The 55,775-nt window shown below is 71.9% G+C and carries 53 protein-coding genes and 2 pseudogenes (2 of these 55 cut by a window edge); 26 read left to right on the top strand and 29 right to left on the bottom strand.

The genetic code is table 11. The features are described 5' to 3' along the window. On the bottom strand, positions 1-750 hold the 5' portion of the coding sequence (locus ACFZCP_RS34335; RefSeq protein WP_391435389.1) for a DeoR family transcriptional regulator. Its footprint begins 30 nt before the window's first position; 750 of the gene's 780 nt are visible here — the first part of the coding sequence; the start codon lies at positions 748-750; its stop codon lies off the left edge, out of view. Positions 751-872: 122 nt separating this feature from the next. On the opposite strand from ACFZCP_RS34335, the gene ACFZCP_RS34330 reads away from it, so the two are divergent. Continuing rightward, on the top strand, positions 873-1,754 hold the full coding sequence (locus tag ACFZCP_RS34330; protein ID WP_391435386.1) for an SIS domain-containing protein: 882 nt from the start codon (positions 873-875) through the stop codon (positions 1,752-1,754). A 50-nt stretch (positions 1,755-1,804) separates the two neighbouring features. Beyond that, positions 1,805-2,677, top strand: coding sequence for a ketose-bisphosphate aldolase (locus ACFZCP_RS34325; RefSeq protein ID WP_391435381.1), 873 nt, complete (start codon positions 1,805-1,807; stop codon positions 2,675-2,677). Here ACFZCP_RS34325 and ACFZCP_RS34320 read toward each other — a convergent pair. Continuing rightward, positions 2,664-3,800 carry a methyltransferase gene (locus tag ACFZCP_RS34320; protein WP_391435643.1) on the bottom strand — a complete coding sequence of 379 codons (1,137 nt, stop codon included), beginning with the start codon at positions 3,798-3,800 and terminating at the stop codon, positions 2,664-2,666. The two genes, ACFZCP_RS34325 and ACFZCP_RS34320, sit on opposite strands and share 14 nt — an antisense overlap. Positions 3,801-3,878: 78 nt before the next feature. On the opposite strand from ACFZCP_RS34320, the gene ACFZCP_RS34315 reads away from it, so the two are divergent. Both ACFZCP_RS34315 and ACFZCP_RS34310 read left to right on the top strand, forming a co-directional pair. Next, positions 3,879-4,529 (top strand): alpha-ketoglutarate-dependent dioxygenase AlkB, encoded by a 651-nt coding sequence (locus ACFZCP_RS34315; RefSeq protein ID WP_391435377.1) that lies wholly within the window; start codon positions 3,879-3,881, stop codon positions 4,527-4,529. A gap of 191 nt (positions 4,530-4,720) precedes the next feature. Further along, positions 4,721-5,962, top strand: coding sequence for an ROK family protein (locus ACFZCP_RS34310; protein WP_391435374.1), 1,242 nt, complete (start codon positions 4,721-4,723; stop codon positions 5,960-5,962). A 92-nt stretch (positions 5,963-6,054) separates the two neighbouring features. Here ACFZCP_RS34310 and ACFZCP_RS34305 read toward each other — a convergent pair. From ACFZCP_RS34305 to ACFZCP_RS34285, 5 genes and pseudogenes are all read right to left on the bottom strand, one after another. Next, positions 6,055-6,586 (bottom strand): annotated as a pseudogene (locus tag ACFZCP_RS34305) (SMI1/KNR4 family protein). A 68-nt stretch (positions 6,587-6,654) separates the two neighbouring features. After that, complete coding sequence (locus ACFZCP_RS34300) at positions 6,655-7,563, bottom strand: phosphotriesterase (protein WP_391435366.1); 909 nt, start codon at positions 7,561-7,563, stop codon at positions 6,655-6,657. Further along, complete coding sequence (locus ACFZCP_RS34295; protein ID WP_391435363.1) at positions 7,560-8,144, bottom strand: DUF4865 family protein; 585 nt, start codon at positions 8,142-8,144, stop codon at positions 7,560-7,562. The genes ACFZCP_RS34300 and ACFZCP_RS34295 overlap by 4 nt, the downstream gene beginning before the upstream one ends. Positions 8,145-8,158: 14 nt before the next feature. Beyond that, on the bottom strand, positions 8,159-8,548 hold the full coding sequence (locus tag ACFZCP_RS34290; RefSeq protein WP_362685433.1) for a cupin domain-containing protein: 390 nt from the start codon (positions 8,546-8,548) through the stop codon (positions 8,159-8,161). A gap of 16 nt (positions 8,549-8,564) precedes the next feature. Then, positions 8,565-9,128, bottom strand: coding sequence for a TetR family transcriptional regulator (locus ACFZCP_RS34285; RefSeq protein WP_391435357.1), 564 nt, complete (start codon positions 9,126-9,128; stop codon positions 8,565-8,567). A gap of 323 nt (positions 9,129-9,451) precedes the next feature. On the opposite strand from ACFZCP_RS34285, the gene ACFZCP_RS34280 reads away from it, so the two are divergent. Genes ACFZCP_RS34280 through ACFZCP_RS34270 form a run of 3 tightly spaced genes read left to right on the top strand, consistent with a single transcriptional unit; the run spans position 9,452 to position 13,046 of the window. Next, a complete protein-coding gene (locus ACFZCP_RS34280; RefSeq protein WP_391435638.1) occupies positions 9,452-9,742 on the top strand; it encodes an SHOCT domain-containing protein in 291 nt (96 codons plus the stop codon). Further along, complete coding sequence (locus ACFZCP_RS34275; RefSeq protein WP_391435353.1) at positions 9,739-10,488, top strand: ATP-binding cassette domain-containing protein; 750 nt, start codon at positions 9,739-9,741, stop codon at positions 10,486-10,488. Before ACFZCP_RS34280 ends, ACFZCP_RS34275 begins: the two co-directional genes overlap by 4 nt. Beyond that, positions 10,485-13,046: an FtsX-like permease family protein gene (locus ACFZCP_RS34270; RefSeq protein ID WP_391435349.1), complete on the top strand. Its 2,562-nt coding sequence runs from the start codon at positions 10,485-10,487 to the stop codon at positions 13,044-13,046. Before ACFZCP_RS34275 ends, ACFZCP_RS34270 begins: the two co-directional genes overlap by 4 nt. An 83-nt stretch (positions 13,047-13,129) precedes the next feature. Here the strand turns inward: ACFZCP_RS34270 and ACFZCP_RS34265 are convergent, their stop codons facing one another. Together ACFZCP_RS34265 and ACFZCP_RS34260 are read right to left on the bottom strand one after the other, a co-directional pair. Further along, a complete protein-coding gene (locus tag ACFZCP_RS34265) occupies positions 13,130-13,717 on the bottom strand; it encodes an ATP-binding protein (RefSeq protein WP_391435343.1) in 588 nt (195 codons plus the stop codon). Positions 13,718-13,922: 205 nt separating this feature from the next. After that, complete coding sequence (locus tag ACFZCP_RS34260) at positions 13,923-14,246, bottom strand: hypothetical protein (protein WP_391435340.1); 324 nt, start codon at positions 14,244-14,246, stop codon at positions 13,923-13,925. 375 nt (positions 14,247-14,621) lie between these two features. Between ACFZCP_RS34260 and ACFZCP_RS34255 the strand changes: the two genes are divergently transcribed. Then, positions 14,622-15,746 (top strand): pyridoxal-phosphate dependent enzyme, encoded by a 1,125-nt coding sequence (locus ACFZCP_RS34255; RefSeq protein WP_391435336.1) that lies wholly within the window; start codon positions 14,622-14,624, stop codon positions 15,744-15,746. A gap of 27 nt (positions 15,747-15,773) precedes the next feature. Here the strand turns inward: ACFZCP_RS34255 and ACFZCP_RS34250 are convergent, their stop codons facing one another. Both ACFZCP_RS34250 and ACFZCP_RS34245 read right to left on the bottom strand, forming a co-directional pair. Beyond that, positions 15,774-16,238: an SRPBCC family protein gene (locus ACFZCP_RS34250; RefSeq protein WP_391435332.1), complete on the bottom strand. Its 465-nt coding sequence runs from the start codon at positions 16,236-16,238 to the stop codon at positions 15,774-15,776. A 71-nt stretch (positions 16,239-16,309) separates the two neighbouring features. Further along, complete coding sequence (locus ACFZCP_RS34245; protein ID WP_391435329.1) at positions 16,310-17,140, bottom strand: DeoR family transcriptional regulator; 831 nt, start codon at positions 17,138-17,140, stop codon at positions 16,310-16,312. Between the two features lie 306 nt (positions 17,141-17,446). On the opposite strand from ACFZCP_RS34245, the gene ACFZCP_RS34240 reads away from it, so the two are divergent. Further along, positions 17,447-19,789, top strand: coding sequence for a hypothetical protein (locus ACFZCP_RS34240; protein WP_391435325.1), 2,343 nt, complete (start codon positions 17,447-17,449; stop codon positions 19,787-19,789). Positions 19,790-19,795: 6 nt separating this feature from the next. On the opposite strand, the gene ACFZCP_RS34235 is transcribed toward ACFZCP_RS34240, so the two are convergent. From ACFZCP_RS34235 to ACFZCP_RS34215, 5 genes are all read right to left on the bottom strand, one after another. Next, positions 19,796-20,146: a VOC family protein gene (locus ACFZCP_RS34235; protein WP_391435322.1), complete on the bottom strand. Its 351-nt coding sequence runs from the start codon at positions 20,144-20,146 to the stop codon at positions 19,796-19,798. A gap of 241 nt (positions 20,147-20,387) precedes the next feature. After that, positions 20,388-22,826 (bottom strand): right-handed parallel beta-helix repeat-containing protein, encoded by a 2,439-nt coding sequence (locus tag ACFZCP_RS34230; RefSeq protein ID WP_391435320.1) that lies wholly within the window; start codon positions 22,824-22,826, stop codon positions 20,388-20,390. Positions 22,827-22,937: 111 nt separating this feature from the next. Beyond that, on the bottom strand, positions 22,938-23,543 hold the full coding sequence (locus ACFZCP_RS34225) for a hypothetical protein (protein WP_391435315.1): 606 nt from the start codon (positions 23,541-23,543) through the stop codon (positions 22,938-22,940). A 180-nt stretch (positions 23,544-23,723) separates the two neighbouring features. Continuing rightward, a complete protein-coding gene (locus tag ACFZCP_RS34220) occupies positions 23,724-24,548 on the bottom strand; it encodes an MOSC N-terminal beta barrel domain-containing protein (RefSeq protein ID WP_391435312.1) in 825 nt (274 codons plus the stop codon). Between the two features lie 42 nt (positions 24,549-24,590). Further along, on the bottom strand, positions 24,591-25,028 hold the full coding sequence (locus tag ACFZCP_RS34215; protein WP_362685396.1) for a DUF6643 family protein: 438 nt from the start codon (positions 25,026-25,028) through the stop codon (positions 24,591-24,593). A gap of 294 nt (positions 25,029-25,322) precedes the next feature. On the opposite strand from ACFZCP_RS34215, the gene ACFZCP_RS34210 reads away from it, so the two are divergent. Then, positions 25,323-26,693: a TerD family protein gene (locus ACFZCP_RS34210; protein ID WP_391435307.1), complete on the top strand. Its 1,371-nt coding sequence runs from the start codon at positions 25,323-25,325 to the stop codon at positions 26,691-26,693. Between the two features lie 6 nt (positions 26,694-26,699). Here the strand turns inward: ACFZCP_RS34210 and ACFZCP_RS34205 are convergent, their stop codons facing one another. After that, the gene (locus ACFZCP_RS34205) at positions 26,700-27,875 is read right to left on the bottom strand and encodes a glycosyltransferase (protein ID WP_391435304.1); all 1,176 of its coding nucleotides are present in this window, start codon (positions 27,873-27,875) and stop codon (positions 26,700-26,702) included. A gap of 57 nt (positions 27,876-27,932) precedes the next feature. On the opposite strand from ACFZCP_RS34205, the gene ACFZCP_RS34200 reads away from it, so the two are divergent. Then, positions 27,933-28,718: an aspartate/glutamate racemase family protein gene (locus ACFZCP_RS34200; protein ID WP_391435300.1), complete on the top strand. Its 786-nt coding sequence runs from the start codon at positions 27,933-27,935 to the stop codon at positions 28,716-28,718. Between the two features lie 319 nt (positions 28,719-29,037). Then, positions 29,038-29,583 (top strand): hypothetical protein, encoded by a 546-nt coding sequence (locus ACFZCP_RS34195; RefSeq protein WP_391435297.1) that lies wholly within the window; start codon positions 29,038-29,040, stop codon positions 29,581-29,583. A 67-nt stretch (positions 29,584-29,650) separates the two neighbouring features. On the opposite strand, the gene ACFZCP_RS34190 is transcribed toward ACFZCP_RS34195, so the two are convergent. After that, entirely contained in the window at positions 29,651-30,628 is a 978-nt protein-coding gene (locus tag ACFZCP_RS34190) for an O-antigen ligase family protein (RefSeq protein WP_391435293.1), read from the bottom strand. Between the two features lie 310 nt (positions 30,629-30,938). On the opposite strand from ACFZCP_RS34190, the gene lnt reads away from it, so the two are divergent. From lnt to ACFZCP_RS34170, 4 genes are all read left to right on the top strand, one after another. Next, positions 30,939-32,549, top strand: coding sequence for an apolipoprotein N-acyltransferase (gene lnt, locus ACFZCP_RS34185; protein ID WP_391435288.1), 1,611 nt, complete (start codon positions 30,939-30,941; stop codon positions 32,547-32,549). 67 nt (positions 32,550-32,616) lie between these two features. Further along, the gene (locus ACFZCP_RS34180; RefSeq protein ID WP_391435286.1) at positions 32,617-33,096 is read left to right on the top strand and encodes an NUDIX domain-containing protein; all 480 of its coding nucleotides are present in this window, start codon (positions 32,617-32,619) and stop codon (positions 33,094-33,096) included. A gap of 55 nt (positions 33,097-33,151) precedes the next feature. Next, positions 33,152-33,973: a 3-hydroxybutyrate dehydrogenase gene (locus ACFZCP_RS34175; protein WP_391435282.1), complete on the top strand. Its 822-nt coding sequence runs from the start codon at positions 33,152-33,154 to the stop codon at positions 33,971-33,973. A gap of 435 nt (positions 33,974-34,408) precedes the next feature. Further along, positions 34,409-36,577: a GAF domain-containing protein gene (locus ACFZCP_RS34170; protein WP_391435278.1), complete on the top strand. Its 2,169-nt coding sequence runs from the start codon at positions 34,409-34,411 to the stop codon at positions 36,575-36,577. Between the two features lie 237 nt (positions 36,578-36,814). Here ACFZCP_RS34170 and ACFZCP_RS34165 read toward each other — a convergent pair whose 3' ends face one another. Further along, positions 36,815-38,191, bottom strand: coding sequence for an MFS transporter (locus ACFZCP_RS34165; protein WP_391435275.1), 1,377 nt, complete (start codon positions 38,189-38,191; stop codon positions 36,815-36,817). A gap of 625 nt (positions 38,192-38,816) precedes the next feature. Between ACFZCP_RS34165 and ACFZCP_RS34160 the strand changes: the two genes are divergently transcribed. Together ACFZCP_RS34160 and ACFZCP_RS34155 are read left to right on the top strand one after the other, a co-directional pair. Further along, positions 38,817-38,960 carry a hypothetical protein gene (locus ACFZCP_RS34160; protein ID WP_391435272.1) on the top strand — a complete coding sequence of 48 codons (144 nt, stop codon included), beginning with the start codon at positions 38,817-38,819 and terminating at the stop codon, positions 38,958-38,960. A gap of 643 nt (positions 38,961-39,603) precedes the next feature. Next, the gene (locus ACFZCP_RS34155; protein ID WP_391435269.1) at positions 39,604-40,605 is read left to right on the top strand and encodes a hypothetical protein; all 1,002 of its coding nucleotides are present in this window, start codon (positions 39,604-39,606) and stop codon (positions 40,603-40,605) included. Here the strand turns inward: ACFZCP_RS34155 and ACFZCP_RS34150 are convergent. Continuing rightward, a complete protein-coding gene (locus ACFZCP_RS34150) occupies positions 40,602-42,050 on the bottom strand; it encodes a YibE/F family protein (protein WP_391435265.1) in 1,449 nt (482 codons plus the stop codon). The genes ACFZCP_RS34155 and ACFZCP_RS34150 overlap by 4 nt on opposite strands. 899 nt (positions 42,051-42,949) lie before the next feature. On the opposite strand from ACFZCP_RS34150, the gene ACFZCP_RS34145 reads away from it, so the two are divergent. After that, positions 42,950-45,019: a putative Ig domain-containing protein gene (locus ACFZCP_RS34145; protein ID WP_391435262.1), complete on the top strand. Its 2,070-nt coding sequence runs from the start codon at positions 42,950-42,952 to the stop codon at positions 45,017-45,019. A gap of 202 nt (positions 45,020-45,221) precedes the next feature. Here ACFZCP_RS34145 and rpsN read toward each other — a convergent pair whose 3' ends face one another. Beyond that, positions 45,222-45,527, bottom strand: a complete 306-nt coding sequence (rpsN, locus tag ACFZCP_RS34140; protein WP_391435259.1) for a 30S ribosomal protein S14 — start codon at positions 45,525-45,527, stop codon at positions 45,222-45,224. Beyond that, a complete protein-coding gene (gene rpmB / locus ACFZCP_RS34135; protein ID WP_391435254.1) occupies positions 45,527-45,763 on the bottom strand; it encodes a 50S ribosomal protein L28 in 237 nt (78 codons plus the stop codon). The genes rpsN and rpmB overlap by 1 nt, the downstream gene beginning before the upstream one ends. Positions 45,764-45,844: 81 nt before the next feature. Between rpmB and rpmG the strand changes: the two genes are divergently transcribed. The 5 genes and pseudogenes from rpmG to ACFZCP_RS34110 form a co-directional block, all read left to right on the top strand. Next, positions 45,845-46,009: a 50S ribosomal protein L33 gene (gene rpmG / locus ACFZCP_RS34130; protein WP_014150502.1), complete on the top strand. Its 165-nt coding sequence runs from the start codon at positions 45,845-45,847 to the stop codon at positions 46,007-46,009. A gap of 5 nt (positions 46,010-46,014) precedes the next feature. Then, positions 46,015-46,272, top strand: coding sequence for a type B 50S ribosomal protein L31 (locus ACFZCP_RS34125; protein WP_361985681.1), 258 nt, complete (start codon positions 46,015-46,017; stop codon positions 46,270-46,272). After that, positions 46,269-47,447: a GTP-binding protein gene (locus ACFZCP_RS34120; RefSeq protein ID WP_391435246.1), complete on the top strand. Its 1,179-nt coding sequence runs from the start codon at positions 46,269-46,271 to the stop codon at positions 47,445-47,447. The genes ACFZCP_RS34125 and ACFZCP_RS34120 overlap by 4 nt, the downstream gene beginning before the upstream one ends. 73 nt (positions 47,448-47,520) lie before the next feature. Further along, the gene (gene rpsR, locus ACFZCP_RS34115) at positions 47,521-47,763 is read left to right on the top strand and encodes a 30S ribosomal protein S18 (protein ID WP_391435241.1); all 243 of its coding nucleotides are present in this window, start codon (positions 47,521-47,523) and stop codon (positions 47,761-47,763) included. Between the two features lie 315 nt (positions 47,764-48,078). Continuing rightward, a pseudogene (locus tag ACFZCP_RS34110) lies at positions 48,079-48,897 on the top strand (trypsin-like serine peptidase); the annotation flags it as partial. Positions 48,898-49,196: 299 nt separating this feature from the next. On the opposite strand, the gene ACFZCP_RS34105 reads toward ACFZCP_RS34110, so the two are convergent. Continuing rightward, complete coding sequence (locus tag ACFZCP_RS34105; RefSeq protein ID WP_391435235.1) at positions 49,197-50,378, bottom strand: GTP-binding protein; 1,182 nt, start codon at positions 50,376-50,378, stop codon at positions 49,197-49,199. A 6-nt stretch (positions 50,379-50,384) separates the two neighbouring features. Next, the gene (gene rpmF, locus ACFZCP_RS34100; RefSeq protein ID WP_053667044.1) at positions 50,385-50,555 is read right to left on the bottom strand and encodes a 50S ribosomal protein L32; all 171 of its coding nucleotides are present in this window, start codon (positions 50,553-50,555) and stop codon (positions 50,385-50,387) included. Between the two features lie 121 nt (positions 50,556-50,676). On the opposite strand from rpmF, the gene ACFZCP_RS34095 reads away from it, so the two are divergent. Continuing rightward, the gene (locus tag ACFZCP_RS34095; RefSeq protein ID WP_391435229.1) at positions 50,677-51,012 is read left to right on the top strand and encodes a metalloregulator ArsR/SmtB family transcription factor; all 336 of its coding nucleotides are present in this window, start codon (positions 50,677-50,679) and stop codon (positions 51,010-51,012) included. Positions 51,013-51,014: 2 nt separating this feature from the next. Beyond that, positions 51,015-51,722 (top strand): cation transporter, encoded by a 708-nt coding sequence (locus tag ACFZCP_RS34090; protein ID WP_391435225.1) that lies wholly within the window; start codon positions 51,015-51,017, stop codon positions 51,720-51,722. 9 nt (positions 51,723-51,731) lie between these two features. On the opposite strand, the gene ACFZCP_RS34085 is transcribed toward ACFZCP_RS34090, so the two are convergent. The 5 genes in view from ACFZCP_RS34085 to ACFZCP_RS34065 are tightly spaced (at most 21 nt apart) and all read right to left on the bottom strand, a layout consistent with a single transcriptional unit that may run on beyond the window. Next, positions 51,732-52,181, bottom strand: a complete 450-nt coding sequence (locus ACFZCP_RS34085) for a transcriptional repressor (RefSeq protein WP_391435220.1) — start codon at positions 52,179-52,181, stop codon at positions 51,732-51,734. A 21-nt stretch (positions 52,182-52,202) separates the two neighbouring features. Further along, on the bottom strand, positions 52,203-53,072 hold the full coding sequence (locus tag ACFZCP_RS34080) for a metal ABC transporter permease (RefSeq protein ID WP_391435216.1): 870 nt from the start codon (positions 53,070-53,072) through the stop codon (positions 52,203-52,205). After that, positions 53,069-53,980 carry a metal ABC transporter permease gene (locus ACFZCP_RS34075; protein ID WP_391435212.1) on the bottom strand — a complete coding sequence of 304 codons (912 nt, stop codon included), beginning with the start codon at positions 53,978-53,980 and terminating at the stop codon, positions 53,069-53,071. Before ACFZCP_RS34075 ends, ACFZCP_RS34080 begins: the two co-directional genes overlap by 4 nt. After that, positions 53,967-54,905 carry an ATP-binding cassette domain-containing protein gene (locus ACFZCP_RS34070; RefSeq protein WP_391435208.1) on the bottom strand — a complete coding sequence of 313 codons (939 nt, stop codon included), beginning with the start codon at positions 54,903-54,905 and terminating at the stop codon, positions 53,967-53,969. Before ACFZCP_RS34070 ends, ACFZCP_RS34075 begins: the two co-directional genes overlap by 14 nt. Positions 54,906-54,914: 9 nt before the next feature. Then, on the bottom strand, positions 54,915-55,775 hold the 3' portion of the coding sequence (locus ACFZCP_RS34065; protein WP_391435204.1) for a metal ABC transporter solute-binding protein, Zn/Mn family. The gene runs 117 nt beyond the window's last position; the window shows 861 of its 978 coding nt (coding positions 118-978); the start codon falls outside the window, past its right edge; its stop codon occupies positions 54,915-54,917.

Raw genomic sequence — 55,775 nt, 5'->3', positions numbered from 1 at the left:
CTCGAAGCGCCGTACGGTGTCCTGTCCCACCGCCGTGTCGGTGACGAGCGTGTCCACCAGCTCGGCGGCGCAGATGCGCGCGAACGCCCGCTGGCCCAGCTTGCTGGAGTCGGCGGCCACCACGACCCGCTCGGCGCGCTCGCACAGCAGCCGGTTGATCGCCGCCTCCGCCTCGTCGTGCGCGGCCGCGCCGTGCGTGACGTCGAAGGCGACCACCCCGAGGACGGCCACATCGAGGGTGATCTGACCGAGCACCCCGTCGGCCAGCGGCCCGATGAGCTCGTACGACTGCGCCCGCGCCACCCCGCCGGTCACCACGATCTTGAACTGGGGCCGCACCGCCAGCTCGTTGGCGATGTTGAGTGCGTTCGTGACGACGGTCAGCGCGGGTGAGCCGGAGCCGAGGTCGCCGCGCACGGCCAGGGCGCGCGCCACCTCCGTGGTGGTCGTGCCGCCGGTCAGCCCCACCACCTCGCCCGGTGCCACGAGGTCCGCCACCGCCTTGGCGATGCGCTGTTTCTCGGAGGCGCGCCGGGCGGTCTTGTAGCGCAGCGGCAGCTCGTAGGACACCCCGTGCACGACCGCCCCGCCCCGGGTGCGCACCAGCATCTGCTGCTCGGCGAGCTGGTCGAAGTCACGGCGGATCGTCGCCGCGGACACCTCCAGTTCGGCCGCCGCCTCCTCGACCTCCAGTCGGCCGCGCTCGACGAGCAGTTCGAGCAGCGCCTTCCAGCGGGCGTCCCGGGACATCCGCAGCCTCCGTTCTCCGTCTTCCCGGCGACCCTAGCGCACTGCATCTTGCGCGCAATGCTTGATTGTGCTCGAAACCTCGCTATATCTTGCAGGAACAATCAGCTAGGGGAGGGTGTGGCATGAGCCATGTCGAGGACGAGCTGACCAGCCAGCCCGAGTGCTGGACACGGGCGGCCGAGGAGGCGGGGCGGTACGGCGAGGCACTGCCGGCGCCGGGGGAGCGGATCGCGATCGTCGGGTGCGGGACGTCGTACTTCATGGCACAGGCGGCCGCGGCGCTGCGCGAGGCCGCCGGGCAGGGCGAGACGGACGCGTTCGCCGCCTCCGAGTTCCCGCGCGGGCGGTCGTACGACCGGGTCGTCGCGCTCACCCGCTCCGGCACCACGACCGAAGTGCTCGAACTGCTGGGGAGGCTGAAGGGCGGCACACCGACGACGGCCCTGACCGCCGACCCGGCCACACCCGTGATGACGGTCGCCGACGACCTCGTCGTGCTGGACTTCGCCGACGAACGCTCCGTCGTCCAGACCCGGTTCGCGACCACCGCGCTCACCCTCCTGCGCTCCCACTTCGGCCTGCACATGGACGCCGTCGTCGCGGACGCCCGCGCGGCCCTCGCCACTCCCTTGCCCGAAGGACTGGTGGACTGCACCCAGTTCACCTTCCTGGGGCGCGGCTGGACCGTGGGGCTCGCCAACGAGGCCGGCCTGAAGATGCGGGAGGCCTCCCTGTCCTGGACCGAGGCCTACCCGGCGATGGAGTACCGGCACGGGCCGATCAGCATCACCACCGGGGGCACCGCGACCTGGATGCTCGGCGCGGCGCCCGCCGGCCTCGCCGGACAGGTGCGCGCCACCGGCGGCTCGTGGGTCGAGGGCACGCTCGACCCGCTCGCCGAACTCGTCCGCATCCAGCGCCTCGCGGTCGCCGTCGCCGCCCGCCGCGGCCTCGACCCCGACCGGCCGCGCCACCTCACCCGCTCGGTGATCCTCGCCCCCTAGGGGATGTCCTGGGGACATCCCCCGCCCGCGCTCCGGAAGGGAACCAAGCCGTGCCCCTCGCGACCACCGGCGAGCTGGTCACCCGCGCAGCGGAGACCCGCTCCGCCGTCGCCGCCTTCAACATCATCACACTGGAACACGTCGAAGCCGTGATCGCCGGCGCGGAGACCACCGGCGCGCCGGTCGTCCTCCAGGTCAGTGAGAACGCCGTCAAGTTCCGCTACGGACGGCTCCTGCCCCTGGCCCGCGCCGCCGCGGCCGCCGCCGCACGCGCGGACGTACCCGTCGCCCTGCACCTCGACCATGTGCAGAGCGACGACCTGCTGCGCCAGGCACCCGACGCCGGATTCAGTTCGGTGATGTACGACGCCGCCCGCCTGCCCTACGCCGAGAACCTCGCCGCGACCCGGGCCGCCGCCGACTGGGCGCATGCCCAAGGCCTGTGGATCGAGGCCGAGTTGGGGCAGGTGGGCGGGAAGGACGGCCGGCCCCCGCTCGATGCCCACGCGCCCGGCGCCCGCACCGATCCGGACCAGGCGCACGACTTCGTCGCAGGCACCGAGGTCGACGCCCTGGCCGTGGCCGTCGGCAGCGTGCACGCCATGACCACGCGCACCGCCGCCCTCGACCACGGGCTCCTCAACCGCCTGTCCGCCGTCCTGTCCGTCCCGCTCGTCCTGCACGGATCCTCGGGGGTGCCGGACGACGGCCTCGTCGCGGCGGTCGCGGGCGGCATCGCCAAGGTCAACGTCGGCACCGCCCTGAACGTGGCCATGACCAGCTCGATACGGGACTTCCTCGCCGCCCACCCCGAGGCCGTCGACTCGCGCAAATACCTCAGTGTCGGCAGGGAGGCGATGGCCCGGGAAGTGGCCCGCATCATCGGCGTCCTCGGCCGGGAGCGGTGCCCTAGCTCTTCTTGACCGCCTTCAGCACCACGAACTTCGGGTCGCTCGCCACCAGGGTGCTGTTGCCGAACAGCCGCCTGAGCGTGATGTGGTAGCCCAGGTGCCGGTTGCCGATCACCCACAGCTCGCCGCCGGGGCGCAGCGCGTGCTTCGCCCCGGCGAACATCCGCCACGCCGTCGCGTCGGACGTCGCCTGGTGGGAGTGGAACGGCGGGTTGTTCAGGACGAGGTCCACACTGCCCGGCGCCACCCCGGCCATCCCGTCGCCGACCCGGAACTCGGCGTGCCCGGGCACCCCGTTCGCCTTGTACGTCGCCTCCGCCGAGGCCACGGCCTGGAACGACTCGTCCACGAACAGCACTTCGGCCGTCGGATCGGCCAGCGCCACCGCCGTCCCGACCACGCCGTTGCCGCAGCCGAGGTCCACCACCCGCCCGGCGCCCGTCCCGGCCGGCAGGTGCTCCAGGAAGAACCGGGTGCCGATGTCGAGGCGGTCGGCACAGAAGACGCCCGCGTGGTTGACGACCGTGCGCCCGGAGGCCGCGCCGATGCCGTCCGGCAGGGCATAGCTGTACGGCCACGGGTTCGCCGGTCGTGCCAGGGACGGGTCCGGCGTGCAGAAGATCAGCCGGGCCTTCTGCTGGGCCAGCGAGGTCCGGGTCGGCCCGAGGATCCGCTCGAACAGGCGCAGCGTCGAGGTGTGGATCTCCTTCACCATGCCGGCGCCCACGACCACCGTGCCCGCGTGCACCGCGGGGGCGAGCCGCAGCAGCTGGTCCTCCAGCAGCGCCAGGCTCTTCGGCACCCGCACCAGCAGCACGTCCACCCGCTCCGGCGGCGGGTCCTGGGTGGTGAGGAGGCCCACGGCACCCGGTTCGACCCCGGCCCGGGCCAGGTTCACCCGGGTCGCCTCCTGGCTCAGGAAGGAGTCGGTGATCTGTGTCGGCCTGTGCTCCGCGAGCGCCGTGGCCAGCGCGCCCCAGCGGTCGCCGGCCACCACGACCGCACCGGTGAGCGGCACTCGCTCCTCGGCCAGGTGTCGCAGCAGGTAGGCGTCGGAGGCGTCCCAGGCACGCAGCCGGTCGCGGGGGTCCTCGGGGAAGCGGGACAGCTCGAATTCGCCCCACGGCGTCGTCATACGGTCGTTCATCGTGCTCCAGGCTAGCCGAGCCGCAGCTCAGAGCCGCTCGGACAGGGCCTCGGGCAGGATGGGCGCATGGACGCGGAGCTGTTCGAGAGGGAGCGTGCCGAGGTCGCACCGGGCGCCGTGCACGTCCCGCAGTGGCTGGACGCCGGGCGGCAGCGCGCGCTCCTGTGCGCCTGCCGTCGGTGGGCCCGGCCCCCGGCCGGGCTGCGCACGGTCCGCACCCCCGGCGGCGGCACGATGACCGCCCGGCAGGTCTGCCTCGGCTGGCACTGGTACCCGTACGCGTACGCCCGCACGGTCGTCGACGGCGACGGCGCCCCCGTGAAGCCCTTCCCGGCCTGGCTGGACGAGCTGGCCCGCGACGCGGTGACCGACGCGCTCGGCCCCCGGGCGGCACCGGCGGAGCCGTACGACATCGCGCTGATCAATTTCTACGACGGCGACGCCCGCATGGGCATGCACCGCGACAGCGACGAGAAGTCGGCCGCGCCGGTGGTGTCGCTGAGCCTCGGCGACACGTGCGTCTTCCGCTTCGGCAACACCCGGACCCGCACCAGGCCGTACACGGACGTGGAGCTGCGCAGCGGCGACCTGTTCGTCTTCGGCGGGCCCTCCCGCTTCGCCCACCACGGCGTGCCCCGCGTCCACCCCGGCACGGCGCCGCCCGCGCTCGGACTGAAGGGACGGCTGAACATCACCCTGCGGGTGAGCGGCCTGTAGATCACGGGACCGGCCGTGGCGACTACGGTTCGACGGCAGGGTCGCGGCGACCGCGATTGAACGGCAACGGCGACGGCGGCTGTGGTTCGACGGCACGGGCCGGTGGCCGGGGTTCGACGGGACGGGGCCGCGACGACCGGGGATCGACGGCACCGGCCACGGCGACTGCGGATCATGGGAGACTCGCCCTCATGAGCGGCAAGGCGGACCCCCGGGCGGCGGGGGAAGGGACCGGCACCTCCAGAGCGCGGCTGGACCGGGGGCGCGGTGCGCTCGGACCCGCGCTGGAGCTCGTGCACACCGGGCGGGCGCCGACCCGGGCCGTGCTCACCGCCGAACTCGGGGTCACCCGGGCGACGGCCGGGGCGGTCGCCGCCGAGCTGGAGGCGCTCGGTCTGATCCGGGTCGACGCCCGGCCCGGCGCGGCGGCCGGTTCCCAGGGACGCCCCTCGCACCGGCTGGAGGTCGCCGAGGGCGGTCCGGTGGCGCTCGCCGCACAGGTCCACGCCGACGGCTTCCGGGCCGCGCTGGTCGGCCTCGGCGGGCGGATCGTGGCGACCGCGCCCGGCTGCGAGACCGTCGACGCCGACCCGGCCAAGGTGCTGGGCTCCGTCGTCGAGGCGGGCGCCGCACTCCTGCGGACGACGGGCCGGCGCTGCGTCGGAGCAGGACTGGCCGTGCCGTCCGCGGTCGCCGAACCCGAGGGCCTGGCCCTCAACCCGCTCCACCTCGCCTGGCCGGTGGGCGCACCGGTGCGCCGGATCTTCGCGGAGTGCGTGCGCGCCGCAGGCATCACCGGCCCCGCCTTCGCGGGCAACGACGTCAACCTCGCCGCGCTCGCCGAACACCGGCACGGCGCCGGCCGGGGCGCCAGGGACCTGCTGTGCGTGGCCACCGGGCACCGGGGCGTCGGCGGTGCCCTGGTTCTCGACGGCCGTCTGCACACCGGCAGTTCGGGCCTGGCCCTGGAGGTCGGCCACCTCACCGTCAACCCGGAGGGACGCCCCTGTCACTGCGGCAGCCGGGGCTGCCTGGACGTGGAGGCCGACCCGCTGGCCCTGCTCATCGAGGCGGGCCGGACACCGGGCCCGGAGGTCTCCCTGCTCCAGCAGGCCAACGACCTGCTGCGCACCCAGTACGCCGACCCGACCGTCCGCACCGCCGCCGAAGCCCTGATCGACCGCCTCGGCCTCGGCCTCGCGGGTCTGGTCAACATCCTCAACCCCGACCGCATCATCCTCGGCGGCCTGCACCGCACCCTGCTCGACGCCGATCCCCAGCGGCTGCGCGCGGTCGTCGCCGACCGCAGCCTGTGGGGCCAGAGCGGCGGTGTCCCGATCCTGCCCTGCACGCTGGACCACAACAGCCTGGTCGGCGCGGCCGAGCTGGCATGGCAGCCGGTGCTGGACGATCCGCTGGGGGCGCTCGCCTGAGCAGAAGGCGGAGGTGCCCGGAATCGACGGTGACCGAAGGCGTGCCACCTCCTCACGGACACCCACTCCACACGGGAGGATCCCCGGCGGTCTCAGCGGCACAGCTGCGCTATCAAGTCCTCGAAGTCGGCGAACTCCTCCCGGGCCAGCCCGGTCAGCGTCGAGGCCGGCTGCCGGCGCCCGGGGGCGAACTGCTCGGCCACCGCCGTCAGTTCGCCGTTCGGGCGGGGACGCGAGACCCAGGCCGTAGTGGTCGACAGCCTCCAAGGGGCCGACCCCGTCGGCCAGGACCCACAGGAAGTCCGGCAGATCGCGCGCGACGACGCCGGTCTCGCCCTCGGACCCGAGGAAGACCACGGGCTGGTCGGCCGTCTCCCGGCCCGGACGGACCAGCCAGAACGCCGCGTAACCTCCGGTGCCGTCCATGCCGAACACCCGGAAGGCGTCTGCGCTCACCTCCTTGTTGCCGGTCCACGACCGGAACCAGTCGGTTGTCTCCTCGGCGGAGACGAACTCCCCGAACGGCTCGAAGTCCACCCCGTCGCCGTCGTCGTAGTCGAACTCGTGAGCCAGGGCCGCGGCGAGCGCGGCGGGGAAACGGCGGTCATCCTGAGGGGAGGTCATGAGCGCAGGCTAACCGCGGGCACTGACAACGCGACCGGGCAGTCGGATCCGGTCGGGCAACGCCCCGGTCACGTCCAGTCGACCGCGAACGCCCGGCCCGGATGGACCGTGAGGATGCGGTCCACCAACTCCGCCCCCACCGCCTCGGCGAGCCGCTCCCGCACCCGGCGCAGCAGGTACGGCATTCCGGGCCCGCCGTCCACCGACCGCGCCCCGGCGACCACCGTGTCCCCGCCGAGCAGCAGCCGGTGCCCGTAGCCGGCCTCCGCCAGGTCCCGAACCGCCCGGGGCATCCGCCAGTCGGTGGCGTGATGGGCGCGCGACGGCCCGTCGAAGGCCAGCCAGCAGCCCGACTCGGCGGCCCGCCGCTGCACCACCGGGTCGGGGGAGCGGTTGAGGTGCCCGAGGATCACCCGGTGACCGGGCACGCCCAGCGCGCCGCACAGCAGGTCGAGCACGTCCAGTGCGCCGGTCCCCAGCTCCAGGTGGACCGCGATCGGCGCACCGGTGGCACGGTGCGCCTCCGCCGCCGCGGTCATCGTCCAGCGGGCGTGCGCGTCCAGGGTGTGGAAGCCGCCCGCCACCTTGATCAGCCCGGCCCGCACCCCCGAGGTGCCGATGCCCCCGGTCAGTTCGGACACGAACATCTCGGCGAGTCCGCCCCGCAGTTTGCCGAGCACCTCCGGGTCGTAGTGGGCCGCCTGGTGCAGCCCCGTCGCGCAGACCAGGTGCACACCCGTGGCCCGGGACAGTTCCATCAGGTCGGCCGCCCGTCGGCCCATGCCGTACGGCGTCCACTGCACGACGGCTTCGCCGCCCGCCTCCCGGAACGCGGTCAGCTCGGCCCGTGCGGCGGAGGCGTCGTTCAGCTCCTGGCCCGGCAACTGCGGGCTGCGCAGGAAGAGATGGTCGTGCGCGTCGCACACGCCCAGCTCCTCGGGGCGGACGTCACCGAGGACCGTACGGACGCGGCTCACCACTGCCGGCCGCGGGGGAGCCGGTCCCGGCCGGGTGCCGAGACGTGCAGCACCCGGAAGACGTCTCCGTCGGCCTTGGGCGCGTCGTGTTCCCAGAGGGAGAAGTGCACCAGATCCCAGTGGTGCGGGTCCACGGCCGCCGCCGCGAGCACGGCACCGTCCTCGGCCGCCAGCCGCCCCGCCTCGCGTGCCGCGTCCTCCATCACGGCGGACAACTCCACGCCCGCCGCTACCGGTTGCCGCCGCCGGACGGCGACCGCCGCGGGTGATCCTGCGGCGCCGCCCTCCTCGTACGCCAGCCCCGTCCACTGCCGTACCGCGGGCCGTCCGAAGTCGTCGACCAGCCCCTGGAAGGCGCCCGCCCACAGGAATCTGTTCATGCCCTGCACCGTGTTCCAGAGGTAGAACGGCGCGTACTGGTTGACCGGCGAGCCGTGCACCCCGCGCTCGCGCAGCAGGTAAGCCTTGAGGCCGAGGCCGTCCCAGTCGTCGAGCAGGTGCCCGATGCGGGAGACGCGGCTGCGGATGATGCCCGTGTCGTAGTCGGCGGGGAGCGTCAGCTCGTACTGCATGGCGTGCACTTCGGGGTCCTTCCTCAGGCCGGGCAGTCGTCGACGTGTGCGTGCCACTCGGTGGTGGTGCCGTCCGCGGCCGCTTCCACGGCCGCGAGGTGGGTCATGAAGGTGCGCGGTGCGGCACCGTGCCAGTGCCATTCGCCGGGCTCGATCCACACCGTGTCGCCCGCGCGGATCTCCTCCACGTCGCCGCCCCTGCGCTGCACCAGCCCCTCGCCCTGAAGGACGTGCAGCACCTGGCCGTGCGGATGCCGGTGCCAGGCGGTGCGTGCGCCGGGTGCGAAGTGGACGTGGAACATGCGCAGCCGGGACGGGGCGGCGGGAGCGGCGATCTCGTCCAGCCACACGGAGCCGGTGAAATGCTCCGCCGGACCTTGGAGGCTCTCGGGACGCCGTCTGGTGATGTGCACGGAAATCGGTCTCCAGTCAGGGAGTTCGGGGTGCGAGAAGGGAGAGCAGACCGCGGACGCCGGCGTCGAAGGCGGCGGGGGAGCCGGAGGCGCGCGCGAGGACGTATCCGCCCTGCACGGTCGCGACGACGGCCGCGCCGATCTCCTCGCCGTCCAGGCCGGGCGCGAACTGCCCCTGCTGCTTGCCCTCTTCGACGATCTGGGCGATCCGCCCGCGGATCCACGCGATCGTCTCGTCCACCGGCGCGCGCAGTTCGTCGCTCGCGATCACTTCCGGATCCATCGTCAGCCGGCCGACCGGGCACCCGCGCAGCACGTCGCGCTCGCGCAGCAGATACGCCTCGATGCGCTCGTACGGGGTGCCCGGCCCGTCGAGGACGCCCTCGGCGGTGGCCCGCAGTTCCTCGGCGGTCCGCCGGATCGCAGCCAGCGCCAGGTCCGGCTTGCCCTTGAAGTGGTGGTACATGCTGCCCTGGCCGGCCTCGGCGCGTTCCAGGATCGCCTTGGGGCTCGTGCCCACGTAGCCACGCTCCCACAGCAGTTCGCGGGTTGACTCGATCAGCCGTTCCGAGGTGCTCATGAGATCACTGTACATACTAGTAGTTACAGCGGCCAGTCCTTTGCGAGAAGCCGCCGGTTCTTTGGGAGAAGCCGCCGGTCCTCGGGAGGTGCAGGCAGTCCTCGGGGGAGCCGCCAGTCGTCCGCAAGAGCCCCAGCCCGCAGGGGACTCGCCGGCCCTCGGGGGAGTCGTCGGCGCCCTCGCAGGGAGCAGCCGCGCCGCCTTGCCGTACTCCCGCGGACGTACGCGTACTGCCGCCGGCCGCACGACGACCCGGACCCCCTGCCGCAGGGAGCCTCGTGGCATCACCCGAAGACCCTGCCGACACCGGAGATGAACCCGAGATGCAGACCCTGGCCAACTGGGACGGCGGACCCGGCCCATGGATCCTTTTCTTCCCGCTGATCTGGGCGGTCGTCGTGACCGGCGCCGTCACCGTCCTGCGCCGCACCCTCTGGCGCGCCCGCGGCGGCCCCTGGCCGCCCCTGGACGCCCGGCGCCCGGCGGGCGACTCGCCGCTCGCGGTTCTCGGCCGCCGCTTCGCCTCCGGCGACATCGACGAGGACGAGTACTGGCGCCGGCTCTCCGTCCTGGAGGAGCAGTTCGGCCGCGCCCGCAAGGGCGGTGCGGCATGACCACGACGACCGCACGGCGGACGGCTGCCCGCGTGGTGGGCGCGGTGAAGGTGTACGGCCGTGGAGACACCGCCGTACGCGCCCTGGACGGCGTGGACGTCGACTTCCCCGCCGGCCGCTTCACCGCGATCATGGGCCCTTCGGGCTCCGGCAAGTCCACCCTGATGCACTGCGCGGCCGGCCTCGACACGCTCACCTCGGGCGCCGCCCACATCGGCGACACCGAGCTGGGCGCGCTGGACGACCGTCGGCTGACCCTGCTGCGCCGCGACCGGATCGGCTTCGTCTTCCAGGCGTTCAACCTGGTGCCGACGCTGACCGTCGCGGAGAACATCACCCTGCCCCTCGACCTCGCCGGGCGGCGGGGCGACCGGGAGTGGATCGACGCGCTCGTCGACGCCGTCGGGCTGCGCGACCGGCTGCACCACCGGCCCTCCGAGCTGTCCGGCGGCCAGCAGCAGCGTGTTGCCGTGGCACGGGCGTTCGCCGGCCGCCCGGACGTCGTCTTCGCCGACGAGCCGACCGGCAACCTGGACTCCCGCTCCGGCGGTGAGGTCCTCGGCCTGCTCGCCCGCGCCGTACGGGAGACGGAGCGTACGGTCGTGATGGTCACCCACGACCCGGTGGCCGCCGCCCACGCCGACGAGGTGCTCTTCCTCGCCGACGGGCGCCTGGTCGACCGGATGGAGTCCCCGACCGCCGACAAGGTCCTGGACCGTATGAAGGCCTTCGAGGTGCGGTCATGAACGCGGCACTCCGGCTCGGCCTCACCTCGCTGCGCGCGCACCGGCGGCGCTTCGCGGGCACGTTCCTCGCGGTGTTCCTCGGCGTGGCCTTCCTGGCCGGCACCCTGGTCATGGGCGACACGCTGCGCGCAAGCTTCGGCAGCATGTTCGGCGAGGCCACCAGCGGCACCGACGCCGTCGTCCGCGGCGCCGACGCCATCACCGTGCCCGGCGAGGCCCAAGGCGTACGGCGGCCCGTCGACACCTCGCTGGTCGGGGTCGTCGAGCGGGTTCCCGGTGTGGCGGCCGTCGCCCCGAACATCCAGGGCGCCGGTCAGCTCGTCGGCGCGGACGGCCGACCCGTCGGCGGCCAGGGCCCGCCGACCCTGGCCGGCAACTGGATCACCGACCCGCGGCTCAACCCCTACCGGCTCGCCGAGGGCCGCGTCCCCACGCGGCCCGGCGAGGTCGTGGTCAACCGGGGGGCGGCGAAGAAGGGCGGTCTGAAGATCGGGGACACCACCACCCTGCGCACCCCCGACCCGGTCAGGGTGACGATCGTCGGCCTCGCCACCTTCGGCGGCCAGGACGGCATGGCCCAGGTGACCTTCACGGGCATGACCCGCGCCGATGCCGAGAAGTACCTCACCGCGGAGCCCGGCCGGGCGGCGAGCATCCAGGTGCGGGCCGGCCCCGGCGTGAGCCAGCGCGAACTGGTACGGAGGCTGGCCCCCGTGCTGCCCGAGGGGGTCGAGGCCATCACCGGTCAGCAGTCCGCGCAGGAGAACGACGACATGGTCTCCAGCCAGTTCCTGACCCTCTTCACCACCTTCCTCCTCGTGTTCTCCGGTGTCGCCCTGCTGGTCGCCACCTTCTCCATCCACAACACCTTCGCGATCGTCGTCGCCCAGCGCACCCGCGAGAACGCCCTGCTGCGCGCCCTGGGCGCGGCCCGCGGCCAGGTGAGGGCCGCCGCCCTCACCGAGGCCTGTGCCGTCGCCGGAGCGGCCTCGGGTGCGGGGCTCGCCGGCGGGATCGGCATCGCCGCCGGACTCCAGGCCCTGTTCCCGGCGGTCGGATTCCCCTTCCCCGACGGCGACTTGGTGATCAAGACGCTGTCGATGGCCCTGCCGCTCGCGGTGGGCGTCGTCGTCTGCCTGGCCTCGGCCCTGCTGCCCGCCGTGCGCGCCGGCCGCACCGCCCCGCTGGCCGCACTGCGCGAGACCGCCGTCGACCACTCCGGGGCCTCCCGCATCCGCGCGGCCGCCGGCACGCTCCTCGGCGCGGCGGCACTGGCCGCCGCCCTCACCGGCGTCCTGGTGACCCCCTCGGTGTGGCTCGCGGGCCTCGGCGCACTGCTCGCCCTCGCGTCCTTCGTGGTCCTCGGCCCGGTCGCCGCCACCACGGCCGTTCGCCTGCTCGGCGCACCGCTGGACCGGCTGCGCGGGGTCACCGGCGGACTCGCCCGGCGCAACGCCCTGCGCAGCCCGAAGCGGACGGCCGCCACGGCGAGCGCGCTGATGATCGGCGTGGCCGTCGTGGCGCTGTTCACCGTGTTCGGTGCGTCCCTGAAGGCCACCATGGACCGGACGGTGTCGCGGTCCTTCGCGGGTGACGTCGCGGTCAGCGCCCCGTCCTTCGGGGCGGGCGGCAGCGGCCTCAGCCCCCGCCTCGCCCCGGCCCTGGAGCGGCTGCCCGAGGTGGACACCGCGGTGGGGCTCGGCCGCGGCGTCGCCGAGGTCGACGGCAGGGGGAGGGCGCTGACCGTGACCGATCCGGCCGCGCTCGCGCGCACCTTCGACCTCGGCACGGTCACCGGCTCCCTGCGCGACCTCGGCAGCGACGGCCTCGCGCTGACCCGCGCGGAGGCCGATCGCCAGGGCCTGCACACCGGCGACACCGCGCGGCTCACCTTCACCGACGGGCGGACGGAGAGCTTCACCGTCAAGGCCGTCTACGGCCAGTCCGAACTCGCCGGGGACTACGTCATCACCCGCGCGGCCTGGGCCCCGCACCGCGCCCAGGACTCCGACCGGCTGATCGCCGTCACGTTCAAGCACGGTGTGAGCGCGGACGCGGGCAGGGCGGCGGTGCGGACGACGGCCGCCCGCTACGGAAACCCGCAGGTGCAGACCCGCGACGCGTACGCACAGTCCTCCGCGGGAGGCATCGACATGATGCTGACGCTGGTCTACGCGCTGCTCGCCCTCGCGGTCGTCATCGCCCTGCTCGGCATCGCCAACACGCTGACCCTGGCGCTGCACGAACGCACCCGGGAGCTGGGGTTGCTGCGGGCCGTCGGCCAGACCCGGGCCCAGCTGCGGGCCATGGTCCGCTGGGAGTCGGTCCTGGTCGCCGCCTTCGGCACGGCCGGCGGGCTCGGCCTCGGTGCCTTCCTCGGCTGGGTGCTGGTGCGGGCCTCCGACGGCGCGAGCGACACCGCGTTCGCCTTCGCCCTGCCCTTCGCCCGTCTTGCCGTGGTCGCCCTGGTCGGCCTCGCGGCCGGGGGCCTCGCGGGTCTGCGCCCGGCCCGGCGCGCGGCCCGCCTGGACGTCCTGCGGGCCATCGGCACGGAGTGAGGCGCCGCCGCCGTGCGACGGGGGCGGCGCGCCCCGCTCGGCGAACCCGTTCCCGGCTGACCGGGCGGCCGGTCACCGCCCGGTCAGCCGGGAACGGCCGACCGGGCGGGTACGGGCGCCACCGCGGCGGCACGGGCCGCCACGGGCCGCGGTGCGGCGGCGACGGGGGGCGGGGCCGGCTGCGCCTCGGTGATCCGGGGCACGGGCTGCTGCTCGGCCGTCCGGCGGGGGGCGCGGGCGGCCTGCCGGCGTGCCGAGGGAGGTGCGGGCAGCGTGAACCAGACGACCTTGCCGTCGTCGCCGTCCGGGCGGGCTCCCCAGCTCTCGCTCACCGCGGCCACCATCGCCAGGCCCCGTCCGCAGGTGGCCAGCGGGGCCGCCTCCGCCGGGTCCGGGGCGTCGGCGACCACCGGAAGGCGCGGATCGTGGTCGCGCACCGAGACCGTGAGGCGGTCGACGACCAGCTCCAGCTCGACGGTGCACGACTTGTCGGGCCGGGCGTGCCGGTGGACGTTGCTCAGCAACTCCGTCACACCGAGCGCGGCCCGGTCTATCAACGGGTCCATATGCCAGTAACGCAACTGCGCAGATACGATTCTGCGGACCTGGCCGATCCGCGACGGCAGGGCTTGGAGCTCCACCGTGCAGTGCCTGCTTGGGTGACTGATCACTGCTGCGACTCCCCGATGTGAGGTCCGGAGGAACCGGAAGAACACGGAGAACAACGGATCCAGCAGGGTGCTTGCGTCCAAACGTCCGCCTGCTGTCATGGCCGGCGGGCTGGTTCGCAGCGTTATCGCCGGTAAACCCAGAGTGACGTGAGAACAGCGTGACGCAGCGGATGCACTCTCGCAACTCGCCGCGACCGGGCGCAGCTCAGCCGCCGCGGCCCGCCGCCCGGCGCACCGCCTCGACGAACCGCCGTGCCGCGGGGGGCCCCGCCTCGCCAGGCGCGGGGTCGTGGTCGCCCAGCCGCAGCAGGTACCGGTTGCCGTTCAGGTCGGCCAGCGCGCGGCCGTCGGGGACGAACCAGGGCGTGGAGGCGCGGACCGCCTGCACCGGAGCGCTGTCGATCTCACTGCCGTAGCTGGTGAGCAGCTCCAGCCTGCCGTCGCTGATCCGGACCTGCCCGGCCCGGGTGAGCGAACGCAGCCGCTTTCCTATGCGCACGCCCGTGGCCGTGAACTCCGGCTCCGCCATCCCTCGCCGCCCCCTTGCGCGTCGCTCGCCGGACCTCGGCCCGCGGGGGCCGGGATCCGCCCGTGTCCGGTCGTGCCGCTGCAGGCCGTACCGGCTCTGGTGGTCCAGTGTGCGCCCCCGTTCGGGACGATCGTCCCGTGCGGTGCAGTCTGCCCCGATGCGGCCGGGAGCACCAGTACGCACGGCCCTTGTGCGCCGGGCGCCCGGAGCACTCGCGCCAATGCGCCCCCGTGCGCCCCGCACGGGTGTGCCCCAGCCCGCCTTTGGCTGGCTCAAAGATGCGTTTATGCAGGTGGGAAGCGGTGCGGAAGGTGCTTATGATCGAGGTGCCGGCCGCGCGAGGCGTCGTCGGTGCCCAGCGTAAGGAGCCCCGCCGTGAGCACCACCCCACAGACCCGGACCGGCGCCACACTCGACGTCGACCGCAGCGACGCCGCCTACCGCGACTGGCTGAAAGACGCTGTGCGCAAGGTCCAGGCCGACGCCAACCGCTCGGCGGACACCCACCTGCTGCGCTTCCCGCTGCCCGAGCACTGGCGCATCGACCTGTACCTGAAGGACGAGTCGACGCACCCCACCGGCAGCCTCAAGCACCGGCTCGCCCGCTCCCTGTTCCTCTACGGGCTGTGCAATGGCTGGATCCGCCCGGGCCGCCCGGTGATCGAGGCCTCCAGCGGTTCGACGGCCGTCTCCGAGGCCTACTTCGCCAAGCTGATCGGCGTGCCCTTCATCGCGGTCATGCCCCGCACGACCAGCGCCGAGAAGTGCCGCCTGATCGAGTTCCACGGCGGCCAGTGCCACTTCGTGGACGACTCCCGGAAGATGTACGAGGAGTCCGCCCGCCTCGCGGTGGAGACCGGCGGCCACTACATGGACCAGTTCACCTACGCCGAGCGGGCCACCGACTGGCGCGGCAACAACAACATCGCCGAATCCATCTTCCGGCAGCTGGAGTTGGAGCGGTTCCCGGAACCCGCCTGGATCGTCGCGACGGCCGGCACCGGCGGCACTTCGGCGACCCTCGCCCGCTACGTGCACTACATGCAGCACGACACCCGCATCTGTGTCGCCGACCCGGACAACTCCTGTTTCTTCGAGGGCTGGACCACCGGCGATCCGGACGTCACCTGCGACTGCGGCTCCCGTATCGAGGGCATCGGCCGGCCGCGCATGGAGCCCAGCTTCGTGCCCGGCGCGATCGACCGGATGATGAAGGTCCCGGACGCGGCCAGCGTGGCCGCCGTACGCGCCCTGGAGCAGGCCATCGGCCGCAAGGCGGGCGGTTCGACGGGCACCGGCCTGTGGAGCGCGCTGAAGATCGTCTCCGAGATGGTGGCCGAGGGCCGCACGGGCAGCGTGGTCACCCTGCTGTGCGACCCGGGGGACCGCTACCTCGACAAGTACTACTCCGACGCCTGGCTCGCCGAACAGGGCCTGGACATCGCCCCGTACACGGCGGCGATCGACTCCCTGCTGGCGACGGGCGTCTGGCCGCACTGAGCGGCCCGGCCCGGATCCACCGGCGCGCTAGCCGTGCAGGCGCCGGTCCAGTGCACCGATCGCGCGACGGACGGAGCGCCCCACGCCCGGGCGGCCCAGGCGCCACACGAGCCGGAACGCGGCCGTACCGTCGAGCGCGAAGGTCATCCGGATCCGGGTCCCGCCGCCGGCCGGGGTCAGCCGCCACTCCTCGATCCAGGCACGGGCCCCGGGGGCGTTCGTCACGTCGACGCGGTAGGCGTACACCTCGGGCGCCTTCGCCACCAGCACCGACTCCGTGAACCGGATGCCGCCTTGCAGCCGCACCTCGCGCCCGCCCTCGGTCGGCCGGGCCGACGCCACCGACGAGAACCACTGCGGCCAGCCGGGCACGTCCTCGGCGAGCGCATGGAAGACCGCGTCGGAAGCGGCGGCGACGTCGTGGGTGAAGACCAGCCGCACGGGGGCGGTCTCGGTGAAGTCGATCCCCACCGGGTGCAGGCGGTGAGCCATGGCGGCGAAACCCCCTCGTGAAGTCCCCGGGTAATGCGGGGCGTTGAGCCGTCAGCCTAACTGACGCCTCGTCAGATGTCCTCGTCCTCGTCCGGTTCGCCCGCCACCACCAGCCGATGCAGATGCTCGGCGATCTCCGACCGCGCCTCGGCCGGCAGGCCCGCGTCGGTGACCAGCGTGTCCACCTGCTCCAGAGCCGCGAACGAACTCAGGCCCACCGTCCCCCACTTGGTGTGGTCCGCGACCACCACGACCCGGCGGGCCGACTGCACCAGGCGCCGGTTGGTCTCTGCCTCCGCGAGGTTCGGTGTCGACAGGCCGGCCTCGACCGATATGCCGTGCACGCCGAGGAAGAGCAGGTCGAAGTGCAGGGCGGCGATCGCCTGGTCGGCGACCGGCCCCACCAGCGAGTCGGACGGGGTGCGCACGCCACCGGTCAGCACCACCGTGGCCGCGCCCTGCCGCTGTCCCGACGTGCGCTGCGCCGCGTGGAAGACGTCGGCGACCCGCACCGAGTTCGTCACCACGGTCAGATCGGGCACCTCCAGCAGGTGCTGCGCGAGCGCGTAGGTCGTCGTGCCGCCGGACAGGGCGATCGCCGAACCGGGCGCGACCAGCCGGGCGGCTGCCCGCGCGATGTCCTCCTTGGCGCTCAGCTCCAGACCCGACTTGGCCTCGAAGCCCGGCTCGTGCGTGCTCGCCTCGACCACCGGGACCGCACCGCCGTGCACCTTCTCCAGCACGCCCTGACGGGCCAGCGCGTCCAGGTCGCGGCGCACGGTCATGTCGGAGACGCCGAGCTTGCGGGTCAGTTCGTTGACACGAACGCCGCCCCGGCGCCGGACCTCGTCCACGATCAGGGCGCGGCGCTGCTCCGCGAGGAGGTTCTGATTCTCACTCACGTACGCTCCGGTCCTTTCGCCGCCATCCGTCCGACCATCCCGCCACACCTGCTCCGACCTGGATGTTCCATCCGGCGTCGGGGTGTGCGGGCGTCCCATCTTTTCACGGGTCGGCCCAGGTTGCGCCACTGCCCGTCACGACGCGCACATGCCATTCGTGTCGCGCCGGGCATCGGGCTTCGGCTCCCACGTCACCCGGATCGGGGAGATTCCGTGGCGAGAGGTGTGTGCCACCCCGGAAGAAGGGATCCTGGTCGACGCACGGACACAGACCTTGGAGCGCGTCACGGGGGAAGTGCGAGAACAGTGGAACGTGCACACGAACGCAGCACCGGGCGGGAGACGGACGGCCCCGCCGCGCGGCACACCCGGACGGGGACCGAGCTGGAACTCCTGGTGCACGGAGTCGGCGGCACCACACCGGAGAAGATGCTCGGCTGCCCGCGAACCGTCCGGATCACCGGCGACGACACCGCCGCGGTCTTCCGGCGTGCCGATCACACCGAGGACACCGAGCCCGCCCCGACCGACGACGGAGCCGGGGACGAGCCGGTGCAGGAGGCGTACGTCTGGTGCAACCTCACCTCCGGCGACGGCAGCCGCGCCCTGTGGCTCCTGTTACTGCCCTTCATGGTGGTCAACCTCGCCCACTGGATGCGCCCCACATCCCGAGGCCGCCGGCACACCGTCCGGCTCTACGGTCTCCTGGTGCGCCTGGCCGCACTCACCCTGACCGTCCTGCTGGTCGCAGCCGCCTGCGAGGTCGCCCTCGACCTGGTGGCCTGGCAGTGCGCCGGTGTCGCCGACTGCGCCCGGCGCCATTCCTGGCTCGGCTTCCTCTCGCCCGCCGTGTCCGGCGACGGCTGGTGGAGTCTGCCCGGCCGCCGGCTGGCACTCGCGGCCCTGGTCCCGACCGCCCTCACCGTCCTGCTCTGGTACCTATCGCACCGCACCTGGAGCGCCTACGAGTCCCATCAGCCGATGTCCCGCGACCCCGAGCCGGACACCGACGACAGCGCCCTGGCCCGCCCCGGCTTCTGGTACGGACGGCGCCTGGTGGCCCGGCTGCGCGCGGCGCACACCGCGGCGGGCCTGCTCACGGTCGCCGCGGCCGTCGCCACGCCCGCATCCCGCTTCGACCACCGCTCAGGCGGCTCCCCGACGCTGGACGCCCTCGGCCGGCTCCTGGCCGCGGCCCTGCTCGTCTGCGCCACCGTCGCCGTCGGGGTGGTCTGCCGCCGGGGCCGCTCGGAGAGCCGCCTCGACGACACCCTCGACGGCCGTCTCGTGCGCGGCCTGCCGCTCGGCGCCCTCGCTCTGCTGCTGCTCACCCTGGTGTACACGGGCTGGTCGCGGCCCGGCTGGCGGTCCGCCGGACAGCTGCCGGGCAATGCAGCCTTCGGCGGCCTCATGCTGGCCCAGGGCCTGCTCGTCCTCCTCCTCGCGGCCGTAGCCCACGACCTGTACCGCCGGCACCCCGACCCGCGCGCCGCGATGCACGGCCTCGGCGGGCCCGCGGTCACTCTGCTCGCCTGCGCGCTGGGCGGAGTCATCTCCGGCGGGGTCGCGCAGCGGGTCGCCGACTGGCTCGACGGCACCCGGGCCCTGCTGGACGGGCCGCCGGTGCTGCTCACCTGGCAGGCCTCCACCATCCCGCCCGTCCTCGTGGCGCTGCTCGCCCTCAGCGCCCTGCTGGCCCTGCGCACCGCCCGGCTCGCCCGCGCCGAACGCGACCGGGTGCGCCGGGAGCATCCCGGCGAGCCCGAGGACCCGTTCCGCACCCGCGGCATCGCCCACGCGCGGGCCATGGCCACCCTCACCGACCGGGCACCCCAGGCCGTCGCCGTGCTCGCCACGGCCACCCTGCTGCTCGGCACCGCCGCGCTCACCGGCGCCCTGGTGAGCGCAGCGACCCCGGAGGCGGCGGCCCGGCGGACGAACGACGTCGTCCGGACGGCGGCCGGGATCTCGCAGACGTTCGGCTCCTGGCTGGTGGGGTTCGGATTCCTGCTGCTGGTCACCTGGGGCCGGCGCGCCTACAAGGACGCCTCCGCCCGGCGCACCATCGGCATCCTGTGGGACGTCGGCACCTTCTGGCCGCGCGCCGCCCATCCCTTCGCCCCGCCCTGCTACGCCGAGCGCGCGGTGCCGGACCTGACCTGGCGGGCGGCGACCTGGACCCGGAGCACCGGAGGCCGCCTGGTCCTCTCCGGCCACTCCCAGGGCAGCGTCCTGGCCGCGGCCGCGGCCTGGCAACTGACCCCGTCCATGCGCGGACGGGTCGCCCTGCTCACGTACGGCTCTCCCCTGGAGAGGCTGTACGGCCGCTGGTTCCCCGCCCACTTCGGGCCCCACGCGCTGATCGCCCTGCACCGTGACGTCGCCTGCTGGCGCAACCTCCACCGCCGCACCGACCCCATCGGCGGCCCTGTCCGTCTGCCCGGCAACTGCGGCCCGGACGTGGACCCCGAGCCCCTGAGGGACCCGCTGGCCTACGGCCGTACGCCCGAACACCCCCTCCCGGCCCCGATCCTCGCCCACTCCGACTACCAGGCGGACCCGGCCTTCGCGCGGGAGAGAGCCCATCTGCTGGCCCGCCTGCACGCGGAGGTTCCGGGGCAGCGTCCGCACCCCGGGAGGCCGGTGTGAGGCGGCCTACACCGTGTGCTCGACGTACTCCAGCACGACACCGCCGGGATGCCGCACGGTGGCGTTGCGGCCGGTGGGCACCTCGTTCGGGCCGTCGATGATCTCCCCGCCGTGTTCCTCCACGATCGCGTGGAGGCCGTCCAGGTCGTCGACCCGCACGGTGCTCTGGACGTTCCGGAACGGGGCGAGGGCCTGCTCGTCGCCCGCGACGAGCAGGAAGCCGCCTATCCCCGCCACCTCCACGCCCGCATGGGGGAACCGCATGCGGACGTCCTCACCGGTGAGGGCGCGCAGCGCCGGCAGCGCCGCATCGAGGTCCTCCACGTACAGCCGGGCGAGCGTCGTCAGTACCTTCATCGCGAGATCTCCAGGAGTCGGGTCGTCATCTGCCGTCGGAAGCCGTGGGTGAGCCGTGGGGTGGGCCGTGAGGTGGGCCGTGGCATGAGCCGTGGGGGTGGCTTCCGGGAAGTGTGGGCAGGCCGTCGGCCGGCCTTTGGGGAGTGGAGGGAAAGCCGCCGGAAAGCTGGGGGAACACGGCCGGGAAGCCGGAGGAGGGCTACCGACGAGAACCGCCGGGCGGAAAGGGGCCCGGCGGCGCTCAGGGCAGTTCCGGCAGGTCCTGTGCGTACAGCAGCGTCAGGTCGTCGGTGGTCGGGTCCTCCACCTGGGCGACACGGCTCGCATGCCGTTCCACCATGGCCTCGAAAGTCTGGCGTGCCGTACGGCCGTTGCCGAACGCGGGGCCCTTCGGGATCACCGTGAAGTACTTCAGCAGCGCCTCCGAGGTGCCCGGCGCCAGCCGGTACTCGTGCTCGTCCGCCTGCTGCTCCACGATCCGGAGCAGTTCCTCGGGGCCGTAGTCGCTGAAGGTGATCGTCCGTGAGAAGCGGGAGGCCACACCCGGGTTGACCGACAGGAAGCGCTCCATCTCGGCCGTGTAGCCGGCGACGATCACCACCACCGCGTCCCGGTGGTCCTCCATCAGCTTCACCAGCGTGTCGATGGCCTCCTTGCCGAAGTCCCGACCGGCATCCTCAGGAGAGAGCGCGTACGCCTCGTCGATGAACAGCACACCGCCGCGCGCCCGTTCGAAGGCCTCCTGGGTACGGATCGCGGTGGAGCCGATGTGCTCGCCGACCAGGTCGACGCGGGAGACCTCGACCAGGTGGCCCTTCTCCAGCACCCCGAGGGAAGCGAGGATCTCGCCGTACAGCCGGGCGACCGTCGTCTTGCCCGTGCCGGGGGAGCCGGTGAAGACCAGATGCCGCTTGACCGAGGCCGCCTTCAGGCCTGCCTGCTGCCGACGCCGGCCCACCTCGATCATGTCGGTCAGCGCCCGCACCTCACGCTTGACGCTCTCCAGGCCCACCAGCGCGTCCAGTTCGCCGAGCACGGCCTTGGACGTGCGGGTCGGCTTCTCCGGCTCCGACGCCGCGACGAGCGGTTCCTGCTCCGTGACGCGCTGTCCGGGGATCGCGCCGAGCAGTCCGGGAGAGGCGGAGGTGGTCTGCACGGCCGGCTCGTGGACCGCCGACGTGCGCAGACTGCCGCTCTCGTCGCTGGTGCACTCCTCCACGACCGGTCCCGTCCCGCTCCCCGCGTCCGGACCGGCGTCGGCGAACTCGTAGCCCCCGCGCGCGCACCGCTCCGTACGGCACTTCCGCAGTGTCGTACGGCAGCCGTCGATCACATGGAAGCCGTAGCCCGCGCTGCCGGACACGCGGCAGTCCAGGAAGCTGCCCCGGCCGCCCGCGGACACGTAGAAGCCCGCCTCGGCGGGGGAGTCGACCGTGCACCGCTCGATGGTCGGGTCGGCTCCCTTGGTGACGATCACACCGGTCTGGGTGCCGTCCAGGGTGCAGTTGTTGAGGGTGCCGCCGCTGCCGTGGTCGCGGAACCAGGCACCGGTGGCCGCCTCCCGGATCCGGCAGTCGTCGAGCTGCGCGGTCGCGCCGTCGCTCACCGACACCGCCGTGTTGCGCACCTGGGAGAGGTCGCTGTCCACCACGTCCGCGCGCGAGCCGCGGTCCAGGACGAACAACGCGTCCGGCACGTCGTGCACCCGGCACGAGTCCAGGACCACGGTGGCGCCGTCGCTCACCCACACCGCCGGGTAGTCGCCGGTGCTGTCGAAGATCTCGCACTGGTTCGCGTCCACCCGGGTGCCCGGGTCCCACACCGACAGGCCGTTGCGTCCGAACTGACGGACCGTCGTCCGCGTCAGGGTGAGGACGGAGCGGGAGCGCAGGTCGACCGCGTTCTCCGGGATGTCGTGGATGCGGCAGTCGGCGAGCGTGAGCACCGCGTCCGTGTCGAGCGTGACGCCGTCGGCGGTGGTGCGGTGCACATCGCAGTCGATCAGGTGCGCGGTGGCCCGCTGGGTGACCTGCACCCCGGAGCCCCGCACCTCGTACACCTCGCAACCGAACGCCTCCAGCGAGGAGTTCTCCCCGGTCGCGGTCAGTCCGGTGCCGGAGGCGTGGTGGACCCGGCACCGCTCCAGGCGGGGACGGCCGCCGCCGCGGACCGCCACGCCCGCCTGGCCGGCCGCGACGACCTCGCACTCCTCGAACACCCCGCCACCCCCGTCGAGGACGGCGATGCCGATACCGGCCGGGTTGTCGACGGTGCAGCGCCGCACGGTCGGGCGGGCCCCGCCGCGCACCTCGATGCCCGCGGCGGACCGCGTGACGATCCGCACGTCCATCAGCTCGGGCGTGCCCTCTTCGACCAGCAGTGCGGGAGCTGCCGCGTCCTGGCCCTCCACATGCAGGTCCTGCACCACGGCCGAGGCTCGCACGGTCAGCGGCACCCCGTCCGGGGGCGCGATCCGCACCGAACCCGGGGAGCCCTCGGGCCCACGCAGCGTCACCGACCGCTGGACGACGAGGTTCTCCCGGTAGGTGCCGGGGGCGATGGTGAGGACGTCGCCGTCGGCGGCGGCCTCCAGGGCGGCGGCGAGCGAGGCGTACTCACCCGTGCGGCGCCGCCACCGCGATGTACCGGTGTGCGTCACCTGGACCGTGCCCTGTGCCATGGCGTTGCTGTGCCCCCACCTCGTGGTACGCGGGTTTTGATGCCGAATGCGAGTCGGCCGGTCCACCGTAGCGTGCGCGCGGGTGGTGGGTTGACCAGAGCCGGAAGGCCGTCAGATACCGGTGCCCGCCTTGCCCCAGTCCGGGCCCGCGCGGTCCCAGGCCTGGTCCCAGAGCGCGTACCGGCGGCGGACCATGCGCCACACGATCAGGCGTCGGCCGCTGTCGACCAGGCCCGCCGTCAACAGGGCCGCGCCGAACCCGGCGAGCACCGCGTGCGTGGTCGCCGTGGGGGCGTCCAGCGGGCGGGTCGTTATTCGGCCGTGCGGATCCGTCCAGAGCCTGAAGCGGTCGCCCGGGTGCGGGGACTTGAGGTCCGCCAGGGCCGGTCCGTGCTGCCGCGTGCCGTCCGGCGCCGGCCAGTCGGCGAGCACCCGGCTGCGGGTTTCGTGCCCGGCGCTGGTGTCGGGGTCGGTCTCCGGCGGGACGCCGCCCAGGCTGCGGACCACGGTGGCCATGACGAGATGGCGGGAGTGCTGCTGCTCCCGGACGGACCGCTGCAGGGAATCCTGGGCGGTGAAGCCGACCAGGGAGCCGATCACGGGCGCGACCACGGCGATCAGCACCAGTGTCACGAGGGCCACCCACGCCTCGGCAAGGTCGGTCGCGCGGCACAGCGGATTGTGCCGCCAGCGCCACAGGCCATGGATTGCGCGCACGTCCCCCACCCCCTTCCGCTCCGTGATAACCCGCGGCGGAGTCGCTCGCCCCCGGCCCCGGCCAAGAGAGAGCGAGATCACTCCCGCCGGGCTTCTCACGCAATTCTCATGCCGCTTCAACGAGCGGGACCCGCCCCGGGGTTCCCCGCCCACGGGGTCGTTCCGGACGGCGGTCGCGCGCTACGCGAGCACGCGAACGGGGTCGCCGACCCGGATGATCCCGGACGACACAGGCACGAGGTTCTGGCCGAAGAGCAGCCTGCCGTCGATCTTGCGGTGCCGTGCCAGCGTGCGCAGGGGTTCGCGTCCCCGTACCCCCGAGTCCTGGTCGACGGTGGTCACGATGCACCGCCCGGACGCCTTGGCGACCCGGAACTCGACCTCGCCGACGGCGATCCGCGACCAGTGGTCCTCGGCCCAGGCCTCGGTGCCCGCCACGACCACGTTCGGCCGGAAGCGGTTCATGGGCAGCGGACCCTCTGCGGCGTGGTCGCCCTCGGCCATGAGGGAGTTCAGTGCGTCGAGGGACGCGACGGTGGTGACCAGCAGGGGGTAGCCGTCGGCGAAGCTCACGGTCTCGCCCGGCAGTGCGTACTCGGGGTCGACCGGGCGGCGCGTGGCCGGATCGTCCATGTGGACCAGGCGGACCTCGGCGCCCAGGCAGGACGTGCACCAGTCATGGGCCGCGTCGGACGCCGGGACCGCCTCCACCTTCGTGCCGAAGACGCTCGCCGGCACCGTCGCCACCGGCTCAGGGACGTCCACCGTCAGGGGATCGAGCCCCGGCGCGGACAGACGGACACCGCCGCCGGGCATCGGCTCGGCGGCGGCCAGCGCGAGACGCGGCTGCTCGCGCTGCGTGACGATCTTCCCCCCGTCGTCGATCACCACCCAGCGCCGGTCTCCGGCCAGGCCCCAGGGCTCGACCGTGGCCTGCCGGGGCGCAATGCCCCGGAACGCCTTGACCGGGTAGACGTGAATCGACTGCAGATCTGCGTTCCCCATGTCGCCATGGTGCCAGCCGGCACCGACATGGGGGCGCACCGGTCAGTAGCCGCGGTACTGCTGGTTGTTGTACGGATCCTGGTAGGGAGCCGGCGCGGGCCGCGGCGCGGCGGGGCGCATGGCCTCGTACCCCGTACCGGCCGCCATCGGGCGCGGCTGCTGCGGGGCGTGCGGGCCGGGATAGCCGCGCGGTGCGCTCGCCTGCTGCGGGATGTACGCCGTGGGCGCCTGCTGCAGCGGCGCGGGCTGCTGGGCCTGCGGATAGCCGTAGGCGGGGACCTGCGGGGACGGAGCCGCAGGGAGGGCGGGCAGCGCCGAGGGCAGCGCGGGCAGGTTGCTGCCCATGTCGTACGCGGCGGGGACCCGGATCGGGGCGATCTGCGGGGTGCCCCGTTCGGCCACGAGCGAGTCGTAGATCGGGGTGTCCGGGAAGGAGGCGGAGTAGTAGCCGCCGCCATAGGTGGAGCGGGGGGAGGTCATGGCACATAAGTTAAGCCCACGATGTGCTGGTTGGGGAGACCGATAAGAGGGTTGTTTTCCGTGTCCGCAGTGACTCGGGATCCCCAATCCGAGCGAACTTGGCAAAAGTGGACGCGATACGACGTTTGAATCGTGTAAAGGCCGAGTTCCTGGGGGGTTACCGGCCGTTGACCGGCAGGGTTCCCGGGCCGCCCGTGGGAGTTCGCCGCCCTCGGGAATAGGTTGGGCGGGTAGGGATGATCAGGGAGCCCGGGACGTCCGGGCTGTCGACGCGTTTTGGGGGCGTACATGTCAATGCCGAAAGGATCGAATGCGCCGGTGCCGGCCACGGCCCTGCGCGTCGAATTGGGCTGGCGCTCCGGACCCGGCGTGCCCGACGCCGACGCCTCGGCGCTGCTCCTGGCGTCCGGAAGGGTCCGCTCCGACGGGGACTTCGTCTTCTACAACCAGCCCGCGCACGCCTCCGGAGCAGTCCGTCACGAGGGCAAGCGGAGCGCCGGGGAGCGTGTCACCGACACCCTGTTCGTGGACCTCGCGCGCGTGGAGAGCGGGATCGAGCGGATCGTCCTGGCGGCCTCCGCGGACGGCGGGACGTTCGGGCAGGTCCCGGACCTCTACATCGAGGTGACCGACGCCGGTGCGGGTGGTCGCGTGGTCGCCCGCTTCGACAGTCCCGGCGCGAGCGTGGAGACGGCCTTCGTGCTCGGCGAGTTCTACCGCCGCCAGGGCGGCTGGAAGTTCCGCGCCGTCGGCCAGGGCTACAGCAGTGGACTCGAAGGCCTGGCGACCGACTTCGGCATCACCGTCGACGAACCGCAGCACGCCGCGCCGCCCGGCCCGCCCGCGACGGCCCCTTCCGTCCCCCCTGCCGCGCCACCGGTCCACCCTGCCGTGACCATGCCGCCGCCGGGCGCCCCTCCCGCCCCCGCCGCCGCGTCACCCCTCCAGCCTGTCGCGAACATGCCGCCGCCGACCACCGCTCCCGTCCCGCTGCCCCCGCCCCCGTCGGCCACTCCGGCCACTCCGGCCGCACCGGTCCGCCTGTCCAAGATCACCCTCACCAAGGCCGCCCCGTCCGTCTCCCTGGCCAAACAGGGCGGCACCTCCGGTGCCATGCGGGTCAACCTCAACTGGCAGGTGCGCAAACAGTTCCCGGGATGGGGCGGCCGGTGGGGCGGCGGGCAGGGAGACATCGACCTCGACCTGTGCGCGCTGTACGAACTCGCCGACGGCCGCAAGGGCGTCGTACAGGCACTCGGCAACGCCTTCGGGTCCCTGCACCGCCCGCCGTACATCCACCTCGACGGCGACGACCGCACCGGCGCCGTGGCGAGCGGTGAGAATCTCACCGTCAACCTCGATCACAAACAGGACTTCCGGCGCATTCTCGTCTTCGTCACCATCTACGAGGGCGCCGCCTCCTTCGCCGACCTGCACGCCACGGTCACCCTCCAGCCCCAGCACGGCGCCCCGGTCGACTTCTCGCTGGACGAGTGCACGGTCCCCTCCACGGTGTGCGCTCTCGCCCTGATCACCCGCTCGGACGGCGACCTCGTCGTCCGGCGCGAGGCGCGCTACCTGGTACCGGAGCGCGGGGTGAGCCCGCAGCGGACCATAGACCGTGCCTACGGATGGGGCATGAACTGGACACCCGGCCGCAAATGACCCCGGTCAGCCCTCGTCGGGGACGGCATCCGGGCGCGCATACGTGCGGCCCTTCCAGGAAGCGCCGCGCCCCCGGTAGTGCTGCACCGCGGAGTCGACCGTCATCAGGAGGTACAGGAACGCCGTGAACGGCAGCAGCGGCGCGAGCCACACCGGCTGCCCGTAGTAACGGAGCATCGGCAGGTACGTCCCCGCCATCAACGCCCACGCCGCCGCGCCCGCCACCACCGTGGCCGTGCTGCCGCTGACCGCGCCTGTCACCACGGTCACGGGCGGCACCAGATAGACGAGGGCGAGCCCGGCGACCGTGCCGAGCAGCAGCAGCGGGTTGTGCCGCAGCTGGGCGTACGCGCTGCGCGCGACCATCCGCCACAGGTCGTGCAGCCGCGGATAGGGACGGACGCTGTCCACCCGGTCGGCCAGCCCCAGCCAGACCCGACCGCCGGCCCGCTTCACCGCGCGCGCGAGCGCGACGTCGTCGATCACGGCATGCCGGATCGCGTCCGGGACGCGTGCCCTCTCGGCCATGTCCGCGCCCAGCAGGACGCAGCCGCCGGCCGCCGCCGCGGTCCGCGACCGCTTCCGGCCGATCCGGCGGAAGGGATACAGCTGCGCGAAGAAGTAGACGAACGCCGGGACCACGAGCCGCTCCCACAGGCTCTCGACCCGCAGCCGCGCCATCTGCGACACCACGTCGAAGCCCCCGCTGGTGGCGGCCGCCACCAGCTCCCGCAGGCTGTCCGGCGCGTGCGCGATGTCCGCGTCCGTCAGGAGCAGGTATGCGGGCTCACGCGCGCGTGCCAGGCCGATACCGTGCCGCACCGCCCACAGCTTGCCCGTCCAGCCCGCGGGCGGTTCGCCGGGGGAGTCCACCGTGAGCGGCAGCCCGCCGTGCCGCCGGGACAGTTCACGGGCCAGCTCCCCGGTGCCGTCCGTACTCCCGTCGTCCACCAGGAACACTTCCGCGTGTCCCGGATAGTCCTGCGCGAGCAGCGACGGCAGGCTCGCGGGCAGCACGGCCGCCTCGTCACGGGCCGGGACCACGACGCACACCGACGGCCAGCGACCGGGATCCCGGCGCGGGGGCAGCCGGACGTCCGTGCGCCAGAAGAAGCCCTGGCACAGCAGCAGCCAGCACCAGGAGGCGAGGGATACGACGGTGGTCCACACGATCGCGCTCACGGGCGCAGTCTGCCCCACCCCACAGGCCCGCAAGGGTCCATCGTCTATCGTGGCCGGGTGAAGATCGCGCTCATGGACTCCGGAATCGGCCTCCTCCCCGCAGCCGCCGCGGTACGCCGGCTGCGGCCCGACGCCGATCTCGTGCTCTCGTGGGACCCGGACGGGATGCCGTGGGGACCGCGCACCCCCGAGGACATCACCGAGCGTGCCCTGGCGGTTGCCGAAGCGGCCGCCGCCCACGGCCCCGACGTCCTGATCGTCGCCTGCAACACCGCGTCCGTGCACTCCCTGCCCGTGATGCGGGCCCGTTTCGAGCCGGACCTGCCGATCATCGGGACCGTACCGGCGATCAAGCCGGCGGCTGCGGGCGGCGGCCACGTGGCGATCTGGGCGACCCCGGCCACCACGGGCAGCGCGTACCAGCGCGGTCTGATCGAACAGTTCGCCGACGGCGTGACCGTCACCGAGGTGCCGTGTCCCGGGCTCGCGGACGCGGTGCACCACGCGGACGACGCCGCGGTCGACGCCGCGATCGCAGCGGCTGCCGCTCGCACTCCGGACGACGTGACCACCGTCGTCCTCGGCTGCACCAACTACGAACTGGTCGCCGAGCGCATCCGCGCGGCCGTCCAGCGGCCGGGCCGTCCGCCGCTCATGCTCCACGGCTCCGCCGGGGCGGTGGCTGCTCAGGCACTGCGCCGGATCGGTGCCGGACCGTCGCCGGAGGCCGTCACCGAGACCGCCCTCACCGTGCTGCTCAGCGGACGAGAGGCGCTCCTCCCGGCCACGGCCCTGGCCTACGACGAGGGCCGCTTCCTCCAGGCGGTCAGCCCGGTCCGCTGACCCCACGGTCACGAAGGTGAGCGGCCGGGCGTGACGAACGCGAGCGGCCCGGCGTGACAAGGGCGAGCGGCTCGGCGTGACGAACCTGAGCGGTCCGACGTGACGAACCTGAGCGGTCCGCGGCAGCGCACATGCGCCGAGCGTCGCGAACGTGAGCGACCCCGGCGGTGGCGCACATCAGCGCACATCAGTCGAGTGTCACGAACGTGCGGGATCCGGCGGTCACGCACGGGAGCCGAGTGTCCGGGCTGCTCCGCCCGGAGCAGTCACCCTCCGCGAGCGGGTACCCGCGCAGCGAAACCTGAGTAACCTCGTAAACATGAGGGAGCACCGTCGCGCCGAGGACGCCTCGCACCCCGACGTCTGGACCGGCCGCGCCACCAACCGGATCCAGTGGTTGCTGGCGCTGGTCGGCGCCGCCTGCATGGCGCTCGGCATCGAGCTGGCCGTGGAGTCGGCCTGGACCTCCGGAATCGCCGCGCTCGCCATGTCCGTCGTGGGCTGCATCGCGGCCGGTCTGCTGGTGCTCTTCGGCACCCTTGCCTTCGTCCACGTCGACCTCAAGCTCGACAGGGAGTCCCTGGAGGTGCGCTGCGGCCACATCGGCGTACCGCGCCGCCGCATCCCGCTCTCCGAGGTCGCCGGCGCCGACTTCGCCCCGCACGTCACTCCGTGTCACTGGGGCGGCTGGGGCTACCGCTGGCGCCCCGAGAAGGGCACCGCGGTCGTCGTACGCCGCGGCGAGGGCATCGTGCTGCGCCTGTGGGACGGCCACACCTTCACGATCACCGTGGACAACGCCGAGTCGGCGGTCCTGGCGATCAGGTCCCGGCTGGGGACGACCACACCGGGCACGACCCGCTGAGCACGCGTACTCCGGCCGTCCGGCCTCCGGCCGTATACCGATCCCCCTGCACGCGGCGGACCGCGCCTCACCGCTCCGTGCCGTGCTCCGTGCCGTCGCCCGCCCACGGCCGTGCCGTCGCCCACCCCGCCAGCAGCCCCGCACCAGCCGTGACGGCGGTGAAGCTGAGCGCGTTGCCGGCCGAAGCGATCACAGCCAGCACGGTCAGGGCGGCGCCCGCGGTCAGGGCGACCGGAGTGGGGCGCGCGGTGCGCCACAGGGCGTAGAGGGCCCAGCCGAACGTGGCGGCCAGCAGCAGCGCACCGACCAGCCCCTGTTCGGCCGCCTGCTGGAGCGGGGCCGAGTGCGGTCTGGCGTCGGGCGGCTGTCCCGGGGACGCCGCGGTGTTCAGTTCGCCGAAGCGGCCGGGGCCGACGCCCAGGCCCGTGTCCCGATGGGCCATCCGCAGGGCGTCCTGCCACAGCTGCACCCGGTGCGCGGTGAGCCGGCTGTTGAGCGCCTCGGTGAGGCCGGCGGGCAGGGCGTCCGCGGCGAGCGCCCAGATCGTCCCCACCACGACAACCGCCGCGACAGCCAGACCCACGAGGCCGGCACCCCGGTGGGTCGTCGAGCCCACGGCGAGCGAGCACAGCAGTACCGCGGCACTGGCCGCGCAGCCGGTGGCCGACCCCACGGCGGCGCCGGCCAGCACGATGACCGTGGCCAGCAGTCGCAGGCCGATCCGCAGCACCGGTCCGCGTGCGGCCCAGGCGGCACAGCAGGCCGCGCCGGTGGCCAGCGCCAGCAGGGCGGCCGTGGCGCCGGAGTGTCCGAGCGGGGCGGCGTAGCCGGGGCCGGGGGTGAGGTCGGGCACCACCACGGCCAGGACGAGGCCTGCCGCCGCGCCCGCGCCGGGCGCTGCCACCGGGAGCAGCGACCCGGAGATCCGGCCGGCGGCATAACCGGCGGCCACGGCGAGCACGGCGAGCAGGACACCCTCGGGCCGCCCGTCGTGGGCCGCGGCGGTGATCAGCGACCAGGCCGCGCATGCCCCCAACAGGATCATGCCCGTTCCATCAGAAACGTTTCGCCGTGTGCTGCCGGCATCGGCGCCGTACGCACCGGCCGCAGACCTCGTCCCCGTCGACCCCACCCGTTGCCCCTCGTACCCCGGTCCCCCGACCTGCGGCTGGCCCCGGCCGCGCGCACCGGAACCGGCCGCACCGCTGAGGCTGGGGCACACCGTAACGGCTGATGCCCGGTTTGTGCACGAGTTGCGCAGGAACGTCGTGGTTCCCGTTTCGGCGCGGTGTCCCGGCGGGGGCCCGCACGGCCCGCGCTGTCGGCGACAAGGTCAACCGCCGTACACTCCCCGGGTGACCGTCACCGCAACCTCCGTTGACCAGTCCGATCAGCTCCAGCCGTCCTCCGCGCCGACCGCGTGGGGCAGCCGGCTGCGGCGTCTGGTCCCGGCCGTCGCCTCCGCGCTGTGCGGAGTGCTGCTCTACGTCAGCTTCCCGCCACGCCCCCTGTGGTGGCTCGCCCTGCCCGCTTTCGCCGGCTTCGCCTGGGTGCTGCGCGGCCGTGGCTGGAAGGCGGCCCTCGGCCTCGGCTACCTCTTCGGGCTCGGCTTCCTGCTGCCGCTGCTGGTGTGGACGGGGGTGGAGGTCGGCCCCGGGCCCTGGCTCGCGCTGGTCGCGATCGAGGCGGTCTTCGTCGCCCTCGTCGGCGTGGGCATCACCGCGGTGTCCAAGCTGCCCGCCTGGCCCCTGTGGGCCGCCGCCGTCTGGATCGCCGGAGAAGCGGTCCGCGCGCGCGTGCCTTTCCGCGGCTTCCCCTGGGGCAAGATCGCCTTCGGGCAGGCGGACGGCATCTTCCTGCCGCTCGCCGCGGTGGGCGGCACCCCGGTGCTCGGTTACGCGGTCGTCCTGTGCGGGTTCGGTCTGTACGAAGCCGGGCGCGTGGTCGCCGAGGGGCGCCGTACCCGGGCCGTCCGGCGCGGGGCCGCGGCCGCCGCGCTGCTGAGCGTGGCCGTACCGGTGGCGGGCGCGGTCGCGGCCCGGCCGCTGGTGAGCGACAAGGCCGAGGACGGCTTTGCGACGGTCGCGGTGATCCAGGGCAACGTGCCCCGCTCCGGGCTGGAGTTCAGCGCCCAGCGCCGGGCCGTGCTCGACCACCACGTGCGCGAGACGCTCAAGCTCGCCGCCGACATCAAGGCGGGCAAGGCCGCGAAGCCCGATTACGTCCTGTGGCCCGAGAACTCCTCCGACATCGACCCCTTCACCAACCCGGACGCGGCCGCCGTCATCGACGGTGCCGCCAAGGCCGTCGGAGTGCCCATCTCGGTCGGCGGGGTCGTCGAGAAGGACGGCCGACTGCTCAACGAGCAGATCCTCTGGGACCCGGTCAAGGGACCGACCCAGACCTACGACAAGCGGCAGGTGCAGCCGTTCGGCGAGTACCTTCCGCTGCGCGGGCTCGTCGGCGCGATCAACAAGAACTGGACCAGCATGGTCCGCCAGGACTTCAGCCGGGGCAGCAAGCCCGGCGTGTTCGACATCGACGGCGCCAAGGTCGGCCTCGCGACCTGCTACGAGGCCGCCTTCGACTGGGCCGTGCGGGACACCGTGACGCACGGTGCGGAGATGATCTCCGTGCCGAGCAACAACGCCACCTTCGACCGCAGCGAGATGACCTACCAGCAGCTCGCCATGTCCCGCGTCCGTGCCGTCGAGCACAGCCGGACCGTGACCGTGCCGGTGACCAGCGGCGTCAGCGCGGTCATCATGCCGGACGGGAAGATCACTCAGAAGACCGGCATGTTCGTGCCCGCCTATCTCGTCCAGAAGGTGCCGCTGCGCACGTCCGAGACCCCCGCGACCGAGCTGGGCATCGTCCCGGAGATCGCGCTGGTGCTGGTCGCCGCGGGCGGGCTGGGCTGGGCGATCGGGTCCGGGCTGCGCGGCCGGCGCGCCGGTGGCGCGTAGCGGTACGAGCGCCGTACGCCCCCTGAACGCCCGGGAAGGCGGAGGACCGGCCGGTTAGGGTCGCGCCATGGCTACTCCTGATTTCATCCGCACGCTCCGGGCCTCCGCGGGCCATCAACTGCTGTGGCTCCCCGGGGTCACCGCCCTCGTCTTCGACGACGAGGGCAGAGTGCTCCTGGGGCGGCGGTCGGACACCCGGAAGTGGTCGGTGATCGGGGGCATCCCGGAGCCGGGTGAGCAGCCCGCGGCCTGTGCGGTGCGGGAGGTCTTCGAGGAGACGGCGGTGCACTGCGTCCCCGAGCGCGTGGTCCTCGTCCAGGCCCTGGAACCGGTCACCTACGGCAACGGGGACGTCTGCCAGTACATGGACATCACCTTCCGCTGCCGCGCGGTGGGCGGCGAAGCCCGCGTCAACGACGACGAGTCGCTGGAGGTGGGCTGGTTCACGGTGGACGCCCTGCCCGATCTGAACGAGTTCGGGCGGTTCCGGATCAAGCAGGCGTTGTCCGACGCCCCCACATGGTTTGACCCTATGAGTGTTGGCTGAAGTATGGGAGCTCACCACATGTAGCGAGGGATGGGCCCCGCTTAGGGTCGGGCACATGACCTCGTCCGGACCGTCGCCCGGGTCCCACCCACCTGCCCCGCCCCCGTCCCCCGACCTCCACGGCCGCACCGCCCTCGTCACCGGCGCTGCCGGTGGCATCGGCCGCGCCTGCGCGCTGCGGCTCGCCGCCGCCGGGGCCGAGGTGCGAGCGGCCGACCGGGACGCGGCGGGCCTGGCCGAGCTGACGGAGCTGGCCCGGAGGACCGGTGGTCTCGCCGGCACGGTCGTACCCCATGTCCTGGACCTCACCGACCTCGACGCCGCCGAACGCGCCGCCGCCGGAACCGACGTCCTGGTCAACAACGCCGGGCTGCAGCTGGTGCGCCCCCTGGAGGAGTTCCCGCCCGACGTCTTCCACACCGTGCTGACGGTGATGCTGGAGGCACCGTTCCGGCTCATCCGCGGCGCCCTTCCGCACATGTACGCGCAGGGCTGGGGCCGGATCGTCAATGTGTCCTCCGTCCACGGACTGCGTGCCTCGGCCTTCAAATCCGCCTACGTGGCCGCCAAACATGGCCTCGAAGGCCTCTCCAAGACAGCAGCACTGGAGGGCGCCCCCCACGGTGTGACCTCCAACTGTGTGAATCCGGCCTATGTGCGCACCCCACTGGTCGAGAAGCAGATCGCTGACCAGGCCCAGGCGCACGGCATCCCCGAGGACCGTGTCCTGTCCGAGGTCCTGCTGAAGGACAGCGCGGTCCAGCGGCTGATCGAACCGGAGGAGGTCGCCGAGGCCGTGGCCTATCTGTGCAGCCCACAGGCGTCCTTCGTCACCGGCACCTCGCTGGTGCTCGACGGCGGATGGACAGCCCACTGAGCAGGCCCGGGGCCCCGGCCGGTCGGGGGTCCTGGGCGGGTTGGGAGTGCTTGGCCGGTCGGAGGTTCTGGGCCGGTCGGCGGTCTCGGGTCGGCTCGCGGCCTCCCATTGGCACACGGTCTGCCACTGGCTCGCGGTCTTCCATCGGCACACGGCCTGGCACCGGCTCGTGGTCTTCCATTGGTCGGCGGTTTCGGACCGGTCCGCGGTCCCGTATCCGCCTGCGGTCCGGGATCGGTCCGTGGCCTTGGATCGGTCAGCGTCCCCGAACCGGTCCGTGGCCCCGGATAAGCCCAGGGGCCCGGGCAGGCGCGCAGCACCGGGCTGGCCCGCAGCATCGGGCTCGTACCCAGCACCGCAGGGGCACGCGGCGCCGGGCCCCGGGGTTTTCCACAGGCCCGACCGGCCGGGCGGCCGATGCGGAATCCTGTGACCATGTCTCGCGATCACGTCCAGCCGACCGGTGACCTCGCCGCCGGGGATCGCCGCCGACCCCCTGCGCCGGCCGCCGTCCCCACCACCGGCGCCGTGCGCGGTGCCGCCGCCGGGGCTGTGGGCGGCGCCGCCTCCGAAGCCTCCGCGTCCTCCGACGTCGGCGTGGAGGGCGAGTACGACGCCGGCGAGGTGGTCCCGTCCGACGCCGGCCTGGAGGTCCCGCACGATACCGACTCGGAGTCCCATGACGACTCCGGGGTGGAGGCTCCGTACGACGCCGGTGCCGATGCCGAGGCCGTGTACCTGGAGCTGCTGGCCCGCGGCGCCGCCGCGGAGGCGTACGAGCAGCCGGTGCTGCTCGCCCGCGCCTCGGGTCGGCCGACCGACCGGATCGCCGCGCTGGAGCGCGCCAAGCTGCTCGCCCTGCGCGTCCGTTCCGAACTCGAAGGGCGCCGGCGCCGTGAGGCGGAGCTGTCGGCACTCTTCGAGACCGCCCACGACCTGGCGGGCCTCAGGGACCTGGACGCCGTCCTCCGGGCCATCGTGCAGCGTGCGCGCTCCCTGCTCGGCACGGACGTCGCCTACCTCAGCCTGAACGACCCGGCGCGCGGCGACACCTACATGCGGGTGACGGAAGGCTCCGTCGCCGCCCGCTTCCAGCAACTGCGCCTGGGCATGGGCGAGGGGCTCGGCGGACTCGTCGCCCAGACGGCTCGGCCGTACGTCACCGACGACTACTTCAAGGACGAGCGCTTCCGGCACACCCGCACCATCGACGCCGGCGTCCACGACGAGGGCCTCGTCGCCATCCTCGGTGTACCGCTGATGCTCGGACCGCACGTGATCGGTGTCCTCTTCGCCGCGGACCGGCGCGCCCGCGTCTTCGAACGCGAGCAGATCGCCCTGCTCGGGTCCTTCGCGGCGCTCGCCGCGGCCGCCATCGACACTGCCAACCTGCTCGCCGAGACCCGCGCGGCCGTGGCCGGACTGGAGGAGGCCAACGAGATCATCCGGGACCGCAGCGCGGCCGTCGAACGCGCCTCCGACGTGCACGACCGGCTCGCCGAACTCGTCCTGCGCGGCGGCGGAGTCCACGACGTGTCCGCAGCCGTCGCCCAGGTCCTCGACGGCGCGGTCGAGTTCGCCGAAGCCACCGCGGCTCCTGCCGAGGCGCTGGAGGCCTCCCGCGCCGAGGGCCACGCCGTACGCCACGCGAGCGACTGGATCGCCGCGGTGGCCGCGGGTGGCGAGCTGCTCGGCGCGCTCGTGCTGCGCGGCCACCCGGGCCTGGACCCGGTCGACCAGCGCACCCTGGAACGCGCGGCGATGGTCACCTCGCTGCTCCTGCTGGCCCGCCGCTCCGCGGCCGAGGCCGAACAGCGCGTGCGGGGCGAGTTGCTGGACGACCTGCTGGACGGGCGCGACCGGGATCCGCGCCTGCTGCGCGAACGTGCCACCCGCCTTCATGCCGACCTGGACGCCACCCACGTCGTCCTGGCGGCCCGCCTCGACGGGCCGGCGGCCGACGCCGAGGAGGAGCCCGCCGCCCGCCGTCGCCTGTGGTCCGCGTCCTCCCACCTCGCCGCCACCCGGCAGGGCCTGGCCGCGGCCCGCGACGGCGGCACGGTTCTGCTGCTTCCTCTCGTCACCGGCGACAGCGCGACGGACATGGCCCGCCGCACCGCCCGCCACCTGGGCAGCGCCGTCCACCAGTCGGTCACCGTCGGCGCCTCCGCACCCGTCACCGACCTCACGACCCACCCCGACTCCGTGGCCGCCGCGTATGAGGAGGGCCGTCGCTGTCTGGACGCACTGCACCTCCTCGGCCGGCACGGGGACGGTGCGGCGGCCGAGGACTTCGGCTTCCTCGGCCTGCTCCTTGCGGGGGACAGGGACGTCGGCGGCTTCGTCGACCGCACCGTCGGCCCGGTGGTGGCCTACGACGAACGGCGCGGTACGGAGCTGTTGCGCACCCTGGAGGCGTACTTCGGTTGCGGGATGAGCCCGGCCCGTACCAAGGACGCACTCCATGTGCACGTGAACACGGTCGCCCAGCGGCTGGAGCGCGTGGGCCGCCTCCTGGGCGAGGACTGGCAGACCCCGGCCCGAGCCCTGGAGATCCAACTGGCCCTGCGCCTGCACCGGTTGACGGCACCGGGTCGGCACTGAGCTGTATCAGGGCGGTGAAGGCCGCAGCGGGCCGGCGGTGAATGGGCCGTAGCGGGACGCTGGTGAGCGAGTTGCGTCGGGAGGGTGGTGAGCGAGTTGCGTCGGGAGGGTGGTGAGCGAGTCGCGTCGGGAGGGTGGTGAACGAGTGGCGTCCGGAGGGTGGTGAATGAGCTGCAGCGGGACGGCGCCGACCGGCCCCGCATGGGGGCCGGTCCGTAGGGGGAACCGACGTGCCGGTCAGACGGTCCGCGCCTCGGTCGCAGGACTCGCCGCGGTGCGGTCGTCGCCACCGTCCTCCAGCCGGGCGAGGTCCCGGTCCCGTGTCTCACGGGCCACCCCCACGGCGATCAGCGTGAGTACGGCGGCCGCGATCACGTACAGGGCGATCGGGGTGGAGCTGCCGTAGTCGGAGAGCAGCGCGGTGGCGATGAGCGGGGCGGGCGCACCGGCGGCCACGGAGGCGAACTGAGCACCGATGGAGGCGCCGGAGTAGCGCATCCGGGTCGCGAACATCTCGGCGAAGAAGGCCGCCTGGGGCGCGTACATGGCGCCGTGCAGCACGAGCCCGACGGTCACCGCCAGCACCAGATACCCGAACGATCCGGTGTCGACGAGTGAGAAGAACGGGAACATCCACAGACCGACGCCGGCCGCGCCGAGCAGATACACGGGCCGCCGCCCGACCCGGTCGGAGAGTGCTCCCCAGGCGGGGATGACGGCGAAGTGCACGGCGGAGGCGATGAGTACGGCGTTGAGCGCGGTCTGCTTCGAGACGCCGGCCGAGGTCGTGGCGTAGACGAGGATGAAGGCGGTGATGACGTAGTAGCTGATGTTCTCCGCCATGCGCGCACCCATCGCGATGAGCACGTCCCGCCAGTGGTGCCGCAGCACGGAGACGAGCGGCAGCTTCTCCGCGTCACCGGTCCGCCGCGACTCGGCCTGCTCCAACGCCTGCTTGAAGACAGGCGATTCATCGACGGAGAGACGAATCCACAAACCGACGATCACCAGAACGCCGGAGAGGAGGAACGGGATCCGCCAACCCCAGGCGCCGAAGGCGTCGTCGGAGAGTACGGTGGTGAGCAGCGAGAGTACCCCGGTGGCCAGCAACTGCCCTGCGGGCGCACCCGTTTGAGGCCACGCGGCCCAAAAACCACGCCGGCGTGCGTCCCCGTGCTCGGACACCAGCAGGACAGCACCGCCCCACTCGCCGCCCAGCGCGAAACCCTGCACCAGACGCAGGGTGGTCAGCAGCACGGGGGCGGCGGTGCCGACAGTCGCATGCGTGGGCAGCAGCCCGATGGCGAAGGTCGCCCCGCCCATCAGGACCAGACTCAGCACCAGCAACTTCTTGCGCCCGAGCCGGTCACCGTAGTGCCCGAACACGAGCGCCCCCAGCGGGCGGGCGGCGAACCCGACGGCATACGTCAGAAACGACAGCAACGTCCCGACGAGCGGGTCGGAGTCCGGAAAGAACACCTTGTTGAACACCAGCGCGGCGGCGGAGCCGTACAGAAAGAAGTCGTACCACTCGATGGTCGTGCCGATGAGGCTGGCGGCGACGATCCTGGGGAGACTGGCGGGGGGTGGGGGAGCGGTGGTTCCGGAGGCCATGTGCGCCACTTCCTCATGTGCGGTGGGGACGGGTACGTGTCGGCACACCGTAGGAAGATGCAGGTCAGGGGCACATGTGGTGGGGCAACATAGTTCGGGGGGCGGTTATGCGTGTGGCCACCATGCCAGGCCGGGGAAAGGCGGCTTGCGGGCTCGGGAGTGGTCGAGACCAGCGCTGTCCGGGAAGCGTAGTTGGGGATGATTTGGCGGTGCGGTGCTGACTCCCGTGCTGGTTCGGTGCTGACTGAAAGCCCATGTCATCACCCGTCTTCACCCCTCCCGTGCTGACTTGGTGCTGACTACGCTGCGTTGAACCAGGATCTTTCGGACCGTTGCACCGACTCCACTGGGCGCGGGAGAGGTTGTGCCGGCCCTGGGGAACGGCCGGCGTAGCATTCCCGATCGCGCGGGTGCCGGACCGGGCTTCGTCAGCAGTCCGAGGGCGGGCTCGACGACCACGCTGGCGAGCGGCGGGCGGCTGTCCATCTCGGTCGTGGTCCCGCTGACCGCTCAGTCCGGATGTCCGACACGGAGCCGATCGAGCGCCGGCGCGTTCGCGCACTTTTCGAGAATCTGCCCGTGGTGGAGGGGATTGGGATGTACGGCTTCTCCGACGCGCTGGGCAGTGGCGTCCCGATCACCGACGTGGCCGAGCGGATGGGGGCACAAGTCCACCGAGGAGACGTACCGCACCTACTGGCACCTGATGCCGGGGAACGTCATCAAGGAGACGCGCGTCCTGGACGCCGGACTCTGGGACGCGGTCTGAAGGCGAAGCCTGTCGGGTCTGCCCTCCAGGTCGGGCTGTGCGGCACCACATGGCACAGGTTGTAGAGACCGTCTTTGGGCGTCCACGTCAGTCCAGGGCGGGTGCGTAGTAGCAGGTCAGGGCATCGCCGTCCGGGGAGTCGGCGTAGTTGGTGACAGACGTGTGACAGCGCCCGTGACAGCGCCGGTGATACGGCGAGGTCCCGCCGGGGAGCATCCTGGCGGGGCCTCTGCCCGGAGCCATGAGACGAAGCCCCACCGGAGCGCTCCGGTGGGGCTTCGCCTTGAGTTCGACTGTGCTTGCACGCATGACGCGTCCGGCTCCTCATGCAGTTCGTGTTCCTGCGATGCTCTCGTGGACGCTGGATTTGCGATCGCAGCCACCAAGACGGGATCCGTAAGACGACGCGACCCCGCGGGGAAACCGGGCGGGCTCTGTCGTGTGGTGGGTTGATGCGGTGTCCCCTGCTCGGGCGGGCCCAGCGGTACGCCGGCTGTCCGTGGATGTGTGCCGTAGTGGCCACCCTTGATGCTGAACCTCTGGCACACTGCCGGACTTGGTCGTACGTGCCGGACGCTCTGCGGTCACAAGGCACAATAGTTCGCACGCGGTGGGCTGGGGGAGCGGCTCTGGGAGGGGCGTCGTGAAGTTCAGAAAGCGAACGCTGGAAATGCTCGGCGACCTCATTTGCGGGAACCTCGGTGCAGCTGATCCTCAAGCTGATGCCGAGCCTGCTTACTTCCCGTATCGCTCGAGCATGTACATCACCCAGTTCTTCGCGGAACTCGACATGGATTGGGAGCACGACGGTTCGACGCGCCACCGCTGGGTCGCGGGGGTGCTGGAACAATTGTTGGCGGAGCCGCACGAGGGGCCTGCGCACCCGCCGGAGTCCTTCTGCAGGGTGATTGACCACCTGATGAATCCGGCGGATGCGCTCAATGAGGGTCTCGACCGGCCCAATGCCCTGCGTTTGCTGAACAATGCGCTCGCCCGCGAGGGGTTCGAAGCCTTCTACGGGGAGGACAAGCACTGCTACCTGCGGCACATCGGAACGAACACTGTCTCGATGTTGGCCAAGAACCCGCATCGTCCTCTGAGCGTCGCCGAGATGCAGCGACGTACAGCACTTGCCGCGTTCTTGGACACGTGCAGTGAGGATGCACTCATTGAGAAAGTGCTGCTGCCGCTGTTCCGGCAACTGGGCTTTCACCGGATCACTGCAGCCGGGCACCGGGACAAGGCGCTGGAGTACGGCAAGGACATCTGGATGCGTTACACCCTGCCGACCCAGCACTTCCTGTACTTCGGCATCCAGGTGAAGCGCGGCAAACTGGACGCTACCGGAAAGTCCAGGGCGGGCAATGCCAACATCGCTGAAATCCACAATCAGGCTCTGATGATGCTGGCGCACGAGATCTTCGACCCCGAGACCAACCGGCGCGTCCTCGTCGACCATGCGTTCATCGTGGCCGGCGGGGAGATCACCAAAGCTGCACGCAACTGGCTGGGCAACGCGTTGGACGCGGCGAAGCGGAGCCAGATCATGTTCATGGATCGCGACGACATCCTGAACCAGTTCGTGGTGACCAACCTGCCGCTTCCCGCAGGGATACTGCCAGGTCAGATGCCATCCGGCTCTTAACGCTTCCGTCGACGTCCGCCCTTACTGACAGGTGCTCGGCCAGTAGCCGGCGCGCCCGTTGTGGCCGTGTCCGTCTGCGGACCGGGCCGGTCTGCCGAGACGACCAGGGCGGCGAGGAGCGTGGTGACCGGCACCGAGGCCACCAGGCCGATCGAGCCCACCAGCGTGCGCACGATCTCTTCGGCGACCAGCTCGCTGTTGGCGACAGTGGCCACGCCGCTCTGGGCGATGGAGAAGAGGAGCAGCAGCGGAAGCGCGGCGCCCGCGTAGGCGAGGACGAGGGTGTTGACGACGGAGGCGATGTGGTCGCGTCCGATGCGGATGCCGGCCCGGTACAGGCCGCGCCAGCCCATGGTGGGGTTGGCGTCGTGCAGTTCCCAGACGGCGGATGTCTGGGTCACGGTGACGTCGTCGAGGACACCGAGGGAGCCGATGATGACGCCGGCGAGCAGCAGGCCGCTCATGTCGAGCTTCGGATACAGGCCGTGGATCAGGCCGGTTTGGTCGTCGGTGTTGCCGGTGAGGGCGGCCCAGCCGATGAACGCGGAGCCCAGGATGCCGATCAGTGCCAGCGAGAGCAGGGTGCCGAGCACGGCCACCGAGGTGCGGGCCGACAGGCCGTGGCACATGTACAGGGCGATCAGCATGATGGCGCTCGACCCGACCACCGCGACCAGCAGCGGGTTCGAGCCCTGCAGGACCGCCGGCAGGACGAAGAAGTTCAGTACCAGGAAGCTGATGGTCAGCGCGACCAGTGCCATGACGCCGCGTAGTCGGCCGACCACCACGACGGCGAGCGCGAAGATGCCTGCCAGCAGGCCCATCGGGAAGCGGCGGTTGACGTCGGTGACGGAGTACTGCAGGTCCTTGGGCGCGGAGGGTTCGTAGGCGGTGACGACCTTCTCGCCCTGGTGCAGTTGTCGCGTCTGGTCGGGCTGCACGATCTCGGTGAAGGTGCGGCCCTTGTCCTTGCCGGTGTCGATCCGGATCGTGGCCTTGTGGCAGGTGCCGTTCGCCTCCTGCTGTGCCGAGTTGCCCTCGGCGGTGGAGGTGTCGCCGGTGGGGGTCTCGCCGGAGGCGTTCACCGCCTTGCAGCTCACCTCGACGACTTTGGTGACCGTGGCCTGCTGGGTCTGCTGGTCGAAGCCGACACCGGTGCGTTTGTGTGGCGGGGCTCCGCCCGGCCACAGCACGACGAGTCCCACCACGACTGCGGCGGTGAAGGGGATGAGGATCGCGGCGATGACCTTGCGCAGGTGCCGGGAGACCGGAGCGGCGGGCCCGTGGCCGTGCGAGTGGCCGTGTCCGTGACCGCCGGCTCCCGCTTCAGAGCCGTGACCGGAGCCGTGTTCGGCAGCGATCGCTGTTGCGTGCCCGTGGCCTGTCGCCTGAGAGGGGGGAAGGTGGCCCGCGCCGGCATCGGGTCCGTAGCCGGGATGAGGCATCGACTCAGGAGGATCCCTTACCCGTAGTCGTGGCCGTACTCGCTCATACGACCATCTCTGGGCCGGGGCGGGTCGCCGACCCGGTTCCAGTCTCCGGCGCTCTGCCGGTCAGCGGTCCCCATACCGTCTCCCTCGCGGTTGTCCGTGCCTCCTCCGAAGCCGGTCCTGCGCGGCGGCTCTGAGGAAGAGTACGGGAACGGCTGTGGCGTGGACTCAGCCCGAGAATCGCCAGAAGATCGAGCGTTCTTCCCATCATGCCTGGGTCATGAACTTCTTCACCGGCCGCATTTTCCGCACCGCCCCCGGGGGGCGTGCGGCGAAACTCCCGTCGCCATTGGAGGAGCACGGTTCCTCTCGGGTATGCAGCAGGGCGCGAAGGGGCGTGGTCGGGACGTAGATCCGTTCGCTCCCGGGGCTGGAGAGCCCTTGCGGTGCGTTCCCAACGCAGGTGGCCAGAGGCAGCGCGGCGGTGCGCGGCCGGGTGACGTCATGTGGCTCGTCGAGGGTGCCACAGACGCTGGACAACGGTGAAAGGAGCGCTTGCGGTTGCTGTGCGGCCCGGAAGGGAGTTCAGGCTGATCAGCAGAATGAGCCCCATCACGGAAGGTGCCATCGAGACCCGCCAGGGCCAACTCTGGGCCCAACGCCGGGCCAGCACGCGCCGGCCCCCATGAGGGGACCAACCGCATTCTATGGAGAAGCAAAGAATTCGGCCCGGTACTGCCCGGTAGGACCCGTTCCGGTCTACGTTCCCCTCGCGTCCTGTCATGTCACGCTCACCCGGCGTGCAGGGCGCTGTGAGTGTCATGCTCCTGACTGCGCGGTTCCACCGCCGCTACGCGCAATCACGGGCCTGCCCATCCAGTGCGATACCCCACGTCTACCGGAGGCAGTACCCCATGCGTGAGTCACACCCGAGCGGGCGGAGACGGAGTCTGCGAAGACTCGTCGCCGTCACCTTCCCCGCCCTCACTCTGACCGTCGCCGGATTCACCGCCGCACCGACGGCCGGCGCCCAGCCTGCCGCGACCCACCCTCAGACCTCCAAGGTCACGCAGAACAACAAGGCGCTGACCGCCCCCGAGCGGCAGACCTACCACTCCACCGGCAAGGCCGGCCAGAAGGTGCCGACCCAGCACCTGTGCGCCACCGCCAAGCCGGGCCAGGCGTCCTGCTTCGCCCAGCGCCGCACGGACATCAAGCAGCGCCTGACCGCCGCCGTCGCGGCCGCCGCGCCCTCGGGCCTGTCCCCGGCGAACCTGCACAGCGCCTACAACCTGCCCACCACGGCCGGCTCGGGCATGACCGTCGGCATCGTCGACGCCTACAACGACCCCAACGCCGAGTCGGACCTGGCCACTTACCGCTCGACCTACGGCCTGTCGTCCTGCACCAAGGCCAACGGCTGCTTCAAGCAGGTCAGCCAGACCGGCTCCACCACCTCGCTGCCGACCAACGACAGCGGCTGGGCCGGTGAAGAGATGCTCGACATCGACATGGTCAGCGCGGTCTGCCCGAACTGCAGCATCATCCTGGTCGAGGCCAACTCCGCGAGCATGGCCGACCTCGGCGCCGCCGAGAACGAGGCCGTCTCGCTCGGCGCCAAGTTCGTCTCCAACAGCTGGGGCGGCTCCGAGGACTCCTCCCAGACCAGCAACGACACCTCCTACTTCAAGCACCCGGGCGTCGCCATCACCGTCTCCTCCGGTGACTCCGCCTACGGCGCCGAGTACCCGGCGACCTCCCAGTACGTGACGGCCGTCGGCGGCACCGCGCTCAGCACCGCCTCCAACTCCCGGGGCTGGAGCGAGTCGGTGTGGCACACCAACTCCACCGAGGGCACCGGCTCCGGCTGCTCGGCCTACGACCCGAAGCCGAGCTGGCAGACCGACTCCGGCTGCTCCAAGCGCATGGAGGCCGACGTCTCCGCGGTCGCCGACCCGGCCACCGGCGTGGCGGTCTACGACACTTACGGCGGCTCCGGCTGGGCGGTCTACGGCGGCACCAGCGCCTCCTCGCCGATCATCGCCTCGGTCTACGCCCTCGCGGGCACCCCCGGCGCGAGCGACTACCCGGCGAAGTACCCGTACTCGCACACCAGCAACCTGTACGACGTGACCAGCGGCAACAACGGCAGCTGCTCCCCGTCGTACTTCTGCACCGCGGGCACCGGCTACGACGGCCCGACCGGGTGGGGCACCCCGAACGGCACCACCGCCTTCACCGCCGGCAGTTCCAGCGGCAACACGGTGACCGTCACCAACCCGGGCAGCCAGTCGACCACCACGGGAAGCTCGGTGAGCCTGCAGATCAAGGCCAGCGACAGCGCGGGCGCGGCCCTGACCTACAGCGCGAGCGGCCTGCCGACGGGTCTGTCCATCAACAGTTCCACCGGGCTGATCTCGGGTACGGCGTCCACCGCGGGCACCTACCAGGTGACGGTCACGGCGAAGGATTCCACCGGCGCTTCCGGCTCGACGTCCTTCACCTGGACCGTCGGCTCCTCCGGCGGCACCTGCTCCGGCTCCCAGCTACTGGCCAACCCGGGCTTCGAGTCGGGCAGCACCGGCTGGAGCGCGACCAGCGGGGTCATCACCAACGACACCGGTGAGGCGGCCCACAGCGGCTCGTACTACGCCTGGCTGGACGGCTACGGCTCCTCGCACACCGACACGCTGTCCCAGTCGGTGACGATCCCGGCCGGCTGCAAGGCCACGCTCACCTTCTACCTGCACATCGACACCGCCGAGACCACCACCAGCACCCAGTACGACAAGCTGACAGTGACCGCCGGGTCGACCACCCTGGCGACGTACTCGAACCTCAACCACAACTCCGGGTACGCGCAGAAGACCTTCGACCTGTCCTCGCTGGCGGGCCAGACGGTCACCCTGAAGTTCAACGGCGTGGAGGACTCCTCGCTGCAGACCAGCTTCGTCGTGGACGACACCGCCCTGACGACCAGCTGACCGGTATGAACTGAGCAGTCGATCCCGCACGCGGAAGCCGTCCGCGTGCGGGGTACGCCGTACCCACCTGCTCGTTGCACAACGCCACGAGCAGGTGCCGCCGCCCTCCCGCCGTTCAAAGTGGCGGCAGGCGCGTTCGGAACCGGGCACAGACTCGGGCTGCGTCGCTGGCGCGCCCGTCGTGAGCCCCTGGCGTGCCGGGTCACCAACTGCTGTTGGTCACGCCAGGGAGCTCGCCCGCGTGGGCCATCTCGCGTACGCGGATGCGGGACAGGCCGAAGGCGCGCAGGTAGCCGCGGGGACGGCCGTCCACGGAGTCGCGATTGCGCAGGCGGGTGGCGCTGGCGTCGCGGGGATGTCGATGTAGTTCCCGCTGGGCGGCGGCGCGGTCCTCGTCGGAGCTTCCGGGGAACGCGATGATCGCCTTCAATGCGGCGCGGCGCGCGGCGTATCGGGCCACGATGAGGCGCCGCTGCTCGTTCTTCGTGATCTTGCTCTTCTTCGCCATCAGACCTTCCCTCCACGGGCGCGGATGCGGGCCGCCGCGGCCTCGATGCCGATCGTGTCGACCGTCTTGATGCCCTTGGCGGAAAGCGCGAGCCGCACGTGGCGGCCTTCACTCGGCAGCCAGTAGCGCTTGCTCTGAATGTTGGGGTCGAAACGGCGCTTGCTGCGCCGGTGCGAGCGGGAGATGTGATGGCCGAAGCCGGGCTGCCGGCCGGTGAGTTGGCAGTGGGCGGACATGACTGTTCCTCCTTGGGGTGGATGCAGCAGCACACTAACGCCAAATGAAAATGAAAACCAATCTCGTGTATGGTGCTGTCCATGGCCCGTAACGAACTGCGCCCGATCATCAAGCTGAGGTCCACCGCCGGCACCGGCTACACCTACGTGACCCGCAAGAACCGCCGTAACAACCCCGACCGGCTCACCCTGCGCAAGTACGACCCGGTCGCCGGCCGCCACGTCGACTTCCGTGAGGAGCGCTGAGAGCCGTGAAGCCCGGAATCCACCCCGAGTACCGCCCGGTCGTCTTCCGTGACCGGGCCGCCGACTACGCCTTCCTCACCCGGTCCACGGCCACGAGCGACAAGACCATCGAATGGGAGGACGGCAACACCTACCCCGTCATCGACGTCGAGATCTCCTCGGCGAGCCACCCCTTCTACACCGGCACCCAGCGGGTCCTGGACACCGCGGGGCGGGTCGAGCGCTTCGAACGGCGCTACGGACGCGGACGGAGCGAGCCGTGAACCGGGACGAGGCGCGGCTGCCGGTGGCGATCGTCGGCGGGTTGCACGCGGACGCCCGCCGGGCCGCCGTCGAGGAGATCCTGCGTACGGTCCCCGGATCGGTCGCGCTGCACCACGACCTGACGTCCGCCGTCGACAGTGCCGTGCACCGCACGGTGCGCGACGCCGGCGGACTGCTGGGCAGTGGCGACGCACCCCTGGTGAACGACTGCGCGTGCTGCGCACTGCGCGAGGACCTCGTCCCCGAACTGCTGCGGCTCGCAGCCGAGGGAACCTACCGGCTGGCCGTCGTGGAACTGTGGGACTCCGTCGAGCCCCAGGCCATGGCCGGAGTCATCGCCGCCGCGGGCGCACCGCTGGCCCTGACCGGCGTCGCCACCGCAGTCGACCCGGCCCTCGTCCTGCCGTACCTGTCCAACGGCGACGACCTGACCGACGTCGGCCTCGCCGCCGCGCCGACCGACCAGCGCACCGTGGCCGACACCTTCGCACGTCAGCTGGAGTACCCCACGGTGATCGCCCTGGTCGAGGACGGCTCTCGTGGGGAGGCCGGCGAGTGTGCCGACGACAGCGATCACGCCTTGCTTGCACAGCTCACACCCGGCGCACGACCGGTACGAGCGGAGAGCGCCGGCGTCCTGGGGGCCGCCCTGCAGGCGGGGTTCGACGTGGCAGCGGCCGCCGCCCGCCTGCATCCCGCGTGCGCGCTGCTGCCGCAGGAGTGCGACGAGCACGGCGTGAGCACTCTCGTCTGGCGGCGCGAACGGCCCTTCCACCCGCAGCGCCTCTACGCCGCGCTTGAGGACCTCACCTGCGCCGCCGCCCGCAGCCGTGGGCGCTTCTGGCTGGCCGACCGTCCCGACACGCTGCTGTCGTGGGACGCTGCGGGCGGCGCGCTGTGCGTGGAGTCGGCCGGACCCTGGCTGGCAGCTCTGCCCGAGGCCGCCTGGGAGATGGTTCCGGCCGAACGACGCGTCGCGGCCTCTCTGGACTGGCACCCCGAGCACGGTGACCGCTGCCAGCACCTCACCTTCACCTCGCCCGGCCTGGACCGCGACGGCCTGTCGGCCCTGCTCGACTCGTGCCTGCTCACCGACGACGAGTTCGCGGCGGGCAGGGACGGATGGAGGCAACTGCCTCACGCCTTCGACGACTTGCTCGACTCAGTGGCCTGACCCCCTGCCCGCCCAACGGCCCGCATGCCCGACCACATCCCATCGAGACCCTAGAGAGAGGACCACCCCGACCGTGCCCCGAAACAAGACCACCCGGCGGCAGACGGCCAAGCGTCAGTGCGTCAACCCGCTGGACGCCGCCGGCGTCACGTACGTCGACTACAAGGACACCGATCTGCTGCGGAAGTTCATCTCCGACCGCGGAAAGATCCGCAGTCGTCGGGTGACCCACGTGACGCGTCAGCAGCAGCGGCAGATAGCGCAGGCCATCAAGAACGCACGCGAGATGGCGCTCCTGCCCTACAGTTCCCGATAGTCGGCGCACGTCAGCGCCTCTTGCGTACGGGTCCGACGGCGCCGCAACCTGCCTGGCCGTCGTGGCACCCAGCACCGGCGGCCAGGCTCCGGACGACCCCAGTGCCCCTTTGGATGCCAGGTCACGGTAACCGTCGCCAGCGTGTCCGTCGCCGGTGCGTCCCCGCTGCGGACTTCCTCCTTGCACGAAGGTGGGGCACGGGGCTGCCGAGTACCTTGGTGACGTCGCGACGTCCGGCGGCCGTAGGTGCTTCATAGGAAAATCTCAGTTAAGCCGGAGCGCACATCTCACTTTGGTGAGACACAGTGATCACTGATGGAGCGCATCTCACGCATCTTGGTCACCTCGCGTCCCGCGCTGCTCGGCGCCGTGGTGATGCTCACCCTGACCTCGTCCGTGGCCGCCGCCAAGGTCAGGCCCAGGCCCTCAGGAGCGTTGTCCGCCCGGAGGGCGGGCCCCGCAGAGCAGGCGGGGCCTCCAACACAGGCCCCAGGAGCCACCGGCGACGTCGTCGCCAATCGGCAGACGGCGCGGGTCGGCGCGCTGTTCGGCGCGGACCGGGCCGACGACCTGTCCGGCGGGCACCTGTGCACGGCCTCGGTCGTGCACAGCCCCCAGGGCGACCTCATCGTCACCGCGGCGCACTGCGTGAGTGCCCCCGGTACCGACCTGGTGTTCGTGCCGGGCTACCGGGACGGGCACGCGCCGTACGGGGTGTGGAAGCTGGGGCACCGCTATCTGCCCGACGGATGGACCAAGGACCAGGACGAGGACAGCGACCTGGCCCTTGCCACCGTCGGCGACCAGGACGGCAAGACGATCGAGGACGTCGTCGGAGCCAACCAGTTCACGACCGGCACGGCCACCGGCGCCACCGCCGTGACCGTCATCGGCTACCCCGACTCTCGTGAGACGCCCATCACTTGCACCAACAAGCCGACCTCACAGAGCAGCACCCAGCAGCGCATCGACTGCCCTGCCTTCACTCTCGGCACCAGCGGCAGCCCCTGGATCAACCCTGCGGGCGAGGTCGTCGGCGTCCTCGGCGGCTACGACGAGGGCGGCGACACCGACGACGTGTCCTACAGCGTGACACTGGGCAGCCAGGCGGCTGACCTGTACAAGGCCGCGATCAGCGATCAGCGATCCGTGATCCGTGCGATGTCCCGTACCTCCCGCCCGTCGCCTTCCCGTTGCCCGAACTCGCGCATGCGGATGCGGGCACCCGCAGAGGTCAGGTGCCGATGGTCGATGCACGGCCGGCTTGTGACGTCACGGACCCACCCACACTGGCGAGGGGACCCGTGTGTCGGCCGGCCTTTCCTCGGAGCGAGCTGTCAGAGCGAGGGCCGCCCGTGTGTCGGCCTCCCGGATCGATGTCCGTGCCGGGCCGGGAGGCGCCGTGGCTGTGTTCGCCGCCCGGCCCGGGCTCCTCAGGGCCCCGCGACGAGTTCGGGATGCTCATGCTCGCAGGTGTCGTCGATGCCGTAGGTGTCCCAGGTGGGGAACGGGTCCGTGGGCGGCAGGCTCTCGCCGTCGGCCGTGAGACAGTCGGTCAGGGCCGCGTGCAGCGCGTCCGTGTGCAGGTGCGTGCCGATGAAGACCAGTTCCTGGCACTCGGGGCTCTCGGTGTCGCGTGCGGCGGACGGTTCGAAGCGTGCGACGGAGCCGGCCTGTGACCACAGGCCCGTCACGTGCGGGCGGCTGGAGAGGGTGAAGAAGCCCTTGGAGCGCAGGATCTGTCCGTATGCGCCGCTGTCGAGTTTCTCCGTCACGAACATCCACAACCGGCCCGGATGGAAGGGCAGTTCGGAGCGGAAGACGGTGGAGGAGATGCCGTACTCCTCCGTCTCGGGTACGTGGTCGCCGTTGAGTTCCCTCACCCAGCCGGGGGCCTGTTGGGCGCGTTCCAGGTCGAACAGCCGGGTGCCCAGCACGTCGCCCACCTTCACGCGGCCGTGGACGGCCGGGACGAGGCGTGCGGCGGGGTTGAGGCGGGTGAGTGTCGCCCGCAGCCGGTCGGCCGACTCCTTGTCCACGAGGTCGAGCTTGTTCAGGACGATGACGTCGGCGAACTCGATCTGGTCCATCAAAAGGTCGCTGACGGTGCGTTCGTCGTCCTCGTACTGGTCCAGGCCGCGCTCGACGAGTTCGTCGCCGCTTGCCAGCTCGTGCAGGAAGTTGGCGGCGTCCACGACCGTGACCATGGTGTCCAGGCGGGCGAGGTCGCCGAGGGTGGCGCCGTCGTCGCGGGCGAAGGTGAAGGTCGCGGCGACGGGCATGGGTTCGGAGATGCCGGACGACTCGATGAGCAGGTAGTCGAAGCGGCCCTCGCGGGCCAGCCGGTCGACCTCCTGCAGCAGGTCGTCGCGCAGGGTGCAGCAGATGCAGCCGTTGGTCATCTCGACCAGGCGTTCCTCGGTGCGCGACAGGGCCGCCTCGCCGCCCCGCACCAGGGCGGCGTCGATGTTGACCTCGCTCATGTCGTTGACGATCACCGCGACACGCAGTCCCTCGCGGTTGCCGAGGACGTGGTTGAGGAGGGTGGTCTTGCCCGCGCCGAGGAATCCGGACAGGACGGTGACGGGCAGTCGGCCGGAGGGATCGGATGGCATCAACGCTCAGCCCTCGGGGCGCAGCAGCCCGCGCTCGTACGCCTTCACCAGCCGCTGCGGCACCAGGTACGAGACTCCATCGACGGTGATCGGCACGAGCGTGGGCGTGGCCGCCTTCCACTGGGCCCGGCGGTGGCGCGTGTTGCTGCGGGACATCTTCCGCTTGGGAACAGCCATGGGTGGTCCTCCTGAATGAGTCGAAGAGCGACGGCTGTTGAGGCTACATGAAAATGAATGCCATTACTAATCAACCGGTTCAGGATTTCCTGAATTCAGGATGGCGTGTACCGTTGGTGCCGTGCTGACTGTTGCCTCCGACATCGAGGTGCTGGCCCGGTTCGGCCGGGCGCTCGCCGACCCGATCCGCTGCCGCATCCTGCTCGCCCTGCGGGAAGCACCCGCCTACCCCGCCGACCTCGCAGACGCGCTGGACGTCTCGCGGACCAGGCTGTCGAACCACCTCGCCTGTCTGCGTGACTGCGGTCTCGTCGTCACCGTCCCCGACGGTCGACGCACCCGCTACGAACTCGCCGACGAACGCCTCGGTCACGCGCTCGACGACCTGCGCACGGCCGTGGTCGCTGTCGAGGGCGACCGGACATGTGCCGAGGCCGCCGAGAAGGGGTGTTGCTGATCATGACAGCAGGGATATCCGCAGCCCGTGGCCCTGATCCGGCGAGGTACAGCGCGCTGACCAAGCGGATACGGCTGCTGGTGGCCGCGACCATTTCGTACAACGTCATCGAGGGGATCGTCGCTCTCACCGCCGGCACCCTTGCCTCCTCCACCGCGCTTGTCGGCTTCGGCCTCGACTCCATCGTCGAGGTCTCCTCGGCCGCCGCGGTCGCCTGGCAGTTCTCCGCCCGCGAGCACGCGGTACGCGAGGCCCGGGAGACGGCGGCGTTGCGGATCATCTCGCTGTCGTTCTTCGCCCTCGCCGTGTACGTCACCGTCGATGCCGTACGAGCCCTGGCCGGCACCGGAAAAGCTGGTCACTCCCTGCCCGGCATCGTGCTCGCCGTCCTCTCCTTGGTCGTCATGCCGGTCCTGTCCGCCACCCAGCGCCGGGCAGGGCGGGAACTGGGCTCGGCTTCGGCGGTGGCGGACTCCAAGCAGACGCTGCTGTGCACCTATTTGTCTGCGGTGCTTCTGGTCGGCCTGGCCCTCAACGCCACTCTCGGTTGGTCCTGGGCGGATCCGGTCGCCGCCCTGGTCATCGCCGCGGTCGCCCTGAAGGAAGGGCGCGATGCCTGGCGTGGGAAGGGGTGCTGCGCCGCCCCCACGACCCTCGGAGTCCCGGCTGCCTGTGCTGAGCAGAGCGACGGGTGCGGTTGCTGCGACTGACCTGGGCAGTCACCGTCGTTCGGTCGCCGCCTTCCCTCCGCCGCAGTCTGGGCACACTCCGGAGAGTTCGACCGTGTGCCGGACGTTCGCGAAGCCGGAGTGCTGGGCGATGGTGTCGGCCCAGTCCTCGATCGGGCCGGAGTCGACGGGGTGACTCAGGCCGCATTCGGTGCAGATGAGGTAGTGGCGGTGGTCGGGTCCGGGGCGGTAGCGGAAGAGGCGTTCGCCGCCTGTGTCGCGGACCAGGTCGGCCCGGCCCGCGCCGGCCAGGGCGGTCAGGGTGCGGTACACCGTGGACAGGCCGACCGGTGTGCCGTCGGCGGCGAGCTGGGCGTGGAGGGCCTGCGCGCCGACGAATCCGTCGGCGCGGATGAACGCCGTGAGGACGAGGGAGCGTTGCTGGGTGTGGCGGCCGATCAGCGCGACTTCACTGGGGGTGCGTTGCCGGGTGCGTGCCATCAGCGTGCCTCGCTCGGGTACTCATGTGCCGGTGGGGACAGCGGATCGTGCGCGGGGGACGTGGGCGGGCCGTCGTATCAGGAACGTCGCGGCGTAGACGGCCGTCGCGGCGGCCATGATGGCGAAGCTCGGTGGCATCTTCGGCACCGTGTAGGAGGCGAACAGTCCCGCCCACATCTCCAGCACCGCCAGGCCGGCGGAGAGGGCGAGCGCACGGTAGGGGCGGTCGGTGAGCCGGATCGCGGCGCCCGCGGGGGCGGCGAGCAGGCCGAGCAGGAGCAGGGAGCCGACGGCCTGCGTCGCCTCGGCGGCGCTGATCCCGGCCAGGGCGAGGAAGCCGTAGCCGAGGAGCCGTACCGGTACCCCGCGGGCCGCGGCCACCGCCTCGTCGAGCGTGGCGAACAGCAGCGGCCGAGCCATGAGGATCACCAGCAGGGCGACCCCGGCGGCCACGAGGCCGGCGACCACCGCACTGCCGGCGGAGATGCCGAAGACGGATCCGAACAGCACGCTGATTCCGGCGGTGCCGTTGGCGGTGCTGCGCGAGGTCGTGTAGAGGGTGATGAAGAAGGCGCCCAGGCCCAGGATCCAGGAGAAGACGCTCCCGATGACCACGTCGTCGGGCCGCGCCTTGCGGCCGAGGGTGCCGAACAGCAGCGCCATGGCGATGGTGGCGGCGAACAGCCCGAGGCGCAGGTCGGCACCGAAGGCGAGAGCCGCCATCGCACCGGTGAAGGCGACGTGGCTGAGCGCGTCGCCGGTGAAGACCTGTGCCCGCAGCACCAGGAAGTAGCCGACCAGTCCGCAGGCCGCGGCGATGGCGGTACCGGCGAGGAAGGCGTGCAGGAAGAACGGGTGGGACAACGGGGACGCGGCGAGCAGGACGGTCATGCGACCACCTCCTTGGCACTGGATGCGGCCCCCGCCCGGGTGCGAGCGAGTACCTCGCGCAGCGAGCGCCGGCCCAGCGCGAGCAGGTATCCGGCGAAGGCGATGGTCGTCACGAAGAAGCCCAGGGGGTAGGGCGAGTAGTAGGCGGCGGTCAGCCCCAGCCAGGTCGCGGCGAAGGCCAGCAGGATGGCCAGGGACAGGCTCAACGCCGGGCGGGCGGTGAGGACTTGTGCGGTGGCGGCCGGGATGACCATGAGGGCGAAGACCAGGAGGGTCCCGGTGATCTGGCTCGCCTCGGCGGTGGCCGCGCCGAGCAGGACGAGGAAAACCACCGACAGGGTGCGGACCGGCACTCCGCGACCGGCGGCGACCTGTGGGTCGACGGAGGCGAACAGCAGGGGCCGTCCGATCAGCGCGAGCACCGCGAGCACCACCGCACCGACCACCGTCAGCACGGTCACCTGGGAGGAGGTGATTCCCAGGAAGGTGCCGAAGAGGATGGTCTGCGGTCCCTCCAGCAGCCCTCTGTACAGGGCGGTGAACAGGAACCCGGACGCGAGCAGGAACGCCTGCACGGTCCCGGTCAGCGCCGACTCCTCGTGCTCACCGCCGCCCCGCAGGGCAGCGATGACCAGTGCAGAGGCCACGCACAGGGCGAAATAGCCGTAGACCGCGCTGAACCCGAGCAGGAGTGCTCCGGCGGCGCCGGGGAAGGCGACGGCGGAGACGGTGTGCGCGGCGAACGTCTGCCGCCGCAGCACCACGAACCACCCCACGACCGCGGAGACCACGGCCACGACCGCGCCGGCGCGGAACGCGTTGACCATGAAGGGGTAGGACCACATGTCCTGGAAGTCGGTCAGGAGGTTCCACGACCAGGTGGGTGCCCCTGTCTCAGCCAGCAGCATGACCGCTCCCCGGGGTGTCGTGCCGGTCGGTGTGCACGGCCGGTGCCTCCGGCTGGCCCACCACGACCAGCCGCCCGTCCGAGGTCCGCAGGACCTCGACCGGTGTGCCGTACAGCCGGGTCAGTGTCTCGGAGGTGATGACCTCGGTCGGTGTGCCGGTGGCGGCTCCGCCCTCGGCCAGGTACACCACCCGGTCCAGGTGGTGCAGTATCGGGTTCACGTCATGGGCGACCATGACCACCGACACGCCCTCGTGATGGCAGATGCGCCCGATCAGCGCCGCGACGGCGCTCTGGTTGGGCAGGTCGAGGCTGTCCAACGGCTCGTCCAGGAGCAGCAGTTCGGGCCTTCGGACCAGTGCCTGGGCGATCAGCAGCCTCTGCTGCTCGCCGCCGGAACATTGCCCGATCGGCCGGTGCGCGTACGCCGACGCCCCGACCAGCTCGATCACCTCGTCCACCCGCGCACGGGCGGACCGCCGACGCGCGCTCGGGAACGGCAGCGGCACCCCCCAACGGTCACCGTCCAGGCCCATGCGCACCACATCGACACCGCGGACGCGCAGATTGGCGTCGAAGCTGCGCCGCTGGGGGAGGTAGCCGATGCGGTCGTTGGCCTGTCCGGGGCGGGCGCCGAGCACCCGGACCTCACCGGCGGCCGTGGGCAGGGCGCCCAGCAGTACCTTGATCATGGTGGACTTGCCGACGCCGTTGGGGCCGAGCACGGCGGTGAATTCGCCGGTCCCGATGCGAAGGTCCACCCCCGACCACAACGTCCGGCCGCCCACCCGCACGGCGGCCCCGCGCAGGGCGACCACCGGGCCGCTTCCCTCTCCCGCGACCGCCTCGTGGCCGCCGCTGCGCTGGGTGGGCGCAGTGGGCACCGCGTGTGTGACGGCTTCGCGGGCCTTCGCTATCGGGTTCATGGCTTCAGTTCACTTCCCGGTGGCCTTGGCCAGGGCCTGCTCGATGCCCTGCAGTTCGGTGGTCTGCCACTGCTGGAAGGAGGCGCCGGCGGGGGTGAGGGTCTCGGTGACGGTGGCGACCGGGATGCCTTCCGCCTTGGCCTCCTTGACCTGGGCCTGGACGTCCGGCGTGGAGTTCTGGGAGTTGTAGACGTAGATCTTGATCTGCTTGCTCTTGATCTGCTGGTCGATGGTGGCCTTGTCCTTGGCCGTGGGGTCGGAGCCCTCGCTCATGGCGTCCAGGAACGTTTCGGGGGTGAGCATCTTCAGCCCCAGGCCCTCGGCGAGCGGGGTGACGATGGACTCGGAAGCACCGATCGGGGTTCCGGCGTACTTCGCCTTGATGTCGGTGATGAGCTTGTTGTAGCCGGCGAGGGTCTTCGTCTCGAAGGTCGTCTTCTGGTGGTCGAAGTAGGCCGCGTCGGCCGGGTCGATCTTCTTGTAGTCGGCGGTGATCTTCTCGATGACCTGGTGGACGTTGTCCGGGGAGTACCAGCGGTGCGGGTTGCCGCCCGGCTTGATGCCGACCAGGTCGCCGACCTTCAGCTGGGTGCGTCCGTTGCCGGGGTTGGCGGCCAGCAGCTTGTCGGCCCAGGCGTCGTAGCCGATGCCGTTGACGATCGTGTACTGGGCGCCGGCCACGGTGCGGGCGTCGGCGGCCGTCGGCTCGTAGTCGTGCGGGTCAGCGTCAGGGTTGTTGATGATGCTGGTCACCTTCACGTGGCTGCCGCCGAGCTGCGAGGCGATGCTGCCCCAGAAGTTCTCCGCGGCCACCACCTGGATCGTCTTGCCCGAGCCGCTGCCACTGCCGGTCGCGGCCGTGTTGCTGGT

The organism is Streptomyces sp. NPDC007971 (assembly GCF_042958635.1).
Classification (GTDB): Bacteria; Actinomycetota; Actinomycetes; order Streptomycetales; family Streptomycetaceae; genus Streptomyces.
The sequence above is the reverse complement of the archived record's forward strand: the minus strand, read 5'-3'. Positions and strand labels throughout refer to the sequence as shown.

Excerpts from the sequence above, each read along its gene's own strand:
- ACFZCP_RS34190 (WP_391435293.1), bottom strand. The coding sequence starts at position 30,628 with ATGATCCTGTTGGGGGCATGCGCGGCCTGGTCGCTGATCACCGCCGCG.
- ACFZCP_RS34270 (WP_391435349.1), top strand. The coding sequence starts at position 10,485 with ATGAACGCGGCACTCCGGCTCGGCCTCACCTCGCTGCGCGCGCACCGG.
- ACFZCP_RS34070 (WP_391435208.1), bottom strand. The coding sequence starts at position 54,905 with ATGAACCCGATAGCGAAGGCCCGCGAAGCCGTCACACACGCGGTGCCC.
- ACFZCP_RS34150 (WP_391435265.1), bottom strand. The coding sequence starts at position 42,050 with ATGCCTCATCCCGGCTACGGACCCGATGCCGGCGCGGGCCACCTTCCC.
- ACFZCP_RS34250 (WP_391435332.1), bottom strand. The coding sequence starts at position 16,238 with ATGGCTCACCGCCTGCACCCGGTGGGGATCGACTTCACCGAGACCGCC.
- ACFZCP_RS34165 (WP_391435275.1), bottom strand. The coding sequence starts at position 38,191 with ATGGCCTCCGGAACCACCGCTCCCCCACCCCCCGCCAGTCTCCCCAGG.
- ACFZCP_RS34090 (WP_391435225.1), top strand. The coding sequence starts at position 51,015 with ATGACAGCAGGGATATCCGCAGCCCGTGGCCCTGATCCGGCGAGGTAC.
- ACFZCP_RS34175 (WP_391435282.1), top strand. The coding sequence starts at position 33,152 with ATGACCTCGTCCGGACCGTCGCCCGGGTCCCACCCACCTGCCCCGCCC.
- rpmF (WP_053667044.1), bottom strand. The coding sequence starts at position 50,555 with ATGGCTGTTCCCAAGCGGAAGATGTCCCGCAGCAACACGCGCCACCGC.
- ACFZCP_RS34080 (WP_391435216.1), bottom strand. The coding sequence starts at position 53,072 with ATGACCGTCCTGCTCGCCGCGTCCCCGTTGTCCCACCCGTTCTTCCTG.
- rpsN (WP_391435259.1), bottom strand. The coding sequence starts at position 45,527 with ATGGCGAAGAAGAGCAAGATCACGAAGAACGAGCAGCGGCGCCTCATC.
- ACFZCP_RS34315 (WP_391435377.1), top strand. The coding sequence starts at position 3,879 with ATGGACGCGGAGCTGTTCGAGAGGGAGCGTGCCGAGGTCGCACCGGGC.
- ACFZCP_RS34195 (WP_391435297.1), top strand. The coding sequence starts at position 29,038 with ATGAGGGAGCACCGTCGCGCCGAGGACGCCTCGCACCCCGACGTCTGG.
- ACFZCP_RS34310 (WP_391435374.1), top strand. The coding sequence starts at position 4,721 with ATGAGCGGCAAGGCGGACCCCCGGGCGGCGGGGGAAGGGACCGGCACC.
- ACFZCP_RS34275 (WP_391435353.1), top strand. The coding sequence starts at position 9,739 with ATGACCACGACGACCGCACGGCGGACGGCTGCCCGCGTGGTGGGCGCG.
- ACFZCP_RS34145 (WP_391435262.1), top strand. The coding sequence starts at position 42,950 with ATGCGTGAGTCACACCCGAGCGGGCGGAGACGGAGTCTGCGAAGACTC.
- ACFZCP_RS34105 (WP_391435235.1), bottom strand. The coding sequence starts at position 50,378 with ATGCCATCCGATCCCTCCGGCCGACTGCCCGTCACCGTCCTGTCCGGA.
- ACFZCP_RS34085 (WP_391435220.1), bottom strand. The coding sequence starts at position 52,181 with ATGGCACGCACCCGGCAACGCACCCCCAGTGAAGTCGCGCTGATCGGC.
- ACFZCP_RS34210 (WP_391435307.1), top strand. The coding sequence starts at position 25,323 with ATGCCGAAAGGATCGAATGCGCCGGTGCCGGCCACGGCCCTGCGCGTC.
- ACFZCP_RS34215 (WP_362685396.1), bottom strand. The coding sequence starts at position 25,028 with ATGACCTCCCCCCGCTCCACCTATGGCGGCGGCTACTACTCCGCCTCC.
- ACFZCP_RS34220 (WP_391435312.1), bottom strand. The coding sequence starts at position 24,548 with ATGGGGAACGCAGATCTGCAGTCGATTCACGTCTACCCGGTCAAGGCG.
- ACFZCP_RS34170 (WP_391435278.1), top strand. The coding sequence starts at position 34,409 with ATGTCTCGCGATCACGTCCAGCCGACCGGTGACCTCGCCGCCGGGGAT.
- ACFZCP_RS34320 (WP_391435643.1), bottom strand. The coding sequence starts at position 3,800 with ATGACGACGCCGTGGGGCGAATTCGAGCTGTCCCGCTTCCCCGAGGAC.
- ACFZCP_RS34285 (WP_391435357.1), bottom strand. The coding sequence starts at position 9,128 with ATGAGCACCTCGGAACGGCTGATCGAGTCAACCCGCGAACTGCTGTGG.
- ACFZCP_RS34180 (WP_391435286.1), top strand. The coding sequence starts at position 32,617 with ATGGCTACTCCTGATTTCATCCGCACGCTCCGGGCCTCCGCGGGCCAT.
- rpmG (WP_014150502.1), top strand. The coding sequence starts at position 45,845 with ATGGCCCGTAACGAACTGCGCCCGATCATCAAGCTGAGGTCCACCGCC.
- ACFZCP_RS34075 (WP_391435212.1), bottom strand. The coding sequence starts at position 53,980 with ATGCTGCTGGCTGAGACAGGGGCACCCACCTGGTCGTGGAACCTCCTG.
- rpmB (WP_391435254.1), bottom strand. The coding sequence starts at position 45,763 with ATGTCCGCCCACTGCCAACTCACCGGCCGGCAGCCCGGCTTCGGCCAT.
- ACFZCP_RS34230 (WP_391435320.1), bottom strand. The coding sequence starts at position 22,826 with ATGGCACAGGGCACGGTCCAGGTGACGCACACCGGTACATCGCGGTGG.
- ACFZCP_RS34330 (WP_391435386.1), top strand. The coding sequence starts at position 873 with ATGAGCCATGTCGAGGACGAGCTGACCAGCCAGCCCGAGTGCTGGACA.
- ACFZCP_RS34280 (WP_391435638.1), top strand. The coding sequence starts at position 9,452 with ATGCAGACCCTGGCCAACTGGGACGGCGGACCCGGCCCATGGATCCTT.
- ACFZCP_RS34260 (WP_391435340.1), bottom strand. The coding sequence starts at position 14,246 with ATGGCGGAGCCGGAGTTCACGGCCACGGGCGTGCGCATAGGAAAGCGG.
- ACFZCP_RS34235 (WP_391435322.1), bottom strand. The coding sequence starts at position 20,146 with ATGAAGGTACTGACGACGCTCGCCCGGCTGTACGTGGAGGACCTCGAT.